Raw genomic sequence first — 57,671 nt, forward strand, 5'->3', positions numbered from 1 at the left:
CGGCGCCGCCGGGGACTGCCGATCCTGCTGTCGCTGGTGTGGATGGAGGTCGCGCGGCGGGCGGGCGCGCCGGTGTACGGGGTCGCGCTGCCGGGCCACTTCGTGGTCGGCTTCGGCGATCCGTACGGGGACCATGTGCTGGCCGACCCGTTCGACGGCGGCCGGCGGCTGTCCGGCCAGGACGCGGCGCTGCTGGTGTCGGGGATCACCGGCGCGCCGCCGGAGCCGTCGGTGCTGGGCCCGGCCGATCCGCTGGACATCATGCTGCGCATCCTCAACAACATCCGTGCCTGGGCCGCCGCCCGGCCCGAGCGCACCGATGTCCAGCTGTGGGCGGTCGAGCTGGCGCTGCTGCTGCCGAGCCATCCCGCGCGGCTGCGCTACGAACGGGCGCGGCTGCTGGTCGAGCGCGGCGACTTCCTCACCGGGGCGCGGGAGCTGGAGGGTTACGCGGAGGTGGTGGACGCGGTCGAGCCGGAGGCGGCGGAGGCGGTACGGCGCCAGGCGCGCGCGGCCCGGGCACGGCTCAACTGACCGCGCGCGCTGTCAAAGCCAGCCCTTGTCGCGGGCGATGCGGACCGCCTCGGCCCGGTTGCGGGCGGCGGTCTTCTGGATGGCCGTGGAGAGGTAGTTGCGGACCGTGCCCTGCGAAAGGTTGAGCGCCCGGGCCAGCTCGGCGTTGGTCGAGCCGTCCGCCGAGGCGCCCAGCACCTCGCGCTCGCGCGCCGTCAGCGGGCTCGCCCCGTCCGCCAGGGCCGCCGCGGCCAGGGTCGGGTCGATGACCCGTTCGCCGCGCAGCACCCGCCGGATCGCGTCCGCGAGCTGGGCGGCGGGGGCGTCCTTGACCAGGAAGGCGTCCGCGCCGGACTCCATGGCCCGGCGCAGATAGCCGGGGCGGCCGAAGGTCGTGAGGATCACGATCCGTACCCCGGGCAGCGCCTGGTGCAGCGCGGCGGCGGCCTCGATGCCGCTCAGCCCCGGCATCTCGATGTCCAGCAGGGCGACATCGGGCCGGCGGTCCCGGGCCGCGTCCACGACGTTGTCGCCGCGGGCCACCTGGGCGACGACCTCGATCTCGTCCTCAAGGCCGAGCAGCGCGGCCAGCGCCTCCCGCACCATGGACTGGTCCTCGGCCAGCAGTACCCGGATCATCCGGGCAGCGTAACGGGCGACGGCCGGTCATGGGCCGGGCGGCCGGTCATGGGCCGGGGCGGCCGGTTACGGGCCGGGGGGAGGCCCGGCGGGGAGATCGGCGCTCCGGGAGAGCGGGGCCAGGGCGCGCAGGGTGAAGCCGCCGTGGGCGCCCTGGCCGGTCTCCAGGCGGCCGTCGGCCAGCTGCAGCCGCTCGGCCAGACCGGTCAGCCCGTTGCCGTGCGGACCGGCCGCGCCGCGGCCGTCGTCGGTGACGGTCAGGCACAGGTCGTCGCCCACCTCGCCGAGGGTCACGGCGCAGCGGCGCGCCCCGCTGTGCCGGACCACGTTGGTGACCGCCTCGCGCAGCGCCCAGGCCAGCGCGCCCTCCTGGTCGGGCGGCAGGTCCGGGTGGTGGGCCCCGGCCCGGTGCAGATCGGCGGTGATGCCCGCGGCGGCGAGCGCGGTGCGGGCCCCGGCCAGCTCGGCCTCCAGGGTGGGGCGGCGGAAGCCGCTCACCGCCTCCCGCACGTCGACCAGGGCCTGCCGGCTGACGCGTTCGATGTCGGCGACCTGCTGCGCCGCCTGCTCGGGCCGGCCGGGCAGCATCCGCCCGGCCAGTTCGCTCTTGAGCGTGATCAGCGAGAGCGAGTGGCCCAGCAGGTCGTGCAGATCGCGGGCGAGCCGCAGCCGCTCCTCGTTGGCGGCGAGCTGGGCGACGGTGGCGCGGGCTTCGCGCAGCGCCCGGGTCGTACGGACCATCTGCCCGACCGCGCTCATCGCGAAGCCACCGAGCAGGGAGGGGACGACCAGGGCGGACATCAGGTCGTCCGAGCCGCGGACCAGCAGCCCGGCGCCCACCATGGCGGCGGTGTTCAGCGGGATCGCCCACCGGGCGGTCCGCGGCGGCAGCACCGCTCCGAAGGCGACGGAGACGTAGACGGCGAGCACCAGCCAGGCGTCGCCCAGGGTGACCGTGAGGACGGCGGCGAGCACGCAGATCGTGACCAGCCCCCGGTGGACGGAGGCCCGGGACATGACCCGGCCGGTGTACCGGAAGACCAGCAGCAGATAGATGGCGACGAAGACCAGCAGGCCGAGCGCGCCGACCACGGTGGCGGGCACGGTGTGGCGGCCCTCCGCGAGGTCGCTCAGCGGCGCGCCGAGATAGGCCATCCAGATCCCGATCCACAACAGTTTGATCAGGGCCTGCCGGCGGTTCTCGGGGATCTGGCCGATGGCCGGGGCGTCCGTGTCCTCGTCGTGGGCGGCCGCGCCGCGCCACCAGGTCGGCCGGTTCATGCCGTGCGGGTGTCCTTCCGGTACAGCCAGGCCGCCGCGCCCCCGAAGAGGACCAGATACCCGGCGAGCAGGGCCACGTCCCTGGCGTGCGGGGCGTTGCCCACTTCGATGGCCTGGCCGAGCCCGGCGTAGGCGTGGGTGGGCAGCCAGTCGCCGATGTTCCGCAGCCACCGCGGATAGGCGGCGGTCGGCATCCACAGGCCGCCGAGGATCGACAGGCCGAAGTAGATGATCATCGTCAGGGGGCGTACCGCGTCGCCGGTGGCGAGATAGCCGATGGCCACGCCCAGGGCGGCGAAGACGAGCGAGCCCGCCCAGATCGCGCCGGTCAGCGCGAACCACTCCCAGGCGGCGTCCAGCCGCACGCCCTTGGCGGTGGCGGCCACGATGAAGACGATCACGATGGACGGCAGGGTGGCGACCGCGGCCGCGGCGATCTTGGCCGTCACATAGCCGCGTCCGGGCAGCGAGGTCAGTCGCAGCTGACGCACCCAGCCGCCCTCGCGCTCCTTGGCGATCCGCTCGCTGTTGCCCATCAGGACGGCGGTCAGCGCGCCGAAGGAGGCCATCGCGACCATGTAGTAGAGCGGCATCGACAGATGGGTGCCGGGGACGATGTCGGTCTTGTCCGCGCTGCCCGCGATCATCAGGAAGAGCGCCGACGGATAGACGACGGTGAAGAACATGAACTTCCGGTTGCGCAGTGCGCGGACGATCTCCAGCTTGACCAGGGTCGTCATCGTCACGCCTCCTCGGGCGTCGGGGCGGCGTCGGTGATGGCGAGGAACGCCTGCTCCAGGCCGAGCCCGGCGACCTCCAGGCCGCGCGGGTAGAGCCCGAGTCCGTAGACCGCGTGCACGGTCGCGTCCGCGTCGGTGGACCGCATCCGTACGGTACGCCCCGCAATGTCGAGGCCGGTCAGGGCGGGCAGGGCGCGCAGCGCCGCCTCGTCGGGCGGGCCGTCCAGGGTGAAGGAGATCCGCCGGGCCCCGGCCATCGCCTTGATCTCGGCGGACGTGCCGTCCGCGAGCACCCGGCCCCGGTGCAGCACGATCACCCGGTCGGCGATCTCGTCGGCCTCTTCGAGGTAGTGGGTGGCGAACAGGATGGTGCGGCCCTGCCGGGCCTGGTCGCGCATCGTGCCCCAGAAGGTCTGCCGGGACGCCACGTCCATCCCGGTCGTCGGCTCGTCCAGCACGATCAGGTCGGAGGCGCCCGCGGTGGCGAACGCGAAGCGCACCCGCTGCTCCTGGCCGCCGGAGAGCTTGTTGACCTTGCGGCCGGCGATGTCGGCGATGTCCGCCCGCCGCAGGACCTCGTCGACCGGGTGGCCCCGGGGGTGCAGATCGCAGGCGAGCCGCACCAGCTCGCGGACCGTGACCTCGTCCATGAGGCAGCCGCTCTGCAGCATCGCGCCGACCCGGCCGCGGGCGATGGCCTGCCGCGGGGTGGTGCCGAAGACCTCGACGCGGCCGCTGTCGGGGGTGCGCAGGCCCAGCAGCAGGTCGAGGGTGGAGGACTTGCCCGCGCCGTTGGGTCCCAGCAGGGCGATGGTCTCGCCCGGGTGGAGGTGGAGGTCCAGGCCGGCCACGGCGCGCACGCTGCCGTAGCTCTTGCTGACGCCGGTGAAGCTGACCACCGGCGGGGAGGCCGGGGTGCGGGCCCGCTCGCCGGTGGCGGAGAGTGCGGTGGTCGCTGTCATGCCGCCCAGCTTCGCCGAGCGGGGCCGGTCGGCGGCAGTGTCTGTGGTCGTGACCCTGGGATGACAGATGTCATGGGTGCCATGCGAACGGTCCCCGCCCGGCGGTGTCACGCGAACGGCCCCCGCCCGGCGCGGTGCCGGGCGGGGGCCGTTCGATAGGTACGCCTCTAGTTCGGCGAGGTGTCGATGACCGCGGTCCGGTCGGCGGTCGACTTGCCCAGCAGCGCGGTCCGCATGGCGATGGCCACTTCCTGCGGGGTGACCGGCTTCTTGGCGCCGTCGGCGCGCTCGATCAGCACCCCGTCGAAGGTCTGGCCGTAGAGCCTCTTGATCGCGGCGAGGTCGAAGTGCGGCTGGAGCTTGCCGTCGATCGGCCGCATGGAGAGGATCTGCGGCAGCGAGCGGTCCGGGCCGAACTGGATGGCGTGCGCGTCGTCGGTCTTGATCGTGATCAGGCCGGACATCGCGGGCTTGGCGAAGGACTGCATCTTCGCGTCCACCTCGGCCTTGCTGATCGTCGGCCGCTTGGTGACGATCGGCAGCTCGACCGGCTTGTCCTTGCCGGTCTCGGCCCGCCGGCGGTAGGCGTCGGACACGGCGGTGACCGCCTTGTCGATGTCCAGGCCCTGGCCCTCCCTGCCGTAGACGGGGACGGCCTTGCCCGGCTTGAAGGTGATCGTGCCCTCGCGCGCCGTGCCCGAGTGGCCCGCGAGCCGCCCGAGCGCGTCCCGGAGCTTCTCCTCGTCGACGGTGACGGCGGGCTCGGCCTCGTGGGTGCCGCCGAAGAGCGAGCCGATGACCGTCATCGGGTTGTAGTCGCGGCCCGCGACGTTCCGCACGGTGGCCTCGGTGTCCAGCGTCAGGCCCGCGACGGACGGCTTGATCTCCTTCTGCTCGCCGTCGACGGTCACCTTCAGCGGGGCACGGGTGCGGCCGCCCAGCTCGGTGTCCAGCTTGTCGATGGCCACCTGCTTGGAGGAGCCGCCGATGTCGACGCCGAGGACGGTGGTGCCGTTGGGCACGTCCGCGTGGTTCATCACCAGGCCCGCGGTGTACGCGACACCGGCCGCGGCCACCAGCAGGGCGCCCAGCATGACGAGCTTGGAGCGGCCCTTCTTCTTGGGCTTGCCCGCCGCGGGCGCCTTGGGCGCCGGACTGCTCGGCGGGGCGCTGTCCCCGGTGGAGGGCGGCCCGGCCGGGCCCGGCCCGGTGGGCGGACCGGACTTCCCGTCGGCCGGCGGGACCACGGGCACCCCGCTGACCAGGGTGTCGCTGGAGACCTGGTCCGGCCCGCCGGGCGCGGTGAACTCGGGGTCGCGGAAGAGCGACGGGGAGGGGCCGGCGTCCGCGCCGAAGCCGCCCGGACCGGGCTGCACGGCCGGGATCGCGCCCGTGGTGGCGCCGAGGCTGCCGGACAGCGGCGAGCCGCCGGGCGGGGTCGGGGGCTGCCCGGCCGCGCCGTTCAGCGGGCCGACACCCGAGCTGTCGGGCAGGCCAGGACCGGTCGGCCTGCCCGGACCGGGCGGCGCCAGCAGGCCCTCGTCCCGCGCCGGGGCGCCGGGCATCCGCATCTCGCCGGTGACCGGGCCGGTCGTCGGGCCGCTGGGCTCCGGCGCCCCGGGGTGGCCGCCGGTGTCCGTGAAGTACGGCAGGTCGGCCTGCGGTCCGCCGCCCAGGGCCGGCGCGGGGAACTGCTGGGTGGTCTCCGGCGCCGGGGGCAGCGAGGTGCTCTGGGTGGTCGAGGAGCCCTTGGGGCGGCGCGCCGGCGCGAACCAGTCGCTGGTCTTCTCGCCGTCGCCCTTGCCGCCCTTGCCGCTCTTCTCGCGGCCCTCGCGGTCCTTGGCACCGTCCGCGCGCCCCTCGGCGGCCGCCGCGCCCAGCTCCGGGGCGCGGATGCCCTCGGGCCGGGGTGTGGCGCCGGTGTGCTCGGCGCCGTCCCCGTCGTCCTCGCCGGAGCGGGGAGCGGGCACGCCGTCCTCGGCGACGGGCTTGCGCATGACGACCGGGGGAATGGGGCGCGAACCCGGGATGTTGATCCGGATCCGGGTCGTCAGGGTGGTTTCGGTCTTCGGATCCTCCGGCTTGGCCGCGGCACGCGCCTCACCGTCACCGGCGCCACCCTGAAGGGTCTCCGGCGACGGGGACAGACGGGATCCGTACGGCGGGGTGCCCGACGGATAGGCGGCACCGCCGCCACCCCCCTGGGCCCCGGAGGACGAACTGTCAGATTCACGGCTCAAAGCAGGTTCTCCCAGTTAGCTCCGCCGCCCGTCAGACCTCGCGCGGGCGGCTCGGCGGCGCGCACCACCATACTGGGCGCCGCGGTCGCGTACTTGACGGCCGCCCTGTGGCCGCACCGTGTGGATCCGTTGTGCGCCGGTGGAGGAGCGTTCGGTGTCCCGGGAACATCGCGCGGGGCCCCGGGGACGTCACGCCGTAAAGGTCACGTCACTTACCAAGTCGGGCGGTCGGCACGCCCGGTTGCGACACCACCGGCAGGGTGGCACACATCACACCGATGAACATGCCTCCCAGCAGGAAGACATACGACCCCACACCCGCGCTGAAGAGGAAGTCCCCTTCCGGGCGGGTGCTGGTGAGCAGCAGGACGACCAGCGTCCACGCACCGGCGGGCAGACCGCCGCCCAGCCGCCGGTCGGTCGCCTTCACACCGCCGTAGGCGACGGCCGCGACGCCGAGCAGCGCGAGCAGCAACCCGCCGGGGAACCAGAGCCCTTGGACGAGCGCGCCCGCGGCGGCGACCAGGGCGCCGAGGACGGTGAGCAGCGCGTACCCCCCAAGACGTGCGGCGGTCATGCCGTCACCCCCGCGAACAGGTCGTCCTCGCGCTCCGCCGCCGGCTCGCCCTTGACGAGCCGGTAGTGCTCGCGGACGAGCAGCGGCTGGCCCAGGTCGTTGGAGAGCGCGAAGAAGGGCCCGTCGACCGCGATCTGGGTGGCGTGCGCGCGCATCGCGGCGGCCTTGGCGTCGGCGTACGCGGAGCCGTCGATCACCGCCGAGACCTCCGCGTCGTCCACCACTCCGGGGACGTCACCGGCGGTGGCGACGCCGGGGAAGGGGGCCTCGCGGCCCGCCGCCCGCAGCCGCGCGAAGCCCTCCTCGACGACCGAGCGCGGCACACAGTTCCAGTAGACCTTGGCGACATCGTGTGGATCGCCCAGGTCACGGCGGTAGACCGGCTCCGCGGCCAGCTCCACCGCGCGCATGGCGACGCGATGCGCCTGGATGTGGTCGGGATGCCCGTAGCCCCCGTCGGCGTCGTACGCCACCACGACCTGCGGCCGGATCTCGCGGATCACGGCCACCAGGTGGGAGGCGGCCTCGTCGAGGCCGGCCTGCCAGAAGCAGTCGGACCGGTCGTTCTGCGGGGCGCCCATCATGCCCGAATCGCGATATCTGCCCGGACCGCCCAGGAAACGGTGATCCTGGACGCCCAACGCCTCCATGGCCGCGGCGAGTTCACCGATCCGGTGGGTGCCGAGGCTGTCGTCGCGATCGGCGGCGAGGTGTGCCAGGTCAGCCGGGATGACCTCGCCTTCCTCACCGAGGGTGCAGGTCACCAGGGTGACGTGGGCACCCTCGGCCGCGTACTTGGCCATGGTCACGCCGTTGTTGATCGACTCGTCATCCGGATGCGCGTGCACCAGGAGCAGACGACGGGCGGGAAGAACGGTCATGACCACAGCCTACGATTCGCCCGCCGCCGCCCGCGGACCGCGGGCCGGGCTCCCCGTGGGTCAGAGCTTCACATCGCCGATCATGTTCGCCACGTTGGTGGTGAGGTCGTCGATGGTCGGGGCGACCGACGAACTGGCGAGATAGAAGCCGAGCAGCACACAGATGAGCGCGTGCGCGGTCTTCAGCCCGGCTTTGTTGACGAGCATGAATACGATGATCAGCAGCAGCACAGACAACGAGATCGAGAGCGCCACAGCGACTCACCTCCAGGAACACGCGCTCGGACAGACAACATATTGATGCCACACGGGGCCTACCCACTATGCGCAAACGATCATAACTATCGGCGCGTGCGCACGAGTCGGTGCACGGGAGCATGACAGGGGCGCATGCCTGATCGCACGAACTGGCGCTTGGCCAGAGTGACTTCTCGCTGGTTATCCGCCATCTCACCCAGTGAGAAAGCTGGCTTGTTCCGGCCGCCGGACGGCCGGACAGTGCCCCCGGCAACGGCCCCGCCGCGTGGTACCGACCAGTACGCCCCTGGTGATCTTCAGGACCCGTACGCTCGCCCCATGACCGGACAGCTCTCCTTCCCTCGGCAGCACGCGCGCACCCAGCGCTTCACCCTCGGGGCGCCCCGGGCCTTCCGCGTGGCCCCCGACGACTCCCGCGTGGTCTTCCTGCGGTCCCGAGGCGGCACCGACCGGGCGGGCCTGCTGTGGGTGTACGACGTCGCCGGGCGGCGGGAGTACCCGGCCGCCGACCCGGTGGCCCTGCTCGGCGGCGCCGACGAGGAACTGTCCCCCGAGGAGCGGGCGCGCCGCGAGCGCAGCCGCGAGGGGTCGGCCGGGGTGGTCGGCTACGCCGTGGACGACGCCGTCGAGACGGCGGCCTTCGCCCTCTCCGGACGGCTGTTCGTCGCCGACCTGACCGCCGGCGAGTCCCGTGAGCTGCGCGTCCCGGGCCCGGTCGTGGACCCGCGCCCCTCCCCCGACGGCCGCCATGTCGCCTATGTGGCGGGCGGCGCGCTGCGCGTCACCGGCACCGGCGGCGAGGGCGACCGGGCGCTCGCCGAACCGGAGGCCGACACCGTCACCTACGGTCTCGCGGAGTTCATCGCGGCCGAGGAGATGGACCGCACGCGCGGCTTCTGGTGGTCCCCGGACGGCGAGGCCCTGCTGGCCGCCCGGGCCGACGACGCGCCCGTACGCCGCTGGTGGATCGCCGACCCGGCCCACCCCGGCCAGGCGCCCACCGAGGTCGCCTACCCGGCCGCCGGAACCCCTGACGCCGAGGTGCGGCTGGTCCTGCTGGGCCTGGACGGCACCCGTACGGAGGTCGAGTGGGACCGGCGGCGGTACCCCTACCTCGCCCGGGTGCACTGGTCGGCCTACGGTCCGCCGCTGCTCCTCGTCCAGGCCCGGGACCAGCGCGGCCAGCTGTACCTGGCCGTGGACACCGCGACCGGACGGACCAGCACCGTGCACGCCGACGAGGACGCGGTATGGCTGGATCTTTTCCCCGGCGTGCCCGCCTGGACGCCCGACGGGCGGCTCGTGCGCATCGCGGACGAGGGCGGCGCCCGGGCCCTGATGGTCGGCGACCGCAAGCTCACCTCCGGCGCCCTCCAGGTGCGCTCGGTGCTCTCCGTCGGCGAGGACGACGTGCTGTTCTCCGCCTCCCCCGGCGCCGGGGCCGCGCTGCCCGAGGGGCCCGGCGAGATCGACGTGTACCGCGCCTGGTTCCGCGGCAGCGGCGACCAGGGCGGCTGGGAACCGGTCGGCAAGCGGCCCTTCCCCGCCGTGCACTCCGCCACCCGCGGCGACCGGCTCATCGCGCTCACCCATGCCGGGCTCGACCGGCCCGGCGCCCGGGCGGAGCTGCTGCGGGCCGCGGACCACGGGGCCGCGGAGACGGTCGCCGAGATCGTCTCGTACGCCGAGACGCCGGTCATCACCGCGCGCCCGCGGCTCACCTTCGCGGGCAAGCACGACATTCCCTGCGCGGTGCTGCTGCCGACCGGGTACGCCGAGGGCGACGGGCCGCTGCCGGTCCTGATGGACCCCTACGGCGGGCCGCACGGCCAGCGCGTGGTCGCCGCCCACAACGCGTACGTCACCTCGCAGTGGTTCGCCGACCAGGGCTTCGCCGTGATCGTCGCCGACGGGCGCGGCACCCCCGGGCGCTCCCCCGGCTGGGAGAAGGCCGTCCGCGACGACCTCGCGACCATCACCCTGGAGGACCAGGTCGAGGCGCTCACCGCGCTCGCCGGGCGCTATCCGCTGGACCTCGGCCGGGTCGCCATCCGCGGCTGGTCCTACGGCGGCTATCTCGCCGGGCTCGCCGCGCTGCGCCGGCCCGACGTCTTCCACGCGGCGGTGGTGGGCGCGCCGGTCACCGACTGGCGGCTGTACGACACCCACTACACGGAGCGCTATCTGGGCCACCCCGACGAGCAGCCGGCGGTGTACGCGGCGAACTCGCTGGTGACGGACGAGGGGCTGTCCGGCGCGGCGGAGGGCCCGGCCTGCCCCATGATGATCATCCATGGGCTGGCGGACGACAACGTGGTCGTCGCCCACTCGCTGCGGCTCTCCTCGGCCCTGCTGGCCGCGGGCCGCCCGCACGAGGTGCTGCCGCTGTCCGGGGTGACGCACATGACCCCGCAGGAGCAGGTGGCCGAGAACCTGCTCCTGCTCCAGGTCGACTTCCTCAAGCGGTCCCTCGGGCTGAGCTGACTCACCAGCCCGGCGGCGGGGACGGCGGAGGCGGCGGGGCCGTGGGCGGGGCCGTGGGCGGCGCGGCGGGCGGGGGCGGGGCGTAGCCCGGCGGGGCGGCGGGCGGCGGCGCGTATCCGGCGCCGCCGTAGCCGCCGTCGGCCCCCGTCCCGTAGGCCCCCGTCCCGTGCGCCGGGGCCGGGGTGTCCGTCCCGCCCCGCCGGGCCAGCGCGATCAGCGCGACCAGCCCCGCGAGCAGTTCGAAGAACGCGGTGAGCACCGACAGCACCCCGACCGTCGGCAGGTCGCCGAAGTGCTCGAGGTACTTCAGCTTTCCGTAGAGCGAGGTCTCGCTCACCCCGGTCGCCAGCACCAGCACCGCGGCCACCATTCCCAGCGGCCGGGACAGCGGCGCCCGGGCCAGGGCGGCCACGGCGGCCGCCAGGCAGAACGCGACGAGGGCCCAGCTCTCCCAGGCGGCGGGCGGCGAGAGCAGCGTGACCAGGGTGTGCTTGCCGGTCAGCTGGTATTTGTAGATGTCCCAGTCCGCCTTCTGCGCCCAGTAGATCTGCCAGGCGCCCAGGACCGCGCCCGCCGCGCCCAGCAGCACCGCCCCCGTCACCGCGGCCCCCGGCCCCGGCCGCCCGGGCGGCCGGCCTGCGGGCGGGGCGCCCGGCGCGGCGTACCCGTCGGCGGGGCGCCGGGCCGCGGCGACGGTGGCCAGCAGCAGTCCCGCGAGCACCACCCCGGCCCAGGCGCTCAGATCGGCCCGCGTCTTGAGGTCGTCGGGGATGCCCTGCATCCAGTCCGCGTTCAGGTTCCACAGGCTCGGCAGCCGCAGGACGAGGGTCACGGCCGCGACCGTGCCGAGCGCCCCCGCGGCGGCCGGTGAGCGCTGCGCGGAGATCCCGACGACGACGCACAGGACGAGCAGGACCAGATCGACGAGGGAGGAGCCGAAGAGGCTCCCCGAGGCCCGGAACGGCAGTCCGGACCATGTCCACCACAGATGACTGGCCTGGTCCGCCTCGTCCAGGTCCCGGACGATCCACGCCAGTGAGATCATCCCGAGCACCGCGCAGACGAGTGCGCCGAAAACACGCGCTCCGCGTGTGAGTATCCGTCCCTGCCCCATAGCCGTAGGTTTCCCCCACCGCACACCCCGGGCAACCGTCGCGAGGCGAAGAAACACAAAGAAGCCCGAAGAAGTACGCGGATCGTGACCAACCGGGTACCGCCCGGGCGGCGACGATCACTGTCAAGCACGTCCTGACCTCGATCTGCCAAATGTTCGCTCAAGACTTGAGAGGCCGGGCACATCCGCGCTCGCCCGCCCCTTGACCCGGTTGTGAATCCGTTGCGAAAGTCCGCTCAACCCGCCACAACGCGGGTAGACAAACCGAGTTGGCGGTGTGTGCCGGGGCGGATCACCATGGGGGCGCTACGCGATGACCAGTCCATCCCAGCTCACCGTGGCCGGGAAGAGCACGCAGGCCGACGAGGGCGGACCGGGCGGGCAGCCGGCCGGCTTAAGCCCCCGTCAGCTGATGTGGCGGCGCTTCAAGCGTGACCGCACGGGCGTGGTCTCCGCCTGCGCCGTGCTGTTCTTCTTCGCCGTCGCCGTGCTGGCCCCGGTGATCTCCTCGCTGTACGGCAAGGATCCGTACACGACGTACGGCCTCGACCGGCCCGAGCTGCTGGATCCGCTCACCGGCTATCCGATGAAGCCCAACGGCGGCATCGACGGCGAGTTCTGGTTCGGCATCGAGCCCAAGCTCGGCCGGGACGTGCTGACGCAGCTGGTGTACGGCATCCGTACCTCGCTGCTGATCGGGCTGGCCGCGACGCTGCTGTCCACGATCACCGGCATCGTCGTCGGCGTCGTCGCGGGCTATCTGGGCGGGCGCACGGACTACTTCCTGGGGCGGCTGATCGATCTGCTGCTCTCCTTTCCGCAGCAGCTGTTCTTCGTCGCCTTCATGCCGGTGGTCACCGCGCTGTTCGTCAGCCCGCAGAAGGAGACCCCGACCTATTTCCGGGTGACGGCCCTGGTCACGGTGTTGTGGCTGCTGGGCTGGATGCAGCTGGCCCGGCTGCTGCGCGGTCAGGTGCTGTCGCTGCGGGAGCGCGAGTTCGTCGAGGCCGCGAAGGTGACGGGGGCCTCGCCGTGGCGGATCGTCCGCAAGGAGCTGCTGCCCAATCTGGGCACGCCGATCATGGTGCAGTCCACGCTGATGCTGCCGGGCTTCGTGACGACGGAGGCGGCCCTGTCGTTCCTCGGCGTCGGGGTGGTCGAGCCGACCCCCGACTGGGGCCGGATGTTCGCCAAGGGCGCCAACTTCTACGAGGGCGACATCACCTACATGTTCTTCCCCGGCATCGCCATGGTGGTCTTCGTCGTCGCCTTCAACCTGCTCGGGGACTCGGTCCGGGACGCCATGGACCCGAAGACCAGGCGCTGACCGGCGCCACACGGCAGACGCAGAGAACGGCAAGTGTTCCGTCCGACGAGGTCCAGCGAGGCAGGTGCATTCACCACCATGACGTTGAACAGCAGGCGCAGAGCACGTACCTACGCCGTCGCCCTGGCCGCGGGCGCGCTGGCGCTCTCGGCGTGCAGCAGCGGGGGCGGCTCGGGGACTGATGACTCCGAGGAACCGAAGATGAAGGCCCAGGGGATCGCCCTGGGCAGCGCCGCCGACTCCGCCGGGCCCGCCAAGGAGCTGCCGGACGCGAAGAAGGGCGGCACGGTGTCGGTGCTCCAGCGCGACGCGTTCGAGCATCTGGACCCCGGCCAGATCTATGTCAGCGATGAGCTGATCATGCAGACCCTCTACAACCGGACGCTGACGAACTACCGGATCGACGACAAGACCGGGAAGGTCGAGGTGGTCGGCGACCTGGCGACCGACACCGGCAAGTCCTCCGACGGCGGCCGGACGTGGACATATACGCTCAAGGACGGGCTGAAGTTCGAGGACGGCTCGCCGATCACCTCCAAGGACGTCCGGCACGCCGTCGAGCGGCTCTACGCGCCGTATCAGACCAACGGCCCGACGTATCTGCAGCAGTGGCTCTCGGGCGAGGGCCAGAAATACCGCAAGGCGCTGCCGGACGGCCCGTACAAGGGCAAGCACCTGCCGAAGTCGGTGCTGGACACCCCGGACGCGAAGACGATCGTCTTCCACTTCGACCAGCCGCGGGCCGAGGTGCCGTTCGCCGTGGCCATGCCCAACATCGGCGCGGTGCCGCCGGGCAAGGACACCAAGGAGAAGTACGACAAGGCGCCGGTGGCCAGCGGTCCGTACAAGATCAAGAACTTCAAGCCGGGCAAGGGCGTCCAGTTCGTCAAGAACGACCAGTGGGATCCCAGGACCGATCCGATACGCCATCAGTACGTGAACACCTTCGATGTCTCCTTCGGCCATCAGTGGGTGGACTCCACCCGCCGTCTGGTGGCCGACAAGGGCGCCGACAAGAACGGCATGACCTGGACCAACGCGGTCGATCCCTCGCAGATCTCGGCGGTCCTCAAGAACAAGGACGCGATGGCCCGGTCGATGACCGAGACCCAGCCCTTCGTGGACGTCGTCTCGATCAATACGGACCGGGTCAAGAACAAGAAGGTGCGCGAGGCGATCGCCTGGGCCTTCCCCAGCGGTCAGTACCTCCAGCAGTTCGGCGGCCCCAAGGGCGGTGAGGTCGCGGGCGGCCTGGTCGGCCCGACGCTGGGGGGCTACGACCCCGGCTTCGACCCGTTCCAGAAGAAGAAGTACCCCGGCGGCAACGCCAAGAAGGCCAAGGAACTGCTGAAGGAGGCCGGCGAGGAGGGCTACGAGCTGGTCTACGCGTACGGCAACGGCGACACCCACCAGGACGCCTCGGTCGTCGTCCAGCAGGCCCTGGAGCGGGCCGGATTCACGGTCCAGAAGAAGGAGATCGACCAGACGACGTACTACAGCCAGATCGGCAAGGTGGACAACAAGTACGACCTCTACCGATCCTCGTGGTCCGCCGACTGGCCCTCCGCCTCGACCGTCGTCCCTCCGGTGTACGGCGGAGAGAACGTCTACAACGGCTCGGCGAACTACAGCCATCTGAACGCCCCGGCGGTCAACAAGGAGATCGACCGGGTCACCAAGATCGGCGACCTCGGCAAGGCCACCACCGAGTGGATCAAGCTCAGCGAGAAGGTCCTCACCGACCAGGTGCCCGCGGTCCCGACCTTCTACAACCGGCTGTTCACCCTCTGGGGCTCCGGCATCGGCGGCACGAAGTGGAACCCGATCTACGGGGCCGTGGACCCGACCGCCGTCTTCATCAAGTAGCGGCCGCCACCGCCGAACCGAGCCGGTACCGTCCGGCCGCGCCGCCACCGCCGTATTTCGTCCGGCGCGGCGGCGCGGCCGGGGACCGCCCCGACCGGAAGATCCCTGACGCCATGTTGAGATTCCTCGCCCGCCGGTCCCTCGGCGCGTTTCTGATCCTCCTGCTGATCAGCGCGATCACCTTCTTCCTCTTCTTCGCCCTGCCCGCCGAGCCCGCCCGGCTGGCCTGCGGCAAGAGCTGCGACCCCGCCTCGCTCGCGATCATCAACAAGAACCTGGGCCTGGACCAGCCGGTCCCGGTGCAGTACGGGAAGTTCATGGTCGGGATCGTCGCCGGGCGCGACTTCGCGGTCGGGCACTGCTCCGCGCCCTGCTTCGGCTACTCCTTCGTCAGCCAGGAGCCGGTGTGGGGCACCATCGTCGACCGCTTCCCCACCACCCTCTCGCTCGCCATCGGCGGCGCCGCGGTGTTCCTGGTCTGCGGCATCGGCATCGGCATGGTCGCGGCCTGGCGGCGCGGCACCTGGATCGACAAGTTCTTCAGCTCGCTGTCGCTGCTGGGCGCGTCCCTGCAGATCTACTTCGTCGGCGTGCTGTGCCTGGCCTGGTTCGTCAGCGGACTGGGCATCATGGAGCAGCCCGCCTACCACCCCTTCACCGACAATCCGGCGAAGTGGTTCAGCGGGATGCTGCTGCCCTGGCTGGTGCTCTCGCTGATCTTCATGGCCAACTACAGCCGGATGACCCGCTCCCAGATGGTCGAGCAGCTCCAGGAGGACCACGTCCGCACGGCCAGGGCCAAGGGGCTGTCCAGCCGTACGGTCTTCTTCCGCTACGCCTGGCGCGGCGCCATCGCCCCGATCGTCACCATCTTCGGCATCGACCTCGGCTCGCTCTTCGGCGGGGCGATGGTCACCGAGTACACCTTCACCCTGCACGGCATCGGGCGGCTCGCCGTGGAATCCGTCCAGCTGACCGATCTGCCGATGCTGATGGGCGTGATGCTGGTCAGCGCCGCGGCCATCGTGGTGTTCAACATCCTGGTCGACGCCGCCTACGCCGTCATCGACCCGCGTGTACGCCTCGCCTAGAAGGACGTCCGAAGTGACCACACCCACCCAGCCCGACGAGACCGACGCCTTTCTGTCCGTGACCGACCTGCACGTCCGCTTCGCCACCGAGGACGGCGTCGTCAAGGCCGTGGACGGCCTCTCCTTCGACCTCGAACGCGGCCGGACCCTCGGCATCGTCGGCGAGTCCGGCTCCGGGAAGTCCGTCACCAACCTCACCGTGCTCGGCCTCCACGACCCGCGCACCACCACGGTCACCGGCACGATCCACCTCGACGGGCAGGAGCTGACCGGCGCGCCCGAGCGCACCCTGGAGCGGCTGCGCGGCAACACGATGGCGATGATCTTCCAGGATCCGCTGACCGCTCTCTCGCCGTACTACACGGTCGGCCGCCAGATCGCCGAGCCGTACCGCAAGCACACCGGCGCCTCCAAGCGGGACGCCCGGCTGCGCGCCATCGAGATGCTGGACAAGGTCGGCATTCCCAACCCGCGGCTGCGGGTGGACGATTACCCGCACCAGTTCTCCGGCGGGATGCGGCAGCGCACCATGATCGCCATGGCGCTGGTGTGCGACCCGGACCTGCTGATCGCCGACGAGCCGACCACCGCCCTCGACGTCACCGTCCAGGCCCAGATCCTGGACCTCCTCAAGGAGCTGCAGCAGGAGTTCGGCTCCGCGATCATCCTCATCACCCACGACCTGGGCGTGGTCGCCAACACCGCCGACGACCTGCTGGTGATGTACGCGGGCCGGGCCGTCGAGCGCGGTACGGTCCGCGAGGTGCTGCGGGCGCCCCGGCACCCGTACACCTGGGGGCTGCTGGGCTCCATGCCCCGGCTGTCCTCCGCCGTCGACGAACCGCTCAACCCCATCCCCGGCGCCCCGCCGAGCCTCCTCGCCCCACCGCCCGGCTGCCCCTTCCACCCGCGGTGCGGCTATACGGCGGAGGTCGACGGCGAGCGGTGCAGCGGGATACGGCCCGCGCTCCCGGAGGGCCGGGGCGCCGCCTGCCATCTGGGCGCCGAGCGGACGCGGACCCTGTTCACCGAGCAGATCAAGCCCCGGCTGGGCTAGGGACCCTAAGGAGCGCCTTCAGATGAGCATCGAATCGGGTACCCCCGAACCCCTCCTGGTCGCCGAGAAGCTGACCAAGCACTTCCCGATCATGGGCGGCTTCCCCTTCCGGCGGAAGGTGGGCGCCGTCCAGGCCGTCGACGGCATCGACCTGACCGTGCACGCCGGGGAGAGCTTCGGTCTGGTCGGCGAGTCCGGCTGCGGCAAGTCCACCACCGGACGGCTGCTGACCCGGCTGCTGGAGCCCACCGCCGGGCGGATCACCTACCGGGGCCGGGACATCACCCACGCGGACCGCAGACAGCTCGCACCGGTCCGCTCCGAGATCCAGATGATCTTCCAGGATCCGTACTCCTCGCTGAACCCCCGGCAGACCGTCGGCACCATCATCTCCGGCCCGATGGAGATCAACGACATCCGCCCGCCCGGCGGCCGCGAGGCCCGGGTGCGCGAGCTGCTGGAGACCGTCGGCCTCAACCCCGAGCACTACAACCGCTTCCCGCACGAGTTCTCCGGCGGCCAGCGCCAGCGCATCGGCGTCGCCCGCGCGCTCGCCCTCGAACCCCGGCTGATCGTCGCCGACGAACCGGTCTCGGCGCTCGACGTCTCGATCCAGGCCCAGGTCGTCAACCTGCTCCAGCAGCTCCAGCGCGAGCTGGGCATCGCCTTCCTCTTCATCGCCCACGACCTCGCCGTCGTACGGCACTTCTCGCAGCGCGTCGCGGTCATGTACCTCGGGAAGGTCGTCGAGGTCGGCGACCGCGACTCCATCTACCGCCGCCCCCGCCACCCGTACACCCACGCCCTGCTGTCCGCCGTCCCGGACGCGGCCGTGGTGATGGCCGACGAGGCCTCCTCCGGCGCGGGCCGCGAGCGCATCCGCCTCGCGGGCGACGTCCCCTCCCCCATCGCCCCGCCCTCCGGCTGCCGCTTCCGCACCCGCTGCTGGAAGGCCCAGGACCTCTGCGCGCGGCAGGAGCCGCTACTGCTGCGCGTCGAGGGCAACCGCGAGGGCCACCTGTCCGCCTGCCACTTCCCCGAGGCCCCCACCACCGAGGCCCGCGACCAGGACATCGTGCTGGACCCGGCGCTGTCGTAGGGCCGGAAGCCGGATTCCCCTACAACTGCCCTGTTTTTCGCATGAGTTGCTTGACCTGGACGCGGGGCGGCGCATCTAATGAGCAGCCCGCTGCGAGACGTATGCGGGGCGGTTCTCAGGAATGCGGTGGGAAGTTGACTGTCCGCAAGCACGACGCGTCCGGCGCGGGAGACGCGGCCGCGGCGGCGGCGGAGCCCGCCGAGCCGGAGGCGCTGGCCATCCCCGCGCCCCGGAAGGCCGAGGCCGGGTCCGCGGCCGGCAAGGGCGCCGATCCGGCCCCGGCTCCGGCCGCGACATCCACTCCGGCTCCGGCTTCCGCATCGGCTCCGGCTTCGGCTCCGGCTTCCGCATCGGCTCCGGCTTCCGCATCGGCTTCGGCCGAGGGGGCTTTCCGCGTCTCACGGACCGAGGAGCACGACGGCGGACACCTCGCCCACGCCACCACCGCGGGCGGCCCGGGGCCGTCCGCCGGGGCACCGGGGCCTGCGCAGCCGCCGGACGGTCCGCGCCGGCCGGTGCTCGCGGGGGCCGCGATCGTCGGAGCGCTCTTGCTGGCCGTGCCACTGCTCGTGGTGGCGGGGAAGCTCGGCTCCTCGGAGAAGGACGGCCGGGACGACTCGAAGGCGGCGACGAAGGTACTCGAACGCGAAGGCGCGCGCGCCGGGGTGTACGAGGCGGCCTCCCCGAAAGCCAGCCGGAGCCCTCAGAAGAAGCCGAAGTCCAAGGAGCCCACGGCGAGTGCGCCGCCCCCTGCGGCCCGCTCCCCGCTCCCGTCGAAGGGCCCGAAGTCCGCCGCGCCGACAGGCGGGGCGCACAAGCCGTCCACCGAGCGGACGTCCGCGAAACCCAAGACCAAGAAGAACGCCGCGGGGAGCGCGGGAGACGCCTCCTGGGGACCGAACAGCGAACTCTGCATGGGTGCGAGCTGGCCCTCGCGCGACGGACGTACCGAGCTGCGGATGCAGCAGGACGGCAACCTGGTCGTGTACCGGGACAACCAGGCCGTCTGGGCCGCTCCGGACGCCCTGGGCCGCGGCAACTGCGCCACCTTGCAGACCGACGGGAACTTCGTGCTCTACGACCGCGACCACAACGCGGTCTGGGCGACGGGGATGGATCTGCACGCCACCACCGTAAAGATCCAGAACGACGGCAACTTCTGCCTGTACAACGACGCGGGCGCCCCGGTGTGGGCGAGCCGCACGCAGCGCTGATCCCCACGTAGCCTGGTGCCGTGCCAGCCTCCCGTCTGCGTCGCGTCGCCGTCCTCGTGCTCGACGGCGCCAAACCGCTCGACGTCGGCATTCCCGCGCAGGTGTTCACGACCCGGGCGAGCATGCCGTACGAGGTGCGGGTGTGCGGCGCGGCGCCCGGGCTCGTGACGGGGGGCGACGGCCTGTCGTACCACGTCGCCCAGGGCCTCGACGCGCTCGCGTGGGCCGACATCGTGTTCATCCCCGGCTACCGGTTCCCGGACCGCGACGATCCGCCGGGTGCCGTCCGCGACGCGCTGACCGCCGCCCACGCCCGGGGCGCGCGGCTCGCCGCCATCTCGACGGGGGCCTTCGCCCTCGCCGCCACGGGCCTGCTCGACGGCAGGCGCGCCACGACGCACTGGCACTACACGCGGGCGCTCGCGGCGAAGCATCCCCTCGTGCGGGTCGACGAGAACGTCCTGTTCGTCGACGAGGGCAGCGTGCTGACCTCCGCCGGTGCGGCCTCGGGGATCGACCTGTGTCTGCACATTCTGCGCGGCGACCTCGGGGTGGCCGCGTCGAATCACGCGGCCCGGCGGCTGGTCGCGGCCCCGTACCGCAGCGGCGGTCAGGCGCAGTACGTGCCGCGCGGCGTGCCCGAGCCGCTGGGCGAGCGGTTCGCCGCGACCCGGGAGTGGGCGCTGCACCGGCTCGGCGAGCCCCTCAGCCTCGAAACCCTCGCCCGGCACGCGGCCGTCTCGGCGCGCACCTTCTCGCGGCGCTTCGCCGAGGACACCGGATACACCCCGATGCAGTGGGTCATGCGCGCCCGCATCGACGTGGCCCGTGAGCTGCTGGAACGTTCGGAGCGGAGCGTCGAGCAGATCGCCGCCGATGTCGGGCTCGGCACCGGCGCCAATCTGCGGCTCCACTTCCAGCGCATCCTCGGGACCACACCGAGCGAGTACCGGCGCACCTTCACGCTGGGCGAATAGCCCCCTGGCGCGATCCTTGTGAACCATGGCGCTCACGCCACTGCCACCACCGCGTTCCGCCCGCGAGGCTGGTGACGAACCCAGACGAGCCGCAGAGACAGCAAGGGGCATTCATGACTCGCGTCGCCATCAACGGATTCGGCCGCATCGGGCGCAACGTGCTGCGCGCCCTGCTCGAACGCGACACCGACCTCGAGATCGTCGCCGTCAACGACCTCACCGAGCCCGCCACCCTCGCCCGGCTCCTCGCCTACGACTCCACGGCCGGCCGGCTCGGCCGCCCGGTGACCGTCGACGGCGACACCCTCGTCGTCGACGGCCGGCGCATCAAGGTGCTCGCCGAGCGCGACCCGGCGCGGCTGCCCTGGGCCGAACTCGGCGTCGATGTCGCGCTGGAGTCCACCGGCCGCTTCACCTCGGCCAAGGCCGCCCGCGCCCACCTCGACGCGGGTGCGAAGAAGGTCCTCGTCAGCGCGCCGTCGGACGGCGCCGACGTCACGCTCGCCTACGGGGTGAACACCGGCGCGTACGACCCTGAGCTGCACACGATCGTCTCGAACGCCTCCTGCACCACCAACGCGCTCGCGCCGCTGGCCGCGGTACTCGACGAGCTCGCGGGCATCGAGCACGGCTTCATGACGACGGTGCACGCCTATACGCAGGAGCAGAACCTCCAGGACGGTCCGCACCGCGACGCCCGCCGGGCCCGCGCCGCCGGTGTCAACATCGTGCCGACCACGACGGGCGCCGCCAAGGCGATCGGCCTCGTGCTGCCGAACCTCGACGGCAAGCTGTCGGGCGACTCGATCCGCGTGCCGGTTCCGGTGGGCTCGATCGTCGAGCTCAACACCACCGTCGCCCGCGACGTCGCCCGTGAGGACGTGCTGACGGCCTACCGCACCGCGGCGCAGGGCCCGCTGGCCGGCGTCCTCGAGTACTCCGACGACCCGCTCGTGTCGTCCGACATCACCGGCAACCCGGCCTCGGCCATCTTCGACTCGGCCCTCACCCGCGTCGACGGCCGCCACGTGAAGGTGGTCGCCTGGTACGACAACGAGTGGGGCTTCTCGAACCGCGTGATCGACACGCTCGGGCTCCTCGCCGGCCGTTGACGGGCGGCGCCGGCCGTCAGCCGAAGCGCGTGAAGACATGGGCGCGGCCCACGGGGACGAAGCCGCGGCGGGCGTACCAGAGCCGCGGCCAGTCCTCGCCGTCGGCCACCAGGAAGCGCAGGGCGCAGCCGGCGGTGGCGGCGCGGTGGAGGGCGCCGGACAGCACGGCGTTCGCGTGGCCGCGGCGGCGGAAGGGTTCGGCGGCGGCCACCTCCTCGATCTGGGCGATGCCGTCGGCGGGCTCCAGATAGAGGTCGGCCCAGGCGACGACGTCGCCGTTCTCCTCGTGGGCGGCCAGGAAGGACACCACCTCGGCCCCGTCCCGCCGGGCCTCGCGCCGTCCCACGAGCTGGCGCACCGTCTCCTCGTCCGCGTCCGGCATCCACCGGCGCTGCTGCGCCGCCAGGGCCCGCCACAGCGGACCGTACGGAGCGGGCCCCAGGTCCAGCTCCATGACGTCGTGCCGCTGCGGCTCCGGCACCGGCCCGGTGTGGGTCATGACCACCTCGACCGCGTGCTCGTATCCCGCCAGGGTCATCGTGGGCGCGGCGGCGAGCCCGAGCCGGTCGTCGTACACGGTGATCCGGCGATGCGGCATCCCGGCCATGGCCGCGTCGGCGACGGCCGGAAGCTCCGTCGGTTCGACGGGCCCGTCGATGTGGATCTGGTTGTGCTCGTGCGAGCGCGCGTAACCGTCGTGCCGGACCAGGAACCCGCCCGGCACCGGCCTGACCTCGGCGGACTGGCGGCGGGCGAAGAGCAGCCGGAAGTCGACGGCGCGCTGAAGGTCGTTCTGCGGCATGATCCGGATCGTAGGCGCCCCGGCCACCCCCTAGGAGGTGGCCGGGGCGCGCTCCTCCGCGAAGTGGCACGCCGACGGGTGGGCGGCGGGGCCCGTCAGGCCCGGCGGTGCCGCCAGCGCCGGCGCCTGCGACGCGCAGGGGGGCCGCGCCTTCCAGCAGCGGGTGCGGAAGCGGCAGCCGGTGGGCGGATCGGCCGGGGAGGGGACGTCGCCGGTGAGCAGGATGCGCTGGTGGCGGGCGCGGGCCTCGGGGTCGGGGACGGGGACGGCGGACAGCAGGGCCTGGGTGTACGGATGGGTCGGGTGGTCGTAGATCTCGGTGCCGGTGCCGGTCTCCGCGAAGCGGCCCAGGTACATCACGGCGACCCGGTCGGAGATGTGCCGGACCACGGACAGGTCGTGGGCGATGAAGACGTAGGCGAGGCCGAATTCGTCCTGGAGGCGTTCGAGCAGGTTGACCACCTGCGCCTGCACCGACACATCCAGCGCCGACACCGGCTCGTCCGCGACGATGATCTCGGGGCGCAGGGCGAGGCCGCGGGCGATGCCGATGCGCTGGCGCTGGCCGCCGGAGAACTGGTGCGGATAGCGGTTGATGTGCTCGGGGTCGAGGCCGACGACGTCCAGCAGGTCCTGGATGGCGCGGCGGCGGTCGCCCCTGGGGGCGGCCTCGGGGTGGATCTCGTACGGCTCGCCGATGATGTCGCCCACCGTCATGCGGGGGTTGAGCGAGGTGTACGGGTCCTGGAAGACCATCTGGATGTTGCGGTGAACGGCCCGCAGCGCGCGCCCGGACAGCCGCGCGATGTCCTCGCCCCGGTAGCGGATCGAACCGGCGGTCGGCCGCTCCAGGCCGACCAGCAGCCGGGCGAGGGTGGACTTGCCGCAGCCGGACTCGCCGACGATGCCGAGGGTCTCGCCGCGCCGCAGGTCGAAGGAGACCGTGTCGACCGCCCGGACCGCACCGGTCCGCCGCTTGACCAGGACGCCGCGGGTGAGCGGATAGAGCTTGGCGAGGCCGCGTACTTCGAGGACGGCCGGGGCGGGGTCAGCCGCCGAGGGGGCCGACGGTACCGGCGGTGCCGAGGGGGTCGAGGGGGTCGAGGGGGTCGAGGCCATGCAGCTCCTCCTTCCAGAAGTGGCAGGCGCTGGCCCGCCCGCCCGCCTTCGCATCCGCCGCCCCGGTGTCCGTCACCTCGTACAGCGGCGGCCGGTCGGTGCGGCACAGGTCGCGGGCGCGCGGGCAGCGGGGGCTGAACGGGCAGCCCGGGGGGAGCGCGAGCGGGCTGGGCGGCAGCCCCTTGATCGCGTACAGCTCGCCGCCCCGCCGGTCCAGGCGCGGGATGGAGTCGAGCAGTCCGCGGGTGTACGGGTGGGCGGGGCGCCAGTACAGGTCGCGCACCGGCGCGGTCTCCACGATCCGGCCCGCGTACATCACGGCGACGGTGTCGGCGACGTCGGCGACCACGCCCAGGTCGTGGGTGATGAGGATGAGCCCCATGGCGTACTCGCGGCGCAGCTCCGCCAGCAGATCCATGACCTGGGCCTGGACGGTGACGTCGAGCGCGGTGGTCGGCTCGTCGGCGATGATCAGCTCCGGCTCCAGCGCGATCGCCATGGCGATCATGATGCGCTGGCGCATCCCGCCGGAGAACTGATGCGGATAGTCCCCGGCCCGCGCCGCCGCGGCCGGGATGCGGACCCGGTCCATCAGCTCGACGGCCCGCGCCCGGGCGTCCTTGCGCGACATGCCCCGGTGCACCTGGTACATCTCGGCGAGCTGGGCGCCCACCGGGAGCACCGGGTTGAGGGCGGAGAGCGCGTCCTGGAAGATCATCGCCATCTTGGCGCCGCGGATCCGGCGGCGCTCCTCGCGGCCGAGGGTGAGCAGATCGCGTCCCTGGAAGAAGACCTTGCCGCCGGTGACGAAGGCGGGCGGGGTGTCGAGGATGCCCATGATGGCCTGGGCGGTGACGGACTTCCCCGACCCCGACTCGCCCAGCACGGCCAGCGTCCGCCCGGCGTCGACGGCGTAGCTCACCCCACCGACGGCCTCGGCGACGCCGTCGCGGGTGCGGAAGGCGACGCGCAGGTCCCGTACGTCCAGCAGGCGGGCCACGGCTAGCGCAGCTTCGGGTCGAGGGCGTCGCGCACCGCGTCGCCGAGCATGATGAACGCGAGCACGGTGATGCTGAGCGCGCCCGCGGGCCACAGCAGCATGTGCGGGGCGTTGCGGATCTGGGTGGACGCGGACGAGATGTCGATGCCCCAGGAGACGGTGGGCGGTTTCAGCCCCACGCCGAGGAAGGACAGGGTCGCCTCCAGCGCGATGTACGTGCCGAGCGCGATGGTCGCGACGACGATCACGGGGGCGACGGCGTTGGGCGCGATGTGCCGCAGCAGCATCCGGCCGGTGCCCGCCCCGAGGGTGCGCGCCGCGAGCACGTAGTCCTGCTGCTTGACGGTGACGACCGAGCCGCGGGCGATACGGGAGATCTGCGGCCAGCCCAGCAGCACGATGAAGCCGACCACCGGCCACACCGATCCGCTGGTGACCACCGACAGGAAGACCAGCCCGCCGAGCAGGATCGGGATGCCGAAGAAGACGTCGGCGATCCGCGAGAGCAGCGCGTCCCACCAGCCGCCGAAGAATCCGGCGAGGCCGCCGAGCACGCTGCCCAGCAGCGCGGCGCCCGCGGTGGCGCAGATGCCGACGGTGATGGAGGCGCGGGCGCCGTAGACGGTGCGGGTGTAGACGTCCCGGCCCTGGAGGTCGAAGCCGAAGGGGTGGCCGGGGGCCGGGCCGTCCTGCGCCTTGGCCAGGTTGCCCTGGTACGGATTGCCGTCCGCGATCAGCTGCGGCCAGATCGCGATGGTGACGAGGAAGAGGATGACCAGCGCGGAGAGGACGAAGACGGGATTGCGGCGCAGATCGTGCCAGGCGTCGGACCACAGCCCGCGGGAGCCCTGCCCCGGGTCCGCGGCGGCCCGGCGGCGACCGGCGGGACCGAGCGCCAGGCGTGGGAGGGCGAGGCGGCGCCACGGTCGGCCCCGCGGCCCGCCCTGCAGGGTCGCGGTGCCGGTGGCGGCGAGGTCCACCGGCTGGCCCGAGGGCATATCGGAGGGCGTATCGGAGCACGTTTCACAAGACTCAAGGGGTTCAAAGGGCTCAGGCATACCGGATCCTCGGGTCGAGCACGGCGTAGAGGAGGTCGACGAGCAGATTGGCGAGCAGGAAGACGATCACCAGGATGGTGACGAAGCCGACGACCGTCGGCGAGTTCTGGCGCAGGATGCCCTGGTAGAGCTGGTAGCCCACGCCATGGATGTTGAAGATCCGCTCGGTGACGATGGCCCCGCCCATGAGCGCGCCGACATCGGTGCCGATGAAGGTCACCACCGGGATCAGCGAGGTGCGCAGGAGGTGCCGGACGACGATCCGGCGGCGTGGCAGCCCCTTGGCGACGGCGGTACGGACGTAGTCGGCGCGGGCGTTCTCCACGAGCGAGGTCCGGGTGAGGCGGGTGGTGTACGCGAGGGACACCAGCCCCAGCACCACACCGGGCAGCAGCAGTTCGGTGAACGGCGCCTCGGGCGCGACGGACGGCCGGGCCCAGCCCCACCGCACGCCGAACAGGTACTGCAGCACGGTGCCGCTGACGAACGTCGGGATGGACACCACGACCAGGGTGAGCAGCAGCACCGAGGTGTCCAGGCCCCGGCCGCGGCGCAGTCCGCCGAGCACGCCGAGGCTGATGCCGAGCACCATCTCGAAGACGACGGCGACGGCGGTGAGCCGCAGGGTCACGGGGAAGGCCCCGGCCATCAGCTCGGTGACGGGCTGTCCGTTGAAGGCGGTGCCGAAGTGGCCGCCGAAGACCTGCCCCATGTAGTGGACGTACTGGCTCCACAGCGGTTCGTCGAGGTAGAGGTCCTTGCGGATGCGGGCCGCCGTGGCGGGGTCGGGGGCCTTGTCGCCGAACAGGGCGGCGACCGGGTCGCCGAGCGCGTAGACCATGAAGAAGATCAGGAAGGTGGCGCCGAGGAAGACCGGGATCATCTGCAGCAGCCGCCGCAGCACATAGCGGCTCATGGCTCAGCCGACCCTGATCTGGTGGTAGACGGGCACGCTGAACTGGTTCAGCGTCACGTCGTGGAGCCGGGAGGCGTAGCCCGCGCTGCCGTTCTGGTACCACAGCGGGATCGCGGGCATCTGCTGGGCGAGGATCTTCTCGGCGTCCTGGAAGGCGGTGATGGCGGCCCGGTCGGCGGGGGCGGCGTTGGCCCGGTTCACCAGCCGGTCGAAGCCGGCGCTGCTCCAGTGGCCGTCGTTGGAGGAGGCGTCCGTGTAGTACAGCGGCTGGAGGAAGTTCTGGATCAGCGGATAGTCCATCTGCCAGCCCGCCCGGAACGGGCCGGTCATCCGCTCCCCGGCCATCTTGTTGCGGTAGTCGGCGAAGGTGCCGACCGGTTTGCCGACGCACGCCCGGTCGCTGCGCAGCACGGTGTTGACGCTGTTGCAGACGGCGTCGACCCAGTCCTTGTGGGAGCCGGTGTCGGCGTTGTACGTGATCGTCATGCGGCCGCCGGGCAGCCCGCCGCCCTCTCGGATGAGCTTGCGCGCCCGCTCCGGGTCGTAGGTGCAGGCGTCCCCGCACAGCCCGGGCTGGTAGCCGCCCTGCCGGCGCAGCACCGGGGAGGTCCAGTCGGTGGCGGGGGTGCGGGTGCCGCGGAAGATCCGGTCGGTGATCTGCGCGCGGTTGATCGCCATGGAGATGCCGCGGCGCAGCTTCGCCCGCGCGGGCCCGCTCCACGCCCGGTCGTACATGGGGAAGGTGAGGGTCTGGATGATCCCGGCGGGCTGGTTGATGTAGCGGTTGCCGAGATCGGAGCGGACGAACTTCAGCTGCTGGGCCGGGACGTCGTCCACCAGGTCGAGGTTGCCCGCCTGGAGATCGGTGTAGGCGGTGTTGCTGTCGGTGTAGACGCGGAGGTCGACCCCTTTGTTACGGGCCTTGTCGGGGCCCCGATAACCGTCCCAGGCCCGCAGCTTCATGACCGCGCCCTTGTCGTACGACCGCACCTGGTAGGGGCCGTTGCCGACGGGCTTCCTCAGCCAGGCCTCGTGGTCGGTGAAGAAGGCGCGGGGCAGCGGCGCGTAGGCGTTGTAGCCGAGCGTCTTGGGCCAGGAGGAGAACTTCTGGGTGAGCCGGACGGTGAAGGTCCGCTCCCCCGTCACCCGCAGCCCGGAGAGGGTCCGGGCGGTGGGGCGGCCGGTGGCGGGGTGGACCTTGTCGTACCCCTCGATGTACTCGAAGAAGTAGGCGTTGCGCTGCTTGTTGTCGAGGAGGGCCCCGTAATTCCAGGCGTCCACGAAGGACTTCGCGGTGACCTTCTCACCGTTGCCGAAGCGCCGCCCCTTCTTGATGGTGACGGCGTACGTGCGCTGGTCGTCGGTGGTGATGCGGTCCGCGAGCGCGTCCTCGGCCTCACCGGTGGCCGGGTCGTACCGCTTGAGCCCCCGGAAGATCATGTCGAGGACCTTGCCGCCCTGGACGTCGTTGGTGTTGGCGGGCTCCAGCGGGTTCGGCGGATCGCCCCACGAGGAGCGGACGATGCCCTCGGCCGGGCCGGAGCCGCCGCCGCAGCCCGCGAGGGCCGGGACGGCGGTCACGCAGAGGGCGCACAGCACACACCGGGCACGCAGGACGTGCTGGGCTCCGCGCATGGCGCCTCCCGAGGATCCGGTCCAAGATCGCCTCAGATCCTCATGACACCCCAGGGCCGGGCGGCCCGCACGCCGGTGACCGCTGTCCGTGGCAGCGGCCCGGCGGCACCGGGAAACGCACCCGGGAAACGCCGTTGGTGAAGCGCGAGCCGAGCGGTGCGTCCCGCGCTCGGCAAGCGCTTTCTAGGTCACTGTGACCTAAGTTTCCCCGCGCTTCAAGCGTCTGTTCCATATCTTTAATCGATTCAAACAAAGGGACGGCGGGCCGAGCCGGGAAGACGCCGAAGGGCGCCCGGCCACTGGCCGGGCGCCCTTCGGCGAGCAGTGCCCGTTTACGCGTGCACCACGTCCTTCTCCTCGGCGAAGTGGCACGCCGACTCGTGCGCCGCGAGGGAGTCGGTGCCCGCGAAGCGCTCGGGGACGGCGAGCAGCGGCACCTCCTTGGCGCACTTGTCCTCGGCCTTCCAGCAGCGGGTGCGGAAGCGGCAGCCGGAGGGCGGGTTGGCCGGGGAGGGGACGTCGCCGGTGAGGATGATGCGCTCCCGGCCCTCCCGCGACTGAGGGTCGGGCACCGGGACGGCGGACAGCAGGGCCTGGGTGTACGGGTGGGTCGGGTGGTCGTAGATCTCGGCGTCGGTGCCGATCTCGGCCATCTTGCCCAGGTACATCACGCCGACCCGGTCGGAGATGTGGCGGACGATGGACAGGTCGTGGGCGATGAAGATGTAGGACAGGTTGAACTCGTCCTGCAGCTTCTCCATCAGGTTGATGACCTGCGCCTGCACGGACACGTCCAGCGCCGAGACCGGCTCGTCGCAGATGATGATCTCCGGGTTGAGCGCGAGGCCGCGGGCGATGCCGATGCGCTGGCGCTGACCGCCGGAGAACTGGTGCGGATAGCGGTTGATGTACTCGGGGTTGAGACCGACGACGTCCAGCAGCTCCCGGACCTTGCGGCGGCGGTCGCCCTTGGGCGCGGCCTCGGGGTGGATCTCGTACGGCTCGCCGATGATGTCGCCCACCGTCATGCGGGGGTTGAGCGAGGTGTACGGGTCCTGGAAGACCATCTGGATGTTGCGGCGGACGGCCCGCAGCGCGCGCCCGGACAGCTTGGTGATGTCCTGGCCCTTGTAGAACACCTCGCCCGCGGTGGCGGTCTCCAGGGTCATCAGCAGCTTGGCGACGGTCGACTTGCCGCAGCCGGACTCGCCGACGATGCCGAGCGTCTCGCCCTGGTAGAGGTCGAAGGAGACGCCGTCGACCGCCTTGACCGCGCCGACCTGCTTCTTGAAGAGGATGCCCTGGGTCAGCGGGAAGTGCTTGACCAGGTTGCGCACCTGGAGGATCGGCTCCCCGCGGTCGACATGGGCGTCGAGGGCGGCGACGGCCTCGTCCTCGGTGGCGGCGTCGACCGTCGTCACCTCGGTGACGTTGGGAGTGGCGTCGGCGGGGGCCGCGTCGGCCGGTTCCACGGCCTTGTCGTTCTTCTCCGTCTCAGCCATGGATGGTCTCCTTCCAGAAGTGGCACGCGCTGCCGCGGCCCGGCAGCTCGGTGCCGTCCTCCTCGGTGACCTGTACCAGCGGCGGGACCTCGGTGGTGCAGATGTCCTGGGCCTTCGGGCAGCGCGGGTTGAAGGCGCAGCCCGTGGGGATCTTGAGCAGGTTGGGCGGCAGCCCCTTGATCGCGTACAGCTCCTGGCCCTTGTGGTCCAGCCGCGGGATCGAGTCGAGCAGTCCCTTGGTGTACGGGTGGGCGGGGCGCTTGTACAGCTCGTGCACGGGGGCGGTCTCGACGATCCGGCCCGCGTACATCACCGCGATCTTGTCGGCGACGTCCGCGACCACGCCGAGGTCGTGGGTGATCAGGATCAGGCCCATGTTGTACTCGCGCTGCAACTCCGCGAGCAGGTCCATGACCTGGGCCTGGACGGTCACGTCGAGCGCGGTGGTCGGCTCGTCGGCGATGATCAGGTCCGGCTCCAGGGCCAGCGCCATGGCGATCATGATGCGCTGGCGCATACCGCCGGAGAACTGGTGCGGGTAGTCGTTCACCCGCTCCTTGGCGGCCGGGATGCGGACCCGGTCCATCAGCTCGACGGCCTTGGCCTTGGCGTCCTTCTTGGACAGCCCCTGGTGGACCCGGAACATCTCGCCGAGCTGATAGCCCACGGAGAGCACCGGGTTCAGCGCGGAGAGCGCGTCCTGGAAGATCATGGCGATCCGGCGGCCGCGGATCTTGCGGCGCTCCTCGGGGGCCATGGTGAGCATGTCCTCGCCGCGGAAGAGGATCTGGCCCTGCGGGATCTTGCCGGGCGGCATGTCCAGGATGCCCATGATGGCCTGCGCGGTCACGGACTTGCCGGAGCCGGACTCGCCGAGCACGGCGAGGGTCTCGCCCGCGCTGACGGAGTAGTTGACGCCGTTGACGGCCCTGGCGATGCCGTCCCGGGTGTGGAACTCCACGTGCAGGTCGCGGACTTCCAGCAGCGGGCCGCCGTTGTCCTCGACGCGCGCGGAGGGCTCCGCGCCGGTCTTCTCGATGGTGGTCACGTACGCCTCCCTCAGCGCAGCTTGGGGTCGAAGGCGTCGCGCACCGCGTCGCCGAGCAGGATGAACGACAGCACGGTCAGGCTCAGGAAGGTGGCCGGGACGAGCAGGACGTGCGGGGCGTCCCGCAGCACGTTCTGCGCGTCCGAGATGTCCACGCCCCACGAGACCGTCGACTGCAGGCCGATGCCCAGGTAGGACAGGGTGGCCTCGGCGGAGACGAAGCCACCGAGCGCGATGGTGGCCACGACGATCACCGGGGCGAGGGCGTTGGGCAGGATGTGCCGGAGCAGGATGCGGCCGGTGCCCGCGCCCAGCGCCCGGGCCGCCGTCACGAAGTCGGCCTGCTTCTGGGTGATGACCGCGCCGCGCATCACGCGGGCGAGCGGCATCCAGCCGAAGGTGGCGAGGGCGAGCACCACGGTCCAGATGGTGCGGTGGGTGAACGCCTGCAGCAGCACCATGCCGCCGAGCAGCAGCGGGATGCCGAAGAAGATGTCGGTGAGCCGGGAGAGCAGGGTGTCGATCCAGCCGCCGAAGTATCCCGCGAACATGCCGATCAGACCGCCGACGAGGGTGACCCCGAGGGTCACGCAGACGCCGATGATGACCGAGGCGCGGGCGCCGTAGATGGTCCGGGCGTAGACGCTCTGGCCCTGGCCGTTGTAGCCGAACCAGTCCTGCTGGAAGATATGCCCCCAGGCCGGCTTGCCCAGGTAGTGGTTGCGCAGATCGGCGTGGCCCGGGTCGGTGCTGGTGAAGAGGCTGGGCACGGCCGCCATCAGCAGGAAGAGCACCAGCAGCACGGCGGAGACCCAGAAGATGGGATTGCTGCGCAGTTCGCGCCAGGCGTCCTGGCCCAGGCTGCGCGGCTTGGTGACCTCGGCGCCCGCCAGGGGCTCGACGGCGGGACCTGAAGGCGCGGGGCCGGCCTCGGGGGCCAGAGTTTTCTCAGGCATAGCGGATCCTCGGGTCCAGGACGGCGTACAACAGGTCGACGACCAGACTGCTCAGCAGGTAGACGAGCACGAGCACGGTCACGATGCCGACGACGGTGGGACCCTCACTGGTCTGGATGGCCCGGAAGAGGGTGTTGCCCACGCCCTGGATGTTGAAGATGCCCTCGGTGACGATCGCGCCGCCCATGAGGGTGCCGAGGTCGGTGCCGAGGAACGTGACGACAGGGATGAGCGAGTTGCGCATCAGATGGACGCCGATGATCCGGCGCCGCGGCAGCCCCTTGGCGAGGGCGGTGCGCATGTAGTCGGCGCGCAGGTTCTCCACCACGGTGGTCCGGGTGAGCCGGGACACGTAGGCGAGCGAGAGGGCGCCCAGCACCAGGGCCGGTGCGAAGAGCTGCCCGATGTCCGTGGAGTCCTGGACGGTCGGGGTGATGACCTTCCATTTGAGCCCGAACAGGAACACGGTGACGAAGCCGATCACGAACACCGGGATCGAGGTCACGATCAGGGTGAACACCAGCACGAACCGGTCCAGGAACTTGCCGCGCATCAGGCCGGTCACCACACCGAGGGTGACGCCGACGACGATCTCGATGCCGAAGGCGAGAAGCGCGAGCCGGATGGTGACCGGGAAGGCGTCGGCCATCAGATCGGCGACCGGGCGGCCGGTGAAGCTCTGCCCGAAGTCACCCCGGAACAGCCCGGTGATGTAGTCCCAGTACTGGGTCAGCAGGGGCTTGTCCAGACCGAATTGATGGCGCAGTCTCTCGACCGTGGCGGGGTCGGATGCCCGCTGGCCGAAGAGCGCTTTGACGGGATCGCCGGGCAGCGAATACACCATCAGAAAGATGAGCAGTGTGGTCCCGATGAAGACCGGGATCATCTGGAGCAGTCGCCTCGCGACGTATCGCCCCATGGGTGTCCTCCTGTCGCCGACGCGCCCGGCGACCGCCCGTCGGGGGACGGACGGTCACCGGGACTGCGTCACTGCAAGCCTCTCGACTACTTCTTGACCTCGACGTCGGTCCAGATCGCCTGGCGGAACGTGTCGAACTTGACGTTCTGGACGTTCTTGGAGTGACCGCCGTTGGTGTGGTCGAAGAAGAGCGGGATGGAGGGCATCGTGTCCTTGAGCTTGGCCTCGGCCTGGGCGTAGAGCTTGTCGGACTCCTCGATGGTCTTGGCCGAGTCGGCCTGCTCCATCAGCTTGTCGAGCTTCTTGTCGCTGAAGCCGGAGTCATTGGCGCCGGCGCCGGTGCGGTACTGCTCGGAGATGAAGTTGGAGATGTTCGGGAAGTCCTGGACCCAGGCCATCCGGAACGCGCTGGTCATCTTCTTGTCGGTGATCTCGGTGCGCAGCTGCTGGAAGGTCGCGCGCGGGTCGGCCTCGCAGGGGACGCCGGCGTTCTGCTTGATGTCGTTGCAGACCGCCTCGGCCCATTCCTTGTTGCCGCCGTCGGCGTTGTAGGCGATGGTCATCTTGCCGCCGGGGACGCCGCCGCCCTCCTTGATGAGCTGCTTCGCCTTCTTCGGGTTGAACGTGCAGTACTCACCGCAGGCGTTGGGCTGGTAGCCCTCGACGACCTTCGGGGTCCAGCCGTCGGCCGGGTCCTTCGAGCCCTTCAGCGCGGTCTTGGTGATGGTCTCGCGGTCGATCGCCATGGACAGGCCCTGGCGGACCTTGGCCTTCTCCGGCTTGCTCCACGCCTTGTCGTACATCGGGAAGGCGATGGTGGTGTTGCCGCCGAACATCTGGTCGGCCGAGCGGTCGCCCAGGTCGGTCTTGTAGACGTTGATCGACGACGGCGGGACCTGGTACATGATGTCCAGCTTGTCAGAGACCAGGTCGTTGTAGGCGCTTTCATCCTTGTTGTAGAACTTGAAGATGATGCCGCCGTTCTTGGGCTTGTCCACCCCCTGGTACCCGGCGTACTTCTTCACCTTGAACTGGACCTTGTGCTCCCACTTGCCGTCGACCTCGTAGGGGCCGTTGCCGATGGGGGCCTCGCCGAACTTCTTCGGGTCCTTGTAGAAGGCCTTGGGAAGCGGGAAGAAGGCGTCGTAGAAGAGCCGGTCCTTGAAGGTGGAGACCGGGTGCGACAGCTCGATGGTGAACTCGTTGTCGTTCACCACCTTCAGCCCGGACATCTTGTCGGCCTTCGGGTCACCCTTTTCCGGGTGCACCTCGTCGAAGCCCTTGATGTCGGCGAACCACGAGGCGTTCAGCTGGGCGTTCTTGGCGTTCGCGCCGTAGTTCCAGGCGTCCACGAAGGAGCCGGCCGTCACCGGCTCGCCGTTGTGGAACTTCCAGCCCTTCTTCAGCTTCACCGTGAAGTGCTGGTTGTCCGGCGAGTCGACGCTCTGGGCGACCTGATTGCGCAGCTTGCCCTTGACGTCGTAGTCGACCAGGCCGCGGAAGAGGTTCTTCAGGATGTACCCGCCACCGACCTCGTTGGTGTTGGTCGGGACCAGCGGGTTCTGCGGCTCGACGTCCTGATAGGTGTACACACCGTTCGGGTCGACGGCGGACTTGCCGTCGCCCTTGTCGCCGCCGCCGCCACAAGCGGTCGCGGCCATCGCCACGACCGCGGCCATCGCGACCCACTTGGCGCTCTGGGCACCACGCATGGGTTTGCCTCCTCCGGAGTCCTCTGCTTGCTTCGAGAGGGGTGTCCGGAGATGCGCTGACACCCCTGGCAGCGAAAGGGACCGGACCCCCCAGATGTGCTCGCAGGTCCCCGCTCCCCACAGCGTTCGACCCGTTGACCCGAGCTCAATGAACCCCATGATTGAGCACCCCAGCCACGTAAACCACACTTTATGGGTCTCGCTTTGGTCACATCATCTACGCGCGGAGCCTCGAAATCCGGACAAAACTGCCGCAGACAGACACACGCGAAACGGACTGTTAACACATCATGCGGAGCCCGGACGCCGATATCCGGACGCCGCTCGTCGGATAACCGCTTGACGGGCAGCTTCCTGATACGACAGCAGCCCGGGCCCCGCTCAGGAAGCGGAAGCCCGGGCTGCCGGGGGCGTACGGAGGCGGAACGTCAGCGCTTGGCGCGCGACGCGGCGCGGCCGCGCTCCTTCTGGTCCAGTACGACCTTGCGGATGCGGACCGTCTCCGGGGTCACCTCGACGCACTCGTCGTCGCGGCAGAACTCCAGGGACTGCTCCAGCGAGAGCAGCCGCGGCGGCACCAGGGACTCGGTCACGTCCGCGGTCGAGGACCGCATGTTGGTGAGCTTCTTCTCCTTGGTGATGTTCACGTCCATGTCGTCGGCGCGCGAGTTCTCGCCGACGATCATGCCTTCGTACACCTCGGTGCCGGGCGAGGTGAACAGCACACCGCGCTCCTGGAGGTTGGTCATCGCGAACGCGGTCACCGAGCCCGAGCGGTCGGCCACCAGGGAGCCGCTGTTACGGGTGCGCAGCTCGCCGAACCACGGCTCGTGGCCCTCGAAGATGGAGTGCGCGATCCCGGTGCCGCGGGTCTGGGTCAGGAACTCGGTGCGGAAGCCGATGAGGCCGCGGGACGGCACGATCCACTCCATGCGGATCCAGCCGGAACCGTGGTTGGTCATGGTCTCCATGCGGCCCTTGCGGGTCGCCATCAGCTGGGTGATGGCCCCCAGGTGCTCCTCCGGCGCGTCGATGGTCAGGCGCTCGATCGGCTCGTGGAGCTTGCCGTCGATCTCCTTGGTGACGACCTCGGGCTTGCCGACGGTCAGCTCGAAGCCCTCCCGGCGCATCGTCTCGACCAGGATCGCCAGCGCCAGCTCACCGCGGCCCTGCACCTCCCAGGCGTCGGGGCGCTCGGTGGGCAGCACGCGCAGCGAGACGTTACCGACCAGCTCCTTGTCCAGGCGGTCCTTCACCAGCCGGGCGGTGACCTTGTGGCCCTTGCCGCCCTTGCCCACCAGCGGCGAGGTGTTCGTGCCGATGGTCATCGAGATGGCCGGCTCGTCGACGGTGATCAGCGGGAGCGCGATCGGGTTCTCGGGGTCGGCCAGGGTCTCACCGATCATGATGTCCGGGATACCGGCGACCGCGCAGATGTCCCCGGGCCCGGCCACCTCCGCGGGCTTGCGGGTGAGCGCCTCGGTCATCATCAGCTCGGTGATGCGGACGTTGGAGACGGTGCCGTCGCGCTTGATCCACGCGACGGTCTGGCCCTTCTTCAGCTCGCCCTGCTCGACGCGGAGCAGCGCGATGCGGCCGAGGAAGTTGTCCGCGTCCAGGTTGGTGACGTGGGCCTGGAGCGGGGCGGCCGCGTCGTACTCCGGCGCCGGGACGGTCTCCAGCAGGGTGACGAAGAACGGCCACAGGCTGTCGCTGTCGGCCGGGACCGTGCCGTCCTCCGGCTTGGTCAGCGAGGCGATGCCGTCCCGGGCGCAGGCGTAGACGATCGGGAACTCGATCTGCTCCTCGGTCGCGTCCAGGTCCAGGAACAGGTCGTACGTCTCGTTGACGACGTCGTCGATCCGGGAGTCCGGGCGGTCCGTCTTGTTGATGCACAGGATGACCGGCAGCTTGGCCTGCAGCGCCTTGCGCAGCACGAAGCGGGTCTGCGGCAGCGGGCCCTCGGAGGCGTCCACCAGCAGCACCACGGCGTCGACCATGGACAGACCGCGCTCGACCTCACCACCGAAGTCGGCGTGGCCGGGGGTGTCGATGATGTTGATGGTGACGGGGTCACTGCCGTCCGCCGGGTGGTACTTCACGGCGGTGTTCTTCGCGAGAATGGTGATGCCCTTCTCGCGCTCCAGGTCGTTGGAGTCCATCACCCGGTCGTCCACATGCTGGTGCGCGGCGAACGCACCGGCCTGCTTGAGCATGGCGTCGACGAGGGTCGTCTTGCCGTGGTCGACGTGGGCGACGATGGCGACGTTACGAATATCGTGGCGCGTGGGCATACGAGCGCGCTTCTCCCGGTTTCGTGGGTGGCAGCGCGCTCCTTTGTCCGGCGCGCCTTTCCGCCGGGCTGCTTACGCCACGGCTCCACCCCATGGTAAGGGGACGGCGCGGGGACGGGTGCCGCCACCCGTCCCCGCGCCGTCCCACACACCCTCGCGCCCGCTGCCGTACGCCCTCGGGCCTACTCGCGGAAGCCGATGTCCTGGTAGCGGGGGGTGGCGAAGCCGAACGCCCCGGCGTTGGCCACCGTCTTGCGGACCGCGACCAGCTGCGGTGGCTGGTAGAGCGGAATCGATCCGGCGGCCGCCCAGATCCGGGCGTCCGCCCGGCCGACCAGGGCGCGCGAGGCGCCGCCGTCCAGCTCGGAGACCGCCTCGTCGAAGAGCTGGTCGATCTGGTCCGTACCGACCCGGGTGTAGTTCTGCTCCACCACCAGCGAGCCGTCCGCGGCGGGCTGGGGCTTGGCGTAGATCGGGCGGCTGTCGGTCGCCGGGTAGGCGGAGGCGGGCCAGGAGTAGAGGGCCAGGTCGTACTTGCCGGTGGCGATGTGGTCCCTGAAGAAGGAGTCGCTCTTCACCGATGTGATCTCGGTGCGGACGCCGATCTCCTCCAGCATCCGGCCGATGCGCGTCCCGACGGCGCGCAGCGAGGCGCCGCCGGAGTCGGACGGGACGACGAAGCGCAGCACGAGCGGCCGCCCCTTCTTCTGCACGACCGCCGGGTGGGAGCGCCCGGACCGGCCCGCGTCGCCCGCGGCGGGGGCGGGATCGCCCGTCTTGCCGGTCTTCTCCGCGGTGGGGCTCGCCTGCCGTCCCCGGTCGTCCGTCTTGCCGTCGACCGACTTCTGCCGGGCGGACGAGCCGCCGGGGCGCCAGCCGGCGTCGGCGAGCAGGGACTGCGCGGCCTGGGTGTCGGGGCCGCCGAGGGCGCCGCTGTGGTCCTTGTACCCCTTCTGCTCGGCCATCAGCAGATGGTTGCCGAGCGGCTCGGTGGGCAGCCCGAACGGCTTGAGCACCGCCTTGGCCAGCGCATCGCGGTCGATCGCGCGGGCCACCGCGCGGCGCACCCGCTCATCCGCGAGCGGGCCCTTGGCGCCGTTGATGGCGAGCTGGGTGTACGCGGGGTCCAGCGCCGTGCGCAGGGTGTACCGGCGCAGGGCCACGGTCTGCGAGCGCCGCGATCCCGGCGGCGCCTTCTCGCCCTCCGCCCGGTCGCGCGTGGCCACCGCGGCCTCCTGTGCGTGGGTCTCCAGCCCGGGCGCGCCCGCCTTGCCCGAGGGGTGGAGCTTCCTGGCCCCGGCGGCCCCCTTGGCGGCGGGCGCCGCGGCCTGGACGCGGCGCGCGGTGGACCGGTCGACCTCGGCCATGTCGACGGTCCCGTCGATCAGGGCGGCGGCCCGTTTGCCCGCCGGGACGGCCTCGAAGACCAGCCGGTTCAGCCGGGCCCGGTCGCCCCACCAGCGGGGATTCCGTACGAGGGTGACGGAGGTGTCCTTCACCTCACGGATCGTGAAGGGGCCGGAGGTGACGGCGAGCCCCTTGCGGGCCCCGGCGTTGAAGACGGCCGGGTCGCTCATCGCGCTCTTCGGGTACAGCGGCGTGAACAGCGACCGCCAGTCGGTGTAGGGCTTGGCGAAGGTGACCTTGACCTCGTGGGCCTTCTCGCCCGGCTGGATCCTGGCGATGCGGTCGTATCCGGCGTTGCGCGCGGTCCAGTAGGCGTTCTCCGTGCCGCGCAGGGCCTTCCACTGGGCGGAGAAGTCCTCCGCGCCGAGCGGGCGGCCGTCGCTCCACACCGCCTTGGGGTTGAGCTTGTAGACCACGACCTGCTTGGGCTCGCGCGAGACCACCTCGGCGGACTCCAGGTAGTCGCCGTTGAGCTGCGGACGGCCGCGGGCGTCGAGGGTGTGGAGCGCGGGCAGCACCGCTCCGGCGATCCGCTCGGTGCCGGCGTCGGCGGAGGTCTGGAAGGCGTTGAAGGTCGCGGGCCGGGCGTCGAGCGCCCAGCGCAGCGTGCCGCCGGGGGCGGTCTGCGCCCGGGAGGCCGGGGCGATGTCCCGGGCCGCGGGTGACGGCGGGGCGTCGTCGTCGCCGGAGCTGCATCCGGTGAGGACGGGCAGTGGCAGCAGCACTCCCGCGGCGAGCAGCACGGCGCAGCGTCGCTTGTCGATGGACATGGCTCGTGACCTCCGGGTGTGCCGATATTGAGTGCATTTCGCACATTTTGACGCTTGTCGCATATACTCCTTACTCAAAGCGACGGATCATGAGACAGCACCCTCGGGACGGCCATGGAGGGGACAGGATCACCCGACCGGCTCCATCCGACCGGCGCGCACCCCGGCGCACGGCGGCGTGATCACGCCGGTGACTCCGCGAATCGCGGCAGATCCCTTCCCAACCAGGACTGTGACGCGTAACACTCGCTGTCGCATGAGCGCCGCCAACCGCAACCGCGGAAGTGAGGGCAAGTCATGTCCTTGAACGACGACTTGACGGCCGTCCAACGCTGTCTCGACGATCTGGTCCGCTCCGTCACCCGGCTGGAAGACCGGGTCGGCGCCGGCGGACTGGAGATACGACGGGTCCGCACCGACGCGGACCATCTGCGCGAGAGTCTCGCCCTGCTGCGCGATACGGCCCCCGGCACGGAGCGGCCGCGCCCCGAGATGGTTCCGGTCCCCGACGCGCCCTACGACAGCGCGCTGTGGTCGGACGTCGACGACGAGGGTCTCGGCGCGCGCGACCGCCACGCTCCTTAGAAGCGGTCGCTTGGCGCCCACCCGGCCCGACGGGTCCGCGCCCGACCGTCCCCCACACCACTCCACCGCGGAGTTTCCTTTGGCCACTGGCACCGACCCCCAAGCCGCCACGCCGTCCGGACGGAAAGCGGCCACGAGCGGCGTGCACAGCCCGTCGCGCGCCGCCGTCCCCGCCCGCCATCTGCGGACCGACCGCTGGTGGCTGGCGCCCGCGGTCACCGCCGCCGGGCTGTTCGCGTTCGTCGTCTACTCGACGTGGCGGGCCTTCGCAGGCGACAACTACTACGCCGAGCCGTATGTCTCCCCCTTCTACTCGCCCTGCGTCGCGCAGAACTGCGTGCCCATGAAGGGCGGCGCGAACTGGGAGATCTTCGGCGCGTGGTGGGGCCTGTCCCCCGCCCTGCTGATCCTGATCTTCCCGCTCGGCTTCCGGCTGACCTGCTACTACTACCGCAAGGCGTACTACCGGGGCTTCTGGGCCTCACCACCGGCCTGCGCGGTCGCCGAGCCGCGCGCCACATACACCGGCGAGACCCGCTTCCCGCTCATCCTGCAGAACATCCACCGCTACTTCTTCTACTTCGCGGTGATCGTCGCGGGAATCCTCACCTATGACACCGTGCTCGCCTTCCGGGACGAGCAGGGACGGTGGGGCCACATGGGCCTGGGCACCCTGGTGCTGCTCGCCAACATCGCGCTGATCTGGGCGTACACCCTCTCCTGCCACTCCTGCCGGCACATCGTCGGCGGCCGGCTCAAGCACTTCTCCCGGCACCCGGTGCGCTACCGGCTCTGGGGCTGGGTCAGCTCGCTCAACATGCGCCACATGCAGCTGGCCTGGGCGTCGCTGATCAGTGTCGCCGTCGCCGACTTCTATGTGTATCTGCTGGCGAGCGGCGCGTTCGACGACCCCCGGTTCTTCTAGGAGAGGTGCCTTCAACGATGACGCAAGTCGAACGGCAGGCCTGGGACGTGGTCGTGATCGGCGCGGGCGGCGCCGGGCTGCGGGCCGCGATCGAGGCACGCGAACAGGGCATGCGCTGCGCCGTCATCTGCAAGTCGCTGTTCGGCAAGGCCCATACGGTGATGGCCGAGGGCGGCATCGCCGCCAGCATGGGCAATGTCAACGCGGGCGACAACTGGCAGGTGCACTTCCGCGACACCATGCGCGGCGGCAAGTTCCTCAACCACTGGCGGATGGCCGAGCTGCACGCCCAGGAGGCCCCGGACCGGGTCTGGGAGCTGGAGACCTGGGGCGCGCTCTTCGACCGCACCCCGGACGGCAAGATCTCCCAGCGGAACTTCGGCGGCCATGAGTACCCGCGGCTCGCCCACGTCGGGGACCGTACGGGGCTGGAGCTGATCCGCACCCTCCAGCAGAAGATCGTCTCCCTCCAGCAGGAGGACAAGGCCGCCACCGGCGACTACGAGGCGCGGCTGAAGGTCTTCCAGGAGTGCACGGTCACCCGCATCGTCAAGGACGCGGCGGGTGAGCGGGTCGCCGGGGTCTTCGGCTACGAGCGCGAATCCGGCCGCTTCTTCGCGATCGAGGCTCCCGCCGTGGTGCTGGCCACCGGCGGCATCGGCAAGTCCTTCAAGGTGACGTCCAACTCCTGGGAGTACACCGGCGACGGCCACGCGCTGGCCCTGCTCGCCGGGGCCCCGCTGGTCAACATGGAGTTCGTGCAGTTCCACCCGACCGGCATGGTCTGGCCGCCCTCGGTCAAGGGGATCCTCGTCACCGAGTCGGTGCGCGGGGACGGCGGGGTGCTGCGCAACAGCGAGGGCAAGCGCTTCATGTTCGACTACGTTCCGGACGTCTTCAAGGAGAAGTACGCCCAGTCCGAGGACGAGGGCGACCGCTGGTACGAGGACCCGGACCACAACCGCCGCCCGCCCGAGCTGCTCCCCCGCGACGAGGTGGCCCGCGCGATCAACTCCGAGGTCAAGGCGGGCCGCGGCTCCCCGCACGGCGGTGTCTTCCTCGACGTCTCCACCCGGATGCCCGCCGAGGTGATCAAGCGGCGGCTGCCGTCCATGCACCACCAGTTCAAGGAGCTGGCCGACGTCGACATCACGGCCGAGCCCATGGAGGTCGGCCCGACCTGCCACTACGTGATGGGCGGGGTGGACGTCGACCCGGACACCGCCGCCGCGAACGGCGTCCCCGGCCTCTTCGCCGCGGGCGAGGTCGCCGGCGGTATGCACGGCTCCAACCGGCTCGGCGGCAACTCCCTGTCCGACCTGCTGGTCTTCGGCCGCCGCGCCGGGCTCTACGCGGCCCGGTACGCGCGGGAGACCGCCGAGGCGGGCTCCCGCCCGGTGCCCGACGACGCCCAGCTGGACCTGGCGGCGGCCGAGGCGCTGCGGCCGTTCAGCGCGGAGGACGGCGACGTACCGTCCCTCGGCGAGGAGCCGTCCGGCGGCCCGGCCGGTCCCGCCGAGAATCCGTACACGCTCCACCAGGAGCTGCAGCAGACCATGAACGACCTGGTGGGCATCATCAGGCGGGCCGGGGAGATGGAGGACGCGCTGCACCGGCTGGCGGCCCTGCGGGTACGGGCGCGGCGCGCCGGGGTCGAGGGCCACCGGCAGTTCAACCCCGGCTGGCACCTGGCCATCGACCTGCGCAACATGCTGCTGGTCAGCGAGTGCGTGGCGCGCGCCGCCCTGGAGCGCACCGAGAGCCGCGGCGGGCACACCCGCGACGACTGTCCCGCGATGGACCGCGAATGGCGCCGGATCAACCTGATCTGCCGCCTCGCCGACCCCGTCGCCGGTCTCGCCGCGCCGCCCGACCCCGGACGCGGGCAGATCCGGCTGGAGCGGCGCGAGATGCCGCCCATCCGGCCCGACCTGCTGAACCTGTTCGAAAAGGACGAGCTGGTGAAGTACCTGACGGACGAGGAGCTGACCGCGTGAGCGCGTACGAGGCCCACTTCCGGGTGTGGCGGGGCGATGTGGACGGCGGCGGTCTGCGGGACTTCCGCGTCGAGGTCAATGAGGGCGAAGTCGTTTTGGACATCGTCCACCGCCTCCAGGCGACCCAGGCACCGGACCTGGCGGTCCGCTGGAACTGCAAGGCGGGCAAATGCGGCTCGTGCAGCGCCGAGATCAACGGACGGCCGCGGCTGCTGTGCATGACCCGCATGTCGGTTTTCGGCCGCGACGAGACGATCACCCTGACCCCGCTGCGGGCCCTCCCGGTCATCCGTGACCTGGTCACGGACGTCTCGTTCAACTACGCCAAGGCCCGGGAGGTGCCGTCCTTCGTCCCGCCCGAGGGTCTGGGCCCGGGCGAGTACCGGATGCGGCAGGAGGACGTGGCGCGCTCCCAGGAGTTCCGTAAGTGCATCGAGTGCTTCCTGTGCCAGGACGTCTGCCATGTGCTGCGCGACTTCGAGCAGAACAAGGAGGCCTTCGCGGGCCCGCGTTTCCTGATGCGGGTCGCGGAGCTGGACATGCATCCGCTGGACGCGGCGGGCGAGGCCGGGATCGACCGCAAGCGGGGGGCCCAGGAGGAACACGGGCTCGGATACTGCAACATCACCAAGTGCTGCACGGAGGTCTGCCCCGAGCAGATCAAGATCACCGACAATGCGCTGATCCCGCTCAAGGAGCGGGCCGTGGACCGCAAGTACGACCCGCTGGTCTGGCTGGGCAACAAGATCCGCCGCCGGGAGGGTTAGGCAGCGTCTTCCGGCTGCGGGCCCGTGGTGACGCGGGCCCGCAGCCGCTCCTCACCAGAGGCTGAGCAGCGCTTCCACCGAGTCCGGGCCCGAGGACTCGCCGTCCGGGAGGGCCAGCTCGAACCAGACCGTCTTGCCGTGCGGGGTGCGGCGGCTGCCCCAGCCCGCGCTGAGGAGGCCGACCAGCTGCAGCCCGCGGCCGCCCTCGTCGGTGTCGCGGGCGCGCCGCCGCCGCGGCTGGACCAGGTTGCCGTCCCAGACCTCGCACACCAGCGTCCGGTCCAGCAGCAGCCGCAGCCGTATCTCGCCCTCGCCGTACCGCAGCGCGTTGGTCACCAGCTCGCTGACCAGCAGCTCGGTGGTGTCGGCCAGGCCCTCCAGGCCCCAGGACTCCAGCTGCTCACGGGCGAGTTCGCGGGCCCGCCCGACCGACTGCGGGTCGGTGGGCAGCTTCCAGTCGCCGACCGAGTCGGCCGGCAGGCCCTGCACCCGGGCCATGAGCAGGGCGATGTCGTCCTCGCCGTGGTGGGTGTCGAGGCTGCTCAGGACGTGGTCGCAGATGTCCTCCAGCGAGCTGCCCGGGCTGTCCGCGCCCTCGTGTGTGGACAGTGCCGTACGGAGATCCTGCAGCCCCTCGTCCAGGGCGTGGTCGCGGGATTCGACGAGGCCGTCGGTGTAGAGGGCCAGCAGCGCCCCGTCCGGCAGGTCGACCTCGATCTCCTCGAAGGGCTCGCCGCCGACACCGAGCGGCATCCCCGGCGGCACCTCCATCAGCAGGGCGCCCTCCCCCGGTTCGACCAGGGCGGGCGGCAGATGGCCCGCGTTGGCGAAGGTACAGCGCCGGGTGACCGGGTCGTAGACGGCGTACACGCAGGTGGCGAGGTAGACCTCGGACAGATCGGAGGAGCCGCCGAAGGAACGCCCCGCGGCCCGCGCCCCGGCGTTCGAGCCGCCGGGCGCGCCCAGCCCCCGGGCGATCTCGTCCAGCGCGGACAGCACCTCGGCGGGCTCCAGGTCCAGCAGGGCGAGGGTGCGGACGGCGGTGCGCAGCTCGCCCATCGCGACGGCGGCCCGCAGGCCGCGCCCCATCACATCGCCGACCACCAGCGCGGTGCGGTGCCCGGGCAGTTCGATGACGTCGAACCAGTCGCCGCCCACCTCGGTGGCCGCGTTGCCCGGCAGATAGCGGCAGGCGATGTCGAGCCCGGCGGCCTCCGGGTCGCCGGGCGGGAGCAGGCTGCGCTGCAGGATCAGCGCGCGCTCGTGTTCTCTGCGGTAGAGCCGGGCGTTGTCGATGGAGACGGCGGCGCGGGCGGCCAGTTCGACGGCGAGCGCCCGGTCCCGCTCGCCGAAGGGTTCGCTGCCCTTCGTACGGGAGAACTGGGCGAGGCCGACGACAGTGTCGCGGGCGACCATCGGCACCAGGAGGGTGGACTGCAGTATGGCGCCGAGTTCCGGGCTCTCACCGCCGTCGCGGCCGGTGACGACCCGGACCTGGCCGGTGCGCAGGGCGTGGGCGCACAGCGAGTGGAAGGGGTAGCGGTGCACCTCGCCGACCTCGATGGGCTTGGGCAGTTCGCCCTGGCCGCTGTCGTCGGTGCGGTAGACGTCGCCGAAGGCGACGGGGCCGTCGGAGACGGCGCTGGCGAAGGCGACACGGCGCAGCTCGGCGCTGCCGTCGGCGAGCCCGGGCGGGGTCTCGTCGCCGGACAGCAGCCCCTGGTAGAGGTCGACGGAGGCCAGGTCGCAGAACTGCGGGACGGCCACGTCGAGGAGTTCGCGGGCGGTGGTCTCCAGGTCGAGCGAGGTGCCTATTCGGGCTCCGGCCTCGTTCAGCAGCGCCAGGTTGCGGCGTACGCCCGCGGCCTCCTGTTCGGCGTGGCGGCGGCCGGTGACGTCGGTGGCGAGCCCGGCGACGCCGATGGGGCGGCCCGATCCGCTGTGCAGCCGGTACAGCGACACCGACCAGCGGCGGCGGTCGTGGCCGCCGGGGACGGTGCCCATGACCGGCATGTCGGTCAGCGACCTTCCGCTGTCCAGGACCTGGCGCAGGGCGGCGGCGAGCCGGTCGGCCTCGCTCCGGGGCAGCAGATCGTGCGCGGTCGCGCCGCGGTACTCCTCGACCGGACGGCCGAAAACCTTCGCAAAGCGGTCGTTGACCCGGAGCATGCGCAGATCTGTACCGAAGAGAAAGAAGCCAAGGGGAGATTGACCGAAAACGGCCTGTGAGGCGGCAAGATCGGTTTCCAGTCCGCGCAGGGCCCCCACATCGACGGCGAGACAGAGCGCGGTGCGCTCCCCGTCCTCGCCCTGGCTGGGCATCACATACACCTCGGCGATGCCGACTCCGCCGGGCGCCTGCGGGCTGCGGAAGGGGACCAGACCGGTCCACTCCCGGCCGTCCAGGATGTCGGCGACCTTGCGGCGGCCGGTCTCCCGCAGCTCAGCCGGCACGAAGGCCTCCACCGGATCCTTGCCGACAGCCTGGGCCGCCGTCAGCCCCAGCAGCTCGGCCGCGCGTTCGCTCCACTGCGCGATGCGGCCGTCGGTCCCCAGCGAGAAGGAGGCGACGCGCATGTAGTCAAAGATCGATCCGGGCGAACTGCTCTGCCACACATCGGACATCGGTCCCGGCACCGAACCGGACACCGAACCGGACGTCGACGACATTCGCGACACTGGCGACACCTGCGAACCAACCGTCCCCTCGGGGATATCCGCCCCCGCTGGCTTCTCGCTCATGCGCCCGTCCCCTCCGGCTCAGGTGCTCCGACCGGCTACAGATAGCCGAGTATCCAGCACCACGGCCATCCGGAGTACGGTCTTCACGATCACAGCACTATCTCAGCCCGCAATCCGTTTCCGTCCCGGCTTTTGATGAAGCGCTCAAGATCAGCGCTCCCCCACACTCCTAACCAGGGAGAGGCAGCTCGAACCACACGGTTTTTCCGGCCCGGTCCCGCCGGGGTCCGACATCTCGGCCCTCAGCACGGAACGCGGCGCGCCGGTTTCGCGACGGGCGTACACACGCGGCCCGATCGGGCCACCCATACCCGGGATCCCGCCCCGAGTACCGCCGCGGGGCCGTCCCCGTGGGACCGAAAGAGCTGAAAGGGGTTCAGTGGGCGCGCGGATGGAGGTGTTCCGCGGCGCGCAGCCGCCGGACCGCCTCCGCGACCGCGGGCCGGTCCTCGTCCAGCCAGTCGACCTCGTCCACCCGGTCGGGGGTGAGCCAGCGCAGCTCGTCGTGGTCCTCCAGCGGACGCGGCTCGCCGGAGCGCAGCGCGGCGGTCCACACCCGCAGCACATAGCCGGGCTTCAGCGGCCATTCGCCGGGCAGCGGCTCCAGCGGCTCGACCTCGACGCCCAGTTCCTCGCGCAGCTCCCGCACCAGGGCCTGCGGCGGGGTCTCACCGGGCTCGGCCTTGCCGCCGGGCAGCTCCCAGCGCCCGGCCAGCTCGGGCGGGGCGCTGCGCCGCGCGGCCAGCAGCCGCCCCCGGTCGAACACCGCTCCGCCCACCACCACGCGCACCGTCATGCCCGCACTCTAGGGGGTGCCGCGCGCAAGGCCGGCGGGCCGGAGTCTCCCGCCGGACGAACGGGAGACTCCGGCCCGCCGGTGGCAAGGCCATGTGCGGGCGGTCCGGGTGGATACGGGCGGCGTCAGCCCGCGTGCCCGGTCGCGGCGGTCCGCTCGACGACGTAGAGCTGTTCCTGCCCTTGGGTCTCAAGCCGGTCGGCGACCTCCTGGGCCTCCGTACGCGTGGCGTAGCGGCCGACGCGATAGCGGTTGCCGTTGCCGTCCTGGCGGATGACGAGCCATGGCAGCGCGGCGTTGCCGTCACTCATCTCTCCGCCCCCTCCGTTGTGGCGCACCCGGGCACGCGTCTGGGCGACACCGTCAAGGAAATCCCGTTCCGCATATGCCCGAGCCTACGCCCTACCTTCACGCAGCGGATACGTGTTCTCACAACGAGGCACGCATCCGGCCACGTCCTCAACCGCGCACGAAAACCTTCTCCCGCTCCGCCTCGCCGGTCAGCTCCTCGGCCGGGGTCTCGGCCAGCTCGCGCTCGGCCTGCAGCAGCGTGGGATTGCGCCACGCGCTGCGCACGCCCCAGTTGTAGAAGCCGAGGGCGAGCAGGCTGACGACCAGGATGTCCCAGCCCTCGGGCAGATAGCCGCGGCCGCCGAACTCCGTACCACCGGCCCATGACACCGCGGCCATGACCAGCAGGTACGTCACCATCCAGGCTCCGGCCGTCAGATGCGGCTTCAGCTCGGCCCACGGCTTGCGCAGCTCGTACCAGGCCCAGATCGGCAGGCCGATCGCCATGATGAAGATGACCTTGCCGGTGAGCGGCCAGCGGGCCCAGTAGAGGACGAGCGAGCCGAAGACCATCGCGATCGGCGCGATGACCGGCATCGCGCGCAGCTTCACCGGGCGCGGCAGGTCCGGGGAGAGCTTGCGCAGCGACATCACGGCGACGGGGCCGGTGACGTACGAGATGACGGTCGCCACGGAGACGATCTCGGCCAGCGAGCCCCAGCCGCGGAAGACCGCGAGGAAGGCGAAGGCGATCACCAGGTTGAGCACCAGCGCCGGGCGCGGGATGCCGGTCTTCGGGTCGACCTTGCCGAAGACGCCGGGCAGGTGACCGTTCTCCTGGACGCCCTGGACCATGCGGGAGGTGGTGGCCGCGTAGATCATGCCGGTGCCGGACGGGGAGACGAAGGCGTCCGCGTACAGCAGCAGCGCCAGCCAGTTCAGCCCCCAGGCGAGGGAGAGGTCGGCGAGCGGGGAGTTGTACGAGAGCTGGGCCCAGCCGCCGTGCGCGAGGTCGGCCGCCGGGACGGCGGTCAGGAACGCGATCTGCAGGGCTACGTAGATCGCCAGCGCGATGAGGATGGAGCTGATGACGGCCTTGGGCAGCGCCTTGCCCGGGTTGCGGGCCTCACCCGCCATGTTGAGCGGCGACTGGAAGCCGTTGTAGGCCCAGACGATGCCGGAGACGGCGACGGCGGTGAACACCGAGCTCCAGCCGTTCGGCGTGAAGCCGCCGTTGTCGGTGATGTTGCCGGTGTCGAAGTGCGACATCAGCAGGGCGCCCGCGGTCAGCGTGGGCACGACGACCTTGAAGACCGTGATCGCGGTGTTGGTCTTCGCGAAGAGGGTGATCGCGAACCAGTTGAGGAAGAAGTAGAAGACCAGCAGCACGGACGCGAGCGCGACACCGCTCCCGGTCAGCTCCTTCCCGTCGTACAGCGCCTTGGCCCAGCCGAAGTCCCAGGAACTCATGTACTGGACGGACGCGGTCGCCTCACCGGGGATGACGGAGACGATCGCGATCCAGTTGGCCCAGGCCGCCAGGTATCCGGCCAGCGAGCCGTGCGAGTACTGGCCGTACCGCACCATGCCGCCGGCCTTGGGGAACATCGAACCGAGTTCGGAGTACGTCAGGGCGATGGTCAGGGCGACCGCCGCACCGATCACCCAGGCGACGATGGCGGCCGGGCCCGCCAGCGCCGCGGCCCGCGCGGCACCGAAGAGCCAGCCGGAGCCGATGATCGAGCCGAGGCCGACAGCGGTGAGAGCCACCGTGCCCAATGACCGTTTGTAATGCGAATGGGAAACCTGTTCTGTGCTCAACGTCCCTCACGCTCCTTTCGCCCCCCTGACCTGATGTAAACGCGCGCCATCGTACAAGCGAATTAAGGGTGCGCTTTACGGGTTTGAGGTCGATCTGAGCTATCGGCAATAGCGTGTGATCCACGCAACACACCTATACGGCGAGCGCCTTGCGGAGCGCATATGGGCCGCCACCGGAAGGGCCTTCGCAAAACCTCTACGGACCCGGCACGGCATGCGACGCCAGGTGAAGCCTCGCTGGCCAGATGGTACGGACCGGTCGGCGGCGGCGCCCCTCACCGCGGCCGTCATTCCGCTGCGATATCGCCGAATGCGTCCGTTTCGATATCACCGCACGTAGTCATTCGAATGCATGTGTTTTGTAGAGCGGAGTCCGGGGAAGAAGGGGCCACCCACAAACCAACAAGCTCATATTAAGCTCAAGTTGACCGCGCCCGAAGAAAGACCAGCCGAATAAATTACCGGCCCTTTGCCCGGCCCGACTCTCTTACGACCGCCGCCGTCACTTCACCGGCAGGTGGTACGCGACCCGATAGCGCTCGGCCAGCGTCACCACGTCCGCCGTCTCCACGGGCCGACCGCCCGCGAAGTACGTACGGGAGATCACGAGCACCACATGGCCCGGCACCCCGCCGAGCGCCAGCACCTCCTCGGCGAGGCCCGGACGGGCCCCGACCTCCTCCGCCACGTTGTCCACCACGATGTCGACGGCCGCCATCCGCTCGACCACCCCGCGCCCGGCGAGCGGCCCCTCCTCGGGCAGCATCACGGGGGTGCGCCCGGTGACGGCCAGCGGCTCCCATGACGTGGAGAGCATCACCGGCTCATTCGCCGCCCGGAAGAGATACCGGGTGCGCATGACGCGCTCACCCGGCTCGATCCGCAGCCGCTCGGCGATCTCCGGGCTCGCCTCCTCCTGCTCACTGCCGGACTCCCAGGTGCCGCTGACCCGGTCGTCCCCCTGCTCCTGCCGGAACGGGCTGGACTCGCCCCGGGCGCGATAGCCGGTACGCATCAGACGGCGCGGGACGGGCTGCGCGCGGACATACGTGCCCGACCCGGAGCGGCCCTCGACCAGGCCCTCGGCCATCAGCACCTTGCGGGCTTCGAGGGCGACGGTGTCCGAGACCCCGTACTCCTCGCGTATCCGCGCCTGGGAGGGGAGGCGGGCATGCGGTGGCAGATCGCCCGCGACGATCTTCTTCCGGAGGTCGTCGGCGACCCGGAGGTATGCGGGCTGGTCACCAAAGGCCACGTGCACTCCCAGGGTTGACAGTCAGCAACAGCTTGACAACCGACGGTTGTCGATAGCAACTGACGGCCAGAGCTTCACTAGAAGTGGTGAACTGCAGTTCGGGGACGTTTACCCCGACAGGGATCCGGTTCACCCGCATTCATGACGATCATCAGCCCTCGCCCGGCCCGCGGGCCGCCCACCGAGGAGACCCCCGCCGGCGTGGTCAGCGCGTCCGGCCCCGCCCCCCACCGCCGCGATCGGTTCACAGCCACGCGTCGACGGCGGCTGCGAGGTCGTCCTGGCTGTCGAAGACGTGCCCGTTCATGCCGACGGCCCGCGCCGCGCGGACGTTCTCCTCGCGGTCGTCGACGAAGAGGAAGTCGGCGGGTACTGCGCGCAGGGCGACGACCGAGTGCTGGAAGGCGGCCGGATCGGGCTTGGCCGCACCGATCTTCCCGGAGAACGCCATGTGGTCGAGGTCGTGCAGCCAGGGCTGGGCGGCGAGGAAGGCGTCCGCGTGGTCCGCCGGGATGTTGGACAGCAGGGCGACCCGGGCGCGGTCCCGCAGGGTCCGCACGTAGGTGACCATGCGGTCGTCGACGCGGGACCAGCTGTCGATGTCGGTGAGCCGCAGCTCTTCGATCGTGTCGGCGTCGGCAGGGCGGGACAGCGAGTGCAGTACGTCGGTCCAGTACGCGGATGCGGTGTGCCGGCCGGCGTCGTAGGGCGGGCGGTGGGTCCAGTAGGCCGTGGTGAAGGCGTCGGCGGAGGTGCGGCAGCGGGCGGCCATCTTCTCCAGGGCGCCCGGGCGTTGGTGGCGGGCGATGACCCCGAAGAGGTCGAAGAGCACGATGCGGCGGCGGTCGGTGGTCATGAGGGTCGGTTCCCTTGGGTCTCGGGGCGTCGAGTTCAGTGCCGGCCGGGCAGTACGCGGGCGAGGGAATCGAGGGCGGCCAGGGCGTCGGGGCCCGCCGGGGCGAGCACGACGCTGGTCGCTCCGGCGGCGTGGCGGGCGTCGATCGCCGCGCGGGCTTGGGCGGGGGTGCCGGCGATGCTCAGCTGACGGACCCAGTCGGCGGGCATCGTCCGGGCGAAGTGCCGGGCGTCGGGGCTGGCGGCGCGGTGTGCGTGCAGTTCCTCGGCGAAGGGCAGGGGGTCGATGTGCGCGGCCCACTGCGGCTCACCAACCGACTCCAGGCCGGCGCGGACACGGGTCAGGGCGGCTTCCTCGTCGTCGTCCACGGCTGCAGCGTCGTAGACGACGGTCTCCCGAGGGTTCGCGGAGGCGCCCAGGTTGCGCAGGGAGGCGGTGATGTACGCGGGTGCGGCGGGCTCGGCCAGCAGGAGCCCGTCGGCGACCTCGCCCGCGACTGCCTGCGACTTGGGGCCGCGGACGCCAAGAATCACCGGGGGGACGATGTCCGGGATCTCGGTGAGGACCACGCCTTCGCAGCGGACGTACCGGCCGTTCTCGGGACCGGGCTCACCCGCGATGAGCAGCCGCAGCGCCCTCGCGTACTCCTTGATCAGCGTCAGAGGGCTTTCGGGCCAGGACCCGACCTGGCGCATCCAGCCGGGCATGCCGTGGCCGATCCCCGCGATGAGCCGGCCGGGGTGGAGCTGGGCGAGGGTGGCCAGTTCCATCGCGGCGAAGGCCACGTTGCGGGCGCCGGCGGGCATGATCCCGATCCCTACGGTGAGGTTCTTGGTGGAGGCCAGGACGGTGGCGGCCTGGGCGACACCGCCGCGCCAGCCGAGGTCCTCCACCACCCAGACCTGGTCGAACCCCAGCTCCTCGGCGCGCCGGACATAAGGCAGCACCTCGGCGACGGGGAGATCGAGCGGCAGCATCACACCGACAGCGCCGCGGGCGGGGGGTGCGGGTGACTCGGACAACTGGGGCTCCTTCGGTCGGCTGAGGGCGTTGCTCCCGGCCCTGGTGACCGGGGGAGGAGAGCTTGTGCGGCACGGTTGTCAGGGACCGTGCCGCACAAGCGGTCAGTGGCTGCCGACCGCCATCTCGGGGCGGCGGGCGCGGTCGGGTCCGGTGTGCGGGACGCCGGCGCGCACGGCGGTGGTCGCGCACAGCAGGGTCAACAGGAGTGCGGGGCGCTCCAGTCGTTGGCGGCGCCCTCGCACGGGATCACCATCAGCGCCAGGACGGCCGGCGGCCGGACCCGGCCCGTGCTGCCGGAGCCCTCGGCGGGCGGTGACGTCCCGGCCTCCTCCGCAAAGCCCGCGCTCTCGACGTCGGGAGCGGCAGGCACCGGACGCCTTCTCCACGTGCACGGCGTGGGCGTTCACGCTCACGTCCGGGCAGCCGTTGCGGAGCCCGAAGACCAGCAGCGCGGCGGCCGGCGTCCACGGGTCGTGGGCGAGACCGGGCAGGAACAGGGTCGTACCGCAGAGGACGCCGCCGGCCGGCACCACGGTGCGGGTGCCGTAGCGGTCGGTCAGCGGACCCGCCACCCGCATGCCCACGACTGCCCCGAGCCCGAGCACCACCAGCAGGCCGCCGAGCGTCGCGTGGCACGAAGGAGACATAGGCCGCCACGCGGGCGGCTCGCAGGGAACGTTCCACACCGACACCGTAACGAACATGCGACATGTTTGAAAAGCTGGATATTGAACACGCCGATTGTTCGTTTCTTGGGGGGCAATCGCGGCATGAGCAACGCAGACCGGCACGGGCTGATCGCGAAGGTCGTCAGGGACTCCGGAAGAAGGCGGGCATCGCCTCCGCCCGCCGCGTCATCGCCGCCGCCGACAGCAGCAAACTCGGCCACACCGCCTGCGCCCACGTCGGCCCCGCCGCCCTCGTGCACACCCTCGTCACGGACACCACCGCGGCCGCCGGGGAAGTCACCGCGCTCGAAGCCGACGGCACCGTCGTGCGGACCGTGTGACCCTGCGCCCCGGGCGTCAGCCCGCCGACGTCCGGATGAACGAGGCGGCCCTCTCCCCGATCATGATGGCGGGGGCGTTGGTGTTCCCGGTGACGAGGGTCGGCATGATCGACGTGTCCGCCACGCGGACGTTCTCCAGCCCGCGCACGCGGAGTTCGTGGTCGACGACCTTGCCCATCATGCAGGTGCCCGACGGGTGGTAGAAGGAGAACGACTGCGTGCGGATGAACTCGTCGATGTCCTGGTCGCTGTCCGACCGCGGGGCCAGTCCGGCGTCGGCGGCACCGCGCAGGTCCGACTGCAGCAGGGACGTCAGCCGCTGCTCACGGGCGATGCGCATGCACAGCCGGACACCCTCGCGCAGCCGTCGGCGGTCGTCGGGGTCGTCGAGGTAGTTGTGGAAGATGCGCGGCTTGGCGTAGGGGTGGGAGTGCCGCAGCCGCACCGAGCCGCGGCTCGCGGGCCGTGCGACGTAGGGCCCGAACGACATTCCCGGTTCGAGCGGCGCGGCGAGACCTTCGTCACGGACGATGCCGAGCGCTGCGTGGACCTGGATGTCCGGGGCGGGGACGTCGTCGCCGGAGCTGAAGAAGCCGCCGGTCTCGTTCCAGGCCATCGGGCCGGTGGCCTGCTCGCGAAGGAGCCGCTCCGCCGCGGAGGTGTCCGGTCCCAGGAGCGGCTCGGTGTCGCTGAAGAAGCTGATGAAACACCCGGTGTGGTCCTGCATGTTCCTGCCGACATCAGGCAGATCGTGCAGGGGGGTGATCCCTCCCGCGGTCAGTTCGTCGGCCGGCCCGATACCGGACTGCAGGAGCAGGTGGGGCGAGTTGTAGGCGCCGAGGGACAGCACGACCTCACGGTCGGCATGGATCGTCCGGACGGTTCCGAGGTGGTCGACCTCCAGACCGGCGGCCCGCGAGCCGTCGAGGCTCAGGCGCAGGGCGGTCGTCGAGGGGAGGACGGTGAGGTTCGGACGCCCCACGGCCGGCTCCAGGAACGCGATCGCGCTGCTGCACCGCAGGCCGTTGCGCTGGGTGACCTGGTGGTAGCCCACGCCCTCCTGCTCGGCTCCGTTGAAGTCCGAGTTGTGCTTGTACCCCGCGTCCTGAGCCGCCTCGACCCACGCCGTCAGCAGCGGGTGGACGGAGCGGGGGTCGCTGACGGTGAGGGGGCCGCCGACGCCGTGGAAGTCGCCGGCTCCGCGCTCGTTGTCCTCGGACTTCTTGAAGAAGGGCAGAACGTCGTCGTATCCCCAGCCCGGGTTGCCGAGCCGCTCCCAGGTGTCGTAGTCGTAGCGGTGCCCGCGGACGTACAGCATCGTGTTCATCGAGCTGGTGCCGCCGATCACCCGGCCGCGGGGCAGGTAGGCGCGGCGCCCGCCGAGTCGTGGCTCGGGTTCGGTCTCGAAGTCCCAGTCGTACACCGTCTTGAGCTGCTGCGAGAACAGCGCGGGTATCTCGAAGAGGCGGCCCCGGGCCGGCGGCCCCGCTTCGATCAGTGCGACCGTGACCCCCGGATCCTCGGACAGCCGGGCCGCCACCGCACAGCCGGCCGAGCCGGCCCCGACGACGACGTAGTCGTACGATTCCCTGTCCATTTCGCCTCCGTGGAACTTCGGTCGCCCTGATCGGCGCGTTGTGGTTCCCGGAGAGGCTAAGGACGCCGGGCATACGCGGCCCATGCACGAGGTGAGCAATTAAAGCGGCAGTCATTACTCATTTCGTGCGTGTGCTGCATCGATGCCGCTGCTTAGGCTCTCTTCGAACTATCGTGGCAAAGAGGGGATCCCCACTCATGTCCCACCCGGTGCGTCTGGATTACACACCCCCGGAGCTTCGGCCCGATGCCCTTGTCTCAGCCGGTACCGTCGAAGAGATCAGCAGCGATGTCCTGATCATCGGCTCCGGCATGGGCGGGTCCTCGCTGGCCTGGGCACTGAAGGACTCCGGTCTCGACGTACTCGTCGTGGAACGGGGCCACTTCCTTCCACGTGAACCCGAGAACGCGCAGCCGGCCGAGATGTACATCAAGGGCCGGTACAAGAACGCCGGCTATTGGTACGACGGCAGCACCGGCAAGCCGTTCGCGCCGGGTGTCTATTACTGGGTGGGCGGAAACACCCGTTTCTACGGCGCCATGCTGCCCCGTTTCCGGCGCAGCGACTTCACCGAGGTGGAACACCATGAGGGTGTCTCGCGCGCCTGGCCCTTCGCCTACGACGACCTGGAGCCCTTCTACACCACCATGGAGCAGCTGCTCCAGGTGCATGGGCAGACCGGCGAGGACCCGACCGAGCCGCCCCGCTCCAAGCCCTACCCGTACCCGGCGCTGCGGCACGAACCGGAGATCGAGCGGTTCTCCCGGTCACTGCGGCGGCAGGGCCTGCACCCGTTCCACACGCCGAACGCCCTGAACATCAGCACGCAGGCCGACCGCGCCGCCGTGACGGCCGCCGACGGCTGTCCGGACGAGACGGGCATGAAGTCGGACGCCGAGAACCGGCTCCTGCTGCCCGCGCTGCGCGACGGCGTGAAGATCCTCACGGGTGCGGAGATCACCCGCCTGATCACCTCGCCCGACGGCCGGAAGGTCGTCGCCGCCGAGGCCCGGCACGCGGGCCGGATCATCCGTATCAACGCCAAGACGTTCGCCCTCGCCGGAGGTGCCGTCAACTCGGCCGCGCTGCTGCTCCGTTCGGCCGACGACGCGCACCCTCAGGGTCTCGCCAACTCGTCAGGACTGCTGGGCCGCAACTACATGGTCCACAACAGCACGTTCTTCGTCGGGGTCAACCCCTTGCGGACCAACCCCACCCAGTGGCAGAAGACGCTCGGTCTGAACGACTTCTACGAAGCCGGACCGGGCACGCGCTTCCCGCTCGGGAACCTCCAGATGCTGGGCAAGCTGCGGGCCCCCATGCTGAAGCCGGCCCGTCCGTGGGCACCGACGTGGGCCCTGAAGCTCATGGCGGCCAGAAGTCTCGACATCTACCTGACGACCGAGGACCTCCCGTCCCGGGACAACCGGGTGCGCGTGGACGGCGAGCGCATCCTCATCGACTGGACGCCGACCAACGTCGCGCCCCACCACGAACTCGTGCGCCGGGTGACCCGGGCGGTCCGCAAGGCCGGCTATCCGCTGATCTTCACCCAGCGCATGGGCATCGAGACCAACTCGCACATGTGCGGGACGGCCGTGGCCGGTCACGACCCGGTGGAGAGCGTACTCGATCCCCTGTGCCGCAGCCATGACGTCGAGAACCTCTGGGTGACCGACTCGTCGTTCTTCCCGTCCTCCGCGGCCCTCAACCCGGCCCTGACGATCGGCGCGAACGCCCTGCGCATCGCCCCGTCCCTCGCCAGGGCGACGAAGGGCTGACGGCACGGAGGCCGGAGGCGCCCGCAGGTCAGGTCCGCCGCAGCGTCGGCTTGCGCAGCAAGTCGTGTCCGCGCACGGCCAGTTGCAGCCGCTGCTGGTTGCTTACCTGCGTGAGGTCGAGGCCGAGGATCTCGGAGAGCTTGTCGAGGCGGTGGTAGAGGGTGCGTCGCTGGATGAAGAGTTCCTCCGCCGCCCGTGCCTTGTTGCCGCCGCTGTCGAGGAACATGCGGAGGGTGGGCAGCAGAGGGTTCTTCACCAGTGCGTCGTGCTCCAGGAGCGGACCGAGTTCGTCCTCGACGTAACGCCTGAGCTCGGGACCTTCGGAGAGGGCGACGAGGAGGCGCAGAGCTCCCAGGTCGTCGAAATGTCGCACTTCCGCGGTCGAGGCCGCCGCGGCGACGGACGCCGCGCTGCGGCTTTGCCGCAGGGCCAGCGGAAGCGCCGCCGGCTCCACGATGCGGCTGAGACCACCGCGTACCCCGTGGTCGGCCAGCAGGGTCCGCACATGGCCGGCGTCAGCGGCGGCGGGCAGGCCCACGACCGCCATGTCGAAGTCCCCGGTGTCGCCCACGACGGCGGGCCAGCCGGCCTCCTGCAGAAGGCGGGCGAGGAGGTGGTCCTTGGTGGGCTCCTCGTCCCCCGCCCATGCCGTGACGACGATCAGGTCCCGGCCGCGCAGGTCCTGGCCGAGCGCCAGGCCGAGGGTGACGAACCGCTCTCCTGTGATGTCGCCGAGCAGCAGCCGGTTGAGCAGCGCCGTCTGGCGCTGGGAGGCGCGGGCGCCGCCCTCCCGCTCGCTGAGCAGCGAGATCGCCACGGCCGCGGCGGCCCGCTCCAGCGTGCGCAGTTCGGGCGGGCTCGGCTGCCTTCGCCCGTGCAGAAGGTGGAGCCACCCCCACGACTCGCCGCGGAGCACCACGGGCTGGCGAGCGCACGGCGCGACCTCACGAAACGACGCCGCCGAGGCGGTCGGAACCCCGGGGCCCTGCGCCAGGAGCGAGGGGTGGCGTTCGTGGATCGCCCGGGAGTGCGCACTCCACTCGTCCACGACCCGGTCGCCCTCCGGGGACGCGCCGCCGTACGCCAGCATCTGATGGGCGACGTCCTCCAGCACCACGGGGTGCCCGGTGCGACGGGCCAGCTCCCTGACCACGCCGACGTAGTCCTCGTCCGCCAGGAGCAGATCCATGAACGCCTGGCTGGTGGCCTCCTCGGCGATCAGCTGCTTGACGCGCGTCCCGACCAGCACCTCGTGGACCTGGGCCGACGTCTCGACGAAGGGGATCTCGTCGGCGAGCCCCACCAGGGGCAGGCCGACCGCCTCCGCCTCATCGATCACCGCCTCCGGCATGGTGGCGAACATGCGCCCGGCCAGTTCGATGACGAGGACGGCCGCGTGGGCGTCCGCGAGCCGTCGGATGAACGCACGCTGTTCGAGCTCCGTCGCGCCCATGCCGAGGCCGGCCGTCAGCAGCATCTCCTGACCTGTGAGAAAGCGGTGGATGTCCGGGATCTCACCGGTGTGCACCCAGCGCACGGGACGGTCCAGATTCTCCTCCCCCGCATACACCCGCACCGTGGTGCGCGTGAACACCTCAAGCTCCAGCGCGGTGCGAACCGTCAGGAATTCAGCCATGAGCCACGACCTCGGTGTGT

47 protein-coding genes and 1 pseudogene (1 of these 48 running past the window's edge) are annotated in these 57,671 nt (G+C 71.1%); 16 read left to right on the forward strand and 32 right to left on the reverse strand.

Translation table 11 applies throughout. From position 1 onward, the window contains the following. Positions 1 to 534, forward strand: partial view of a transglutaminase-like domain-containing protein gene (locus ASC60_RS07625; RefSeq protein WP_055548083.1) — the 3' portion only. It extends 294 nt beyond the left edge of the window; only the last 534 of its 828 coding nucleotides appear in the window; the start codon falls outside the window, past its left edge; the stop codon is at positions 532 to 534. A gap of 12 nt (positions 535 to 546) precedes the next feature. Here ASC60_RS07625 and ASC60_RS07630 read toward each other — a convergent pair whose 3' ends face one another. From ASC60_RS07630 to ASC60_RS07665, 8 genes are all read right to left on the reverse strand, one after another. After that, entirely contained in the window at positions 547 to 1,152 is a 606-nt protein-coding gene (locus ASC60_RS07630; RefSeq protein ID WP_055548085.1) for a response regulator transcription factor, read from the reverse strand. 66 nt (positions 1,153 to 1,218) lie between these two features. Continuing rightward, positions 1,219 to 2,433 (reverse strand): sensor histidine kinase, encoded by a 1,215-nt coding sequence (locus tag ASC60_RS07635; protein WP_055548090.1) that lies wholly within the window; start codon positions 2,431 to 2,433, stop codon positions 1,219 to 1,221. Further along, entirely contained in the window at positions 2,430 to 3,173 is a 744-nt protein-coding gene (locus tag ASC60_RS07640; protein WP_055548092.1) for an ABC transporter permease, read from the reverse strand. The genes ASC60_RS07635 and ASC60_RS07640 overlap by 4 nt, the downstream gene beginning before the upstream one ends. Positions 3,174 to 3,175: 2 nt before the next feature. Next, entirely contained in the window at positions 3,176 to 4,135 is a 960-nt protein-coding gene (locus tag ASC60_RS07645) for an ABC transporter ATP-binding protein (protein WP_234356839.1), read from the reverse strand. Positions 4,136 to 4,302: 167 nt separating this feature from the next. Continuing rightward, on the reverse strand, positions 4,303 to 6,375 hold the full coding sequence (locus tag ASC60_RS42095; protein WP_055548094.1) for a hypothetical protein: 2,073 nt from the start codon (positions 6,373 to 6,375) through the stop codon (positions 4,303 to 4,305). Between the two features lie 208 nt (positions 6,376 to 6,583). After that, positions 6,584 to 6,952, reverse strand: a complete 369-nt coding sequence (locus ASC60_RS07655) for a DUF6113 family protein (RefSeq protein WP_055548096.1) — start codon at positions 6,950 to 6,952, stop codon at positions 6,584 to 6,586. Then, on the reverse strand, positions 6,949 to 7,833 hold the full coding sequence (gene mshB, locus ASC60_RS07660; RefSeq protein WP_055548763.1) for an N-acetyl-1-D-myo-inositol-2-amino-2-deoxy-alpha-D-glucopyranoside deacetylase: 885 nt from the start codon (positions 7,831 to 7,833) through the stop codon (positions 6,949 to 6,951). The genes ASC60_RS07655 and mshB overlap by 4 nt, the downstream gene beginning before the upstream one ends. A gap of 60 nt (positions 7,834 to 7,893) precedes the next feature. Beyond that, positions 7,894 to 8,088, reverse strand: a complete 195-nt coding sequence (locus ASC60_RS07665; RefSeq protein WP_055548098.1) for a hypothetical protein — start codon at positions 8,086 to 8,088, stop codon at positions 7,894 to 7,896. A gap of 321 nt (positions 8,089 to 8,409) precedes the next feature. Here ASC60_RS07665 and ASC60_RS07670 point away from each other — a divergent pair, with 321 nt between their 5' ends. Further along, positions 8,410 to 10,575: an alpha/beta fold hydrolase gene (locus ASC60_RS07670; protein ID WP_055548099.1), complete on the forward strand. Its 2,166-nt coding sequence runs from the start codon at positions 8,410 to 8,412 to the stop codon at positions 10,573 to 10,575. A gap of 1 nt (position 10,576) precedes the next feature. Here ASC60_RS07670 and ASC60_RS07675 read toward each other — a convergent pair whose 3' ends face one another. Next, positions 10,577 to 11,620, reverse strand: a complete 1,044-nt coding sequence (locus ASC60_RS07675; protein ID WP_234356840.1) for a hypothetical protein — start codon at positions 11,618 to 11,620, stop codon at positions 10,577 to 10,579. Between the two features lie 382 nt (positions 11,621 to 12,002). Between ASC60_RS07675 and ASC60_RS07680 the strand changes: the two genes are divergently transcribed. The 8 genes from ASC60_RS07680 (at position 12,003) to gap (ending at position 21,432) form a co-directional block, all read left to right on the forward strand. Further along, positions 12,003 to 13,016 (forward strand): ABC transporter permease, encoded by a 1,014-nt coding sequence (locus tag ASC60_RS07680; RefSeq protein ID WP_055548106.1) that lies wholly within the window; start codon positions 12,003 to 12,005, stop codon positions 13,014 to 13,016. 78 nt (positions 13,017 to 13,094) lie between these two features. After that, a complete protein-coding gene (locus ASC60_RS07685; RefSeq protein ID WP_055548108.1) occupies positions 13,095 to 14,882 on the forward strand; it encodes an ABC transporter substrate-binding protein in 1,788 nt (595 codons plus the stop codon). 113 nt (positions 14,883 to 14,995) lie between these two features. Continuing rightward, entirely contained in the window at positions 14,996 to 15,973 is a 978-nt protein-coding gene (locus tag ASC60_RS07690; protein WP_055548110.1) for an ABC transporter permease, read from the forward strand. A gap of 13 nt (positions 15,974 to 15,986) precedes the next feature. Then, positions 15,987 to 17,030: an ABC transporter ATP-binding protein gene (locus ASC60_RS07695; RefSeq protein WP_055548112.1), complete on the forward strand. Its 1,044-nt coding sequence runs from the start codon at positions 15,987 to 15,989 to the stop codon at positions 17,028 to 17,030. Positions 17,031 to 17,052: 22 nt separating this feature from the next. After that, complete coding sequence (locus tag ASC60_RS07700) at positions 17,053 to 18,129, forward strand: ABC transporter ATP-binding protein (protein WP_055548114.1); 1,077 nt, start codon at positions 17,053 to 17,055, stop codon at positions 18,127 to 18,129. A gap of 134 nt (positions 18,130 to 18,263) precedes the next feature. After that, entirely contained in the window at positions 18,264 to 19,343 is a 1,080-nt protein-coding gene (locus ASC60_RS41525; RefSeq protein WP_055548116.1) for a hypothetical protein, read from the forward strand. A 20-nt stretch (positions 19,344 to 19,363) separates the two neighbouring features. Further along, positions 19,364 to 20,320, forward strand: coding sequence for a GlxA family transcriptional regulator (locus ASC60_RS07710; protein WP_055548118.1), 957 nt, complete (start codon positions 19,364 to 19,366; stop codon positions 20,318 to 20,320). Between the two features lie 113 nt (positions 20,321 to 20,433). Then, positions 20,434 to 21,432 carry a type I glyceraldehyde-3-phosphate dehydrogenase gene (gap, locus tag ASC60_RS07715; protein ID WP_055548119.1) on the forward strand — a complete coding sequence of 333 codons (999 nt, stop codon included), beginning with the start codon at positions 20,434 to 20,436 and terminating at the stop codon, positions 21,430 to 21,432. A 16-nt stretch (positions 21,433 to 21,448) separates the two neighbouring features. Here gap and ASC60_RS07720 read toward each other — a convergent pair whose 3' ends face one another. The 13 genes from ASC60_RS07720 to ASC60_RS07780 form a co-directional block, all read right to left on the reverse strand. Further along, positions 21,449 to 22,234, reverse strand: a complete 786-nt coding sequence (locus ASC60_RS07720; protein WP_055548765.1) for a GNAT family N-acetyltransferase — start codon at positions 22,232 to 22,234, stop codon at positions 21,449 to 21,451. A 30-nt stretch (positions 22,235 to 22,264) separates the two neighbouring features. Further along, positions 22,265 to 23,353 carry an ABC transporter ATP-binding protein gene (locus ASC60_RS07725; RefSeq protein ID WP_055548121.1) on the reverse strand — a complete coding sequence of 363 codons (1,089 nt, stop codon included), beginning with the start codon at positions 23,351 to 23,353 and terminating at the stop codon, positions 22,265 to 22,267. After that, entirely contained in the window at positions 23,283 to 24,353 is a 1,071-nt protein-coding gene (locus tag ASC60_RS07730; RefSeq protein ID WP_055548123.1) for an ABC transporter ATP-binding protein, read from the reverse strand. The genes ASC60_RS07725 and ASC60_RS07730 overlap by 71 nt, the downstream gene beginning before the upstream one ends. A gap of 2 nt (positions 24,354 to 24,355) precedes the next feature. Beyond that, entirely contained in the window at positions 24,356 to 25,411 is a 1,056-nt protein-coding gene (locus ASC60_RS07735; RefSeq protein WP_055548125.1) for an ABC transporter permease, read from the reverse strand. Further along, positions 25,404 to 26,327, reverse strand: a complete 924-nt coding sequence (locus ASC60_RS07740) for an ABC transporter permease (RefSeq protein WP_055548127.1) — start codon at positions 26,325 to 26,327, stop codon at positions 25,404 to 25,406. The genes ASC60_RS07735 and ASC60_RS07740 overlap by 8 nt, the downstream gene beginning before the upstream one ends. Positions 26,328 to 26,330: 3 nt before the next feature. Then, complete coding sequence (locus ASC60_RS07745) at positions 26,331 to 27,962, reverse strand: ABC transporter substrate-binding protein (protein ID WP_055548129.1); 1,632 nt, start codon at positions 27,960 to 27,962, stop codon at positions 26,331 to 26,333. Positions 27,963 to 28,294: 332 nt separating this feature from the next. Continuing rightward, the gene (locus ASC60_RS07750) at positions 28,295 to 29,464 is read right to left on the reverse strand and encodes an ABC transporter ATP-binding protein (protein ID WP_055548131.1); all 1,170 of its coding nucleotides are present in this window, start codon (positions 29,462 to 29,464) and stop codon (positions 28,295 to 28,297) included. After that, positions 29,457 to 30,512 (reverse strand): ABC transporter ATP-binding protein, encoded by a 1,056-nt coding sequence (locus tag ASC60_RS07755; protein ID WP_055548133.1) that lies wholly within the window; start codon positions 30,510 to 30,512, stop codon positions 29,457 to 29,459. Before ASC60_RS07755 ends, ASC60_RS07750 begins: the two co-directional genes overlap by 8 nt. An 11-nt stretch (positions 30,513 to 30,523) precedes the next feature. Continuing rightward, complete coding sequence (locus ASC60_RS07760) at positions 30,524 to 31,468, reverse strand: ABC transporter permease (RefSeq protein ID WP_055548134.1); 945 nt, start codon at positions 31,466 to 31,468, stop codon at positions 30,524 to 30,526. After that, a complete protein-coding gene (locus tag ASC60_RS07765) occupies positions 31,461 to 32,387 on the reverse strand; it encodes an ABC transporter permease (RefSeq protein WP_055548136.1) in 927 nt (308 codons plus the stop codon). Before ASC60_RS07765 ends, ASC60_RS07760 begins: the two co-directional genes overlap by 8 nt. Before the next feature lie 86 nt (positions 32,388 to 32,473). Beyond that, positions 32,474 to 34,099 (reverse strand): ABC transporter substrate-binding protein, encoded by a 1,626-nt coding sequence (locus ASC60_RS07770; RefSeq protein ID WP_055548138.1) that lies wholly within the window; start codon positions 34,097 to 34,099, stop codon positions 32,474 to 32,476. Between the two features lie 428 nt (positions 34,100 to 34,527). Then, the gene (gene typA / locus ASC60_RS07775) at positions 34,528 to 36,393 is read right to left on the reverse strand and encodes a translational GTPase TypA (RefSeq protein WP_055548140.1); all 1,866 of its coding nucleotides are present in this window, start codon (positions 36,391 to 36,393) and stop codon (positions 34,528 to 34,530) included. A 182-nt stretch (positions 36,394 to 36,575) separates the two neighbouring features. After that, the gene (locus tag ASC60_RS07780; protein ID WP_055548142.1) at positions 36,576 to 38,570 is read right to left on the reverse strand and encodes an ABC transporter family substrate-binding protein; all 1,995 of its coding nucleotides are present in this window, start codon (positions 38,568 to 38,570) and stop codon (positions 36,576 to 36,578) included. Positions 38,571 to 38,867: 297 nt separating this feature from the next. On the opposite strand from ASC60_RS07780, the gene ASC60_RS07785 reads away from it, so the two are divergent. From ASC60_RS07785 to ASC60_RS07800, 4 genes are all read left to right on the forward strand, one after another. Then, a complete protein-coding gene (locus ASC60_RS07785; RefSeq protein WP_055548144.1) occupies positions 38,868 to 39,155 on the forward strand; it encodes a hypothetical protein in 288 nt (95 codons plus the stop codon). Between the two features lie 79 nt (positions 39,156 to 39,234). Further along, entirely contained in the window at positions 39,235 to 40,080 is an 846-nt protein-coding gene (locus ASC60_RS07790; protein ID WP_055548146.1) for a hypothetical protein, read from the forward strand. 17 nt (positions 40,081 to 40,097) lie between these two features. Further along, entirely contained in the window at positions 40,098 to 42,077 is a 1,980-nt protein-coding gene (locus tag ASC60_RS07795; protein WP_055548148.1) for a fumarate reductase/succinate dehydrogenase flavoprotein subunit, read from the forward strand. Further along, positions 42,074 to 42,844 (forward strand): succinate dehydrogenase/fumarate reductase iron-sulfur subunit, encoded by a 771-nt coding sequence (locus tag ASC60_RS07800; RefSeq protein WP_055548150.1) that lies wholly within the window; start codon positions 42,074 to 42,076, stop codon positions 42,842 to 42,844. Before ASC60_RS07795 ends, ASC60_RS07800 begins: the two co-directional genes overlap by 4 nt. Positions 42,845 to 42,895: 51 nt before the next feature. Here ASC60_RS07800 and ASC60_RS07805 read toward each other — a convergent pair whose 3' ends face one another. The 8 genes from ASC60_RS07805 to ASC60_RS38895 form a co-directional block, all read right to left on the reverse strand. Then, positions 42,896 to 45,586: a SpoIIE family protein phosphatase gene (locus ASC60_RS07805; protein ID WP_063787085.1), complete on the reverse strand. Its 2,691-nt coding sequence runs from the start codon at positions 45,584 to 45,586 to the stop codon at positions 42,896 to 42,898. Positions 45,587 to 45,962: 376 nt separating this feature from the next. Then, complete coding sequence (locus tag ASC60_RS07810) at positions 45,963 to 46,382, reverse strand: (deoxy)nucleoside triphosphate pyrophosphohydrolase (RefSeq protein WP_055548152.1); 420 nt, start codon at positions 46,380 to 46,382, stop codon at positions 45,963 to 45,965. A 125-nt stretch (positions 46,383 to 46,507) separates the two neighbouring features. Then, the gene (locus tag ASC60_RS07815) at positions 46,508 to 46,693 is read right to left on the reverse strand and encodes an SPOR domain-containing protein (RefSeq protein WP_055548153.1); all 186 of its coding nucleotides are present in this window, start codon (positions 46,691 to 46,693) and stop codon (positions 46,508 to 46,510) included. A gap of 148 nt (positions 46,694 to 46,841) precedes the next feature. After that, positions 46,842 to 48,494: an APC family permease gene (locus ASC60_RS07820; protein WP_055548154.1), complete on the reverse strand. Its 1,653-nt coding sequence runs from the start codon at positions 48,492 to 48,494 to the stop codon at positions 46,842 to 46,844. Between the two features lie 502 nt (positions 48,495 to 48,996). After that, on the reverse strand, positions 48,997 to 49,749 hold the full coding sequence (locus ASC60_RS07825) for a GntR family transcriptional regulator (protein WP_055548155.1): 753 nt from the start codon (positions 49,747 to 49,749) through the stop codon (positions 48,997 to 48,999). A 244-nt stretch (positions 49,750 to 49,993) separates the two neighbouring features. Beyond that, complete coding sequence (locus ASC60_RS07830; protein ID WP_055548158.1) at positions 49,994 to 50,605, reverse strand: HAD family phosphatase; 612 nt, start codon at positions 50,603 to 50,605, stop codon at positions 49,994 to 49,996. A gap of 35 nt (positions 50,606 to 50,640) precedes the next feature. Further along, positions 50,641 to 51,627 carry an LLM class flavin-dependent oxidoreductase gene (locus tag ASC60_RS07835; RefSeq protein ID WP_055548160.1) on the reverse strand — a complete coding sequence of 329 codons (987 nt, stop codon included), beginning with the start codon at positions 51,625 to 51,627 and terminating at the stop codon, positions 50,641 to 50,643. Between the two features lie 102 nt (positions 51,628 to 51,729). Then, complete coding sequence (locus tag ASC60_RS38895; RefSeq protein WP_055548162.1) at positions 51,730 to 52,275, reverse strand: MFS transporter; 546 nt, start codon at positions 52,273 to 52,275, stop codon at positions 51,730 to 51,732. A 176-nt stretch (positions 52,276 to 52,451) separates the two neighbouring features. Here ASC60_RS38895 and ASC60_RS07845 point away from each other — a divergent pair. Continuing rightward, positions 52,452 to 52,637, forward strand: a pseudogene (locus ASC60_RS07845) (decarboxylase); the annotation flags it as partial. A gap of 16 nt (positions 52,638 to 52,653) precedes the next feature. Here the strand turns inward: ASC60_RS07845 and ASC60_RS07850 are convergent. Then, positions 52,654 to 54,234 carry a GMC family oxidoreductase gene (locus tag ASC60_RS07850; protein WP_055548164.1) on the reverse strand — a complete coding sequence of 527 codons (1,581 nt, stop codon included), beginning with the start codon at positions 54,232 to 54,234 and terminating at the stop codon, positions 52,654 to 52,656. Between the two features lie 197 nt (positions 54,235 to 54,431). Here ASC60_RS07850 and ASC60_RS07855 point away from each other — a divergent pair, with 197 nt between their 5' ends. Continuing rightward, the gene (locus ASC60_RS07855) at positions 54,432 to 56,015 is read left to right on the forward strand and encodes a GMC oxidoreductase (protein WP_055548165.1); all 1,584 of its coding nucleotides are present in this window, start codon (positions 54,432 to 54,434) and stop codon (positions 56,013 to 56,015) included. Positions 56,016 to 56,043: 28 nt separating this feature from the next. Here ASC60_RS07855 and ASC60_RS07860 read toward each other — a convergent pair whose 3' ends face one another. Next, positions 56,044 to 57,651, reverse strand: coding sequence for a PucR family transcriptional regulator (locus ASC60_RS07860; RefSeq protein WP_055548166.1), 1,608 nt, complete (start codon positions 57,649 to 57,651; stop codon positions 56,044 to 56,046). Positions 57,652 to 57,671: the final 20 nt, after the last annotated feature.

This window comes from Streptomyces sp. NBRC 110028, assembly GCF_001417735.1.
Taxonomy (GTDB): domain Bacteria; phylum Actinomycetota; class Actinomycetes; order Streptomycetales; family Streptomycetaceae; genus Streptomyces.

Coding starts and splice junctions, on each gene's coding strand:
- ASC60_RS07630 (WP_055548085.1), bottom strand. CDS start 1,152: ATGATCCGGGTACTGCTGGCCGAGGACCAGTCCATGGTGCGGGAGGCG.
- ASC60_RS07635 (WP_055548090.1), bottom strand. CDS start 2,433: ATGAACCGGCCGACCTGGTGGCGCGGCGCGGCCGCCCACGACGAGGAC.
- ASC60_RS07640 (WP_055548092.1), bottom strand. CDS start 3,173: ATGACGACCCTGGTCAAGCTGGAGATCGTCCGCGCACTGCGCAACCGG.
- ASC60_RS07645 (WP_234356839.1), bottom strand. CDS start 4,135: ATGACAGCGACCACCGCACTCTCCGCCACCGGCGAGCGGGCCCGCACC.
- ASC60_RS07655 (WP_055548096.1), bottom strand. CDS start 6,952: ATGACCGCCGCACGTCTTGGGGGGTACGCGCTGCTCACCGTCCTCGGC.
- mshB (WP_055548763.1), bottom strand. CDS start 7,833: ATGACCGTTCTTCCCGCCCGTCGTCTGCTCCTGGTGCACGCGCATCCG.
- ASC60_RS07670 (WP_055548099.1), top strand. CDS start 8,410: ATGACCGGACAGCTCTCCTTCCCTCGGCAGCACGCGCGCACCCAGCGC.
- ASC60_RS07675 (WP_234356840.1), bottom strand. CDS start 11,620: ATGATCTCACTGGCGTGGATCGTCCGGGACCTGGACGAGGCGGACCAG.
- ASC60_RS07680 (WP_055548106.1), top strand. CDS start 12,003: ATGACCAGTCCATCCCAGCTCACCGTGGCCGGGAAGAGCACGCAGGCC.
- ASC60_RS07685 (WP_055548108.1), top strand. CDS start 13,095: ATGACGTTGAACAGCAGGCGCAGAGCACGTACCTACGCCGTCGCCCTG.
- ASC60_RS07690 (WP_055548110.1), top strand. CDS start 14,996: ATGTTGAGATTCCTCGCCCGCCGGTCCCTCGGCGCGTTTCTGATCCTC.
- ASC60_RS07700 (WP_055548114.1), top strand. CDS start 17,053: ATGAGCATCGAATCGGGTACCCCCGAACCCCTCCTGGTCGCCGAGAAG.
- gap (WP_055548119.1), top strand. CDS start 20,434: ATGACTCGCGTCGCCATCAACGGATTCGGCCGCATCGGGCGCAACGTG.
- ASC60_RS07720 (WP_055548765.1), bottom strand. CDS start 22,234: ATGCCGCAGAACGACCTTCAGCGCGCCGTCGACTTCCGGCTGCTCTTC.
- ASC60_RS07725 (WP_055548121.1), bottom strand. CDS start 23,353: ATGGCCTCGACCCCCTCGACCCCCTCGACCCCCTCGGCACCGCCGGTA.
- ASC60_RS07735 (WP_055548125.1), bottom strand. CDS start 25,411: ATGCCTGAGCCCTTTGAACCCCTTGAGTCTTGTGAAACGTGCTCCGAT.
- ASC60_RS07740 (WP_055548127.1), bottom strand. CDS start 26,327: ATGAGCCGCTATGTGCTGCGGCGGCTGCTGCAGATGATCCCGGTCTTC.
- ASC60_RS07745 (WP_055548129.1), bottom strand. CDS start 27,962: ATGCGCGGAGCCCAGCACGTCCTGCGTGCCCGGTGTGTGCTGTGCGCC.
- ASC60_RS07750 (WP_055548131.1), bottom strand. CDS start 29,464: ATGGCTGAGACGGAGAAGAACGACAAGGCCGTGGAACCGGCCGACGCG.
- ASC60_RS07760 (WP_055548134.1), bottom strand. CDS start 31,468: ATGCCTGAGAAAACTCTGGCCCCCGAGGCCGGCCCCGCGCCTTCAGGT.
- ASC60_RS07765 (WP_055548136.1), bottom strand. CDS start 32,387: ATGGGGCGATACGTCGCGAGGCGACTGCTCCAGATGATCCCGGTCTTC.
- ASC60_RS07770 (WP_055548138.1), bottom strand. CDS start 34,099: ATGCGTGGTGCCCAGAGCGCCAAGTGGGTCGCGATGGCCGCGGTCGTG.
- typA (WP_055548140.1), bottom strand. CDS start 36,393: ATGCCCACGCGCCACGATATTCGTAACGTCGCCATCGTCGCCCACGTC.
- ASC60_RS07780 (WP_055548142.1), bottom strand. CDS start 38,570: ATGTCCATCGACAAGCGACGCTGCGCCGTGCTGCTCGCCGCGGGAGTG.
- ASC60_RS07785 (WP_055548144.1), top strand. CDS start 38,868: ATGTCCTTGAACGACGACTTGACGGCCGTCCAACGCTGTCTCGACGAT.
- ASC60_RS07795 (WP_055548148.1), top strand. CDS start 40,098: ATGACGCAAGTCGAACGGCAGGCCTGGGACGTGGTCGTGATCGGCGCG.
- ASC60_RS07805 (WP_063787085.1), bottom strand. CDS start 45,586: ATGAGCGAGAAGCCAGCGGGGGCGGATATCCCCGAGGGGACGGTTGGT.
- ASC60_RS07810 (WP_055548152.1), bottom strand. CDS start 46,382: ATGACGGTGCGCGTGGTGGTGGGCGGAGCGGTGTTCGACCGGGGGCGG.
- ASC60_RS07815 (WP_055548153.1), bottom strand. CDS start 46,693: ATGAGTGACGGCAACGCCGCGCTGCCATGGCTCGTCATCCGCCAGGAC.
- ASC60_RS07830 (WP_055548158.1), bottom strand. CDS start 50,605: ATGACCACCGACCGCCGCCGCATCGTGCTCTTCGACCTCTTCGGGGTC.
- ASC60_RS38895 (WP_055548162.1), bottom strand. CDS start 52,275: ATGTCTCCTTCGTGCCACGCGACGCTCGGCGGCCTGCTGGTGGTGCTC.
- ASC60_RS07850 (WP_055548164.1), bottom strand. CDS start 54,234: ATGGACAGGGAATCGTACGACTACGTCGTCGTCGGGGCCGGCTCGGCC.
- ASC60_RS07855 (WP_055548165.1), top strand. CDS start 54,432: ATGTCCCACCCGGTGCGTCTGGATTACACACCCCCGGAGCTTCGGCCC.
- ASC60_RS07860 (WP_055548166.1), bottom strand. CDS start 57,651: ATGGCTGAATTCCTGACGGTTCGCACCGCGCTGGAGCTTGAGGTGTTC.